Here is a 56,314-nt window from a genome sequence, read left to right on the forward strand (position 1 = left end):
TCGGCCGCCCCCACCAGGCTGTTGTGGTCGAGCGTGCAGGCGAGGATCGGCACACCGCCGCCGCCCCCTCCCGCTCACTCAGAGACCAGACCTGAGGGAGCTCAGAACTGCAGAGCCCAGGAGTCGATCTTGCCGACGTCCTGCGCCGCGTTGTCACTGACCCGCAGCTTCCAGGCGCCGTTCGCGACCTCCGACGACGCGTTCACCGTGTACGTGGTGATCACGTTGTCCGCGCTGCCGCCGGTCCCGTACGCCTTCAGGTTGTAGACCGTCCCGTCCGGAGCGACCAGGTCGATCTTCAGGTCACCGATGTACGTGTGCTTGATGTCGACCGGCACGCTCAGGTTCGCCGGCGCGTTCCCGGTGACCCCGCCGACGGTGACCGGCGACTCGGTGGTGGCGTTGTCGCTGATCGCGTAGTCCGCGGTGTTCTCGAACTTCTTGCCGGGCGGCGGGGTGTCGCCGGTGCCGACGTACAGCAGGCGGTTCGGCGAGCCGGTGCCCGGGCTGCCGACCACGCCGCTCGTGGCGGCGGAGGCCAGGGCCGCGGAGACCTGGGCCGGGGTCGCCGCCTTGTTGGCCGCCAGGTAGAGCGCGGCCGCGCCGGTGACGTGCGGCGTCGCCATCGAGGTGCCCGAGATGGTGTTCGTCGCGGTGTCGCTGGTGTTCCAGGCCGAGGTGATCGACGAGCCCGGCGCGAAGATGTCCAGCGCGCTGCCGTAGTTGGAGAAGCTGGAGCGGGCGTCGGTGCTGGTCGTGGAGCCGACGGTGATGGCCTCGGCCACGCGCGCGGGCGAGTAGTCGGAGGCGTTCGCTCCGTCGTTGCCCGCCGCGACCGCGTAGGTGACGCCGGAGGCGATGGAGTTGCGCACCGCGGTGTCGAGGGCGGTGTCGATGCCGCCGCCCAGGCTCATATTGGCGACGGCCGGCTTGACGGCGTTCTGCGTCACCCAGTCGATGCCGGCGACGACCTGCTCGGTCGTGCCCGAGCCCGAGTTGTCGAGCACACGGACGCCGACGACCTTGGCCTTCTTGGCCACGCCGTACGAGGATCCGGCGACATTGGCGGCGACATGCGTGCCGTGGCCGTTGCCGTCCTGCGCGGTGTTGTCGTTGTCGATGGCGTCATAGCCGTACGACGCCCGGCCGCCGAAGTCGCTGTGCGTGATCCGTACACCGGTGTCGATGATGTACGCCGTCACCCCCTCGCCCGCGGTGTCCGGGTAGGTGTAACTCTGGTTCAGCGGCAGGGCCTTCTGATCGATCCGGTCCAGGCCCCAGGACGGCGGGCTGGGCTGGGTGCCGGTCGCCTTGAAGACGCGGTTCTGCACCACGGACTCAACAGCCGGGTCCGCGGCGAACTTCTTGGCCTGCGCCTCGGACAGCTCGACGGCGTAGCCGTTCAGCGCGGCGTCGTACGTCTTCTTGATCTTCGCGCCGTACTCCTGCGCAAGTGCCTTGCCCGCCTTGGAGCCTGCGTCGGGCGCGGACTCGTCGAGGGTGACGATGTAGCTGCCCGCGATGGCTCCGGGAGCGCCGGCGTTCTGGATTACGCCTTCCGGAGCCGCCTCGACCGCGATGGCGGGGAGAGCGGACGCCGTGCCGAGCGCGAGCGCGGCGACGGCTATGGCGCTTGCCGCAGCGAGTCTTCGCCGCGAGTTACGCATCACAGACATGTGAGGGGTCCTCCTCATTGGTGGTGCGCTGCTGTGGGGGATTGCGGCAGGAGCATGACAACGAATCGCAGCTGAATCCGCAGTGTCCTTGTCTCGCCTGCCGAGCGAAAGATTGGCGGATCCATAGGAATCCCACAAGAGTCAGGAGGGCGTCTTAGCACCTGCGCAACACAACTGCCATGCTGACGAATCATGACCTCGTATCACTGCCCCGACTGCGATACCGTCTCCCCCGTCGAGGCGGCCGGCTGGTGCTGCCCCGACTGCCGCGGCCCGTGGGACCTGAACTTCACCGCCTCGCCCGTCGACCTGAACTCCCTTCCGGGCCGGGTCAATTCACTGTGGCGGTACGAGGAGGCGCTGCCGCTCTCCGCGCCCGCCGCCACCTCACTCGGCGAGGGCCGCACCCCGCTCGTCCCGCTCACCGCCACCGTCTCCGCCAAGCTCGACTTCCTGATGCCGACGCTCTCCTTCAAGGACCGCGGCGCGGTGATGCTGGCGGAGCTCGCCCGGGGTCTCTCTCCCCGGCGCGTGATCGCCGACAGCAGCGGTAACGCGGGCACGGCCGTCGCCGCGTACTGCGCACGGGCGGGTCTCGACTGCACGGTGTACGTCCCCGAGGCCACCTCCGCCAAGAAGGTGGAGCAGATCCGGGCGCACGGCGCGCACCTCGAACTCGTCCCGGGCGACCGCGAAGCCACCGCCGTGGCCGCCCGCGCCGCCGCCGGCGCACCCGGCACCTTCTACGCGAGCCACGTCTACAACCCGTACTTCCTGCACGGCACGAAGACCTACGTCTACGAGCTGTGGGAGGAGCTCGGCGGCCGGCTCCCCGAGGCGATCGTCGTCCCCGTCGGCAACGGCACACTCCTCCTCGGCGCGTCGCTCGCCCTCGCCGAACTCCACATGCACGGCCTGATCTCCGAGCGCCCCGCCCTGATCGCCGTCCAGGCCGAGGCCGTCTCCCCGCTGGCAGCGGCCTTTCACGCCGGCGCCGAGGAACTCCTCGACGAGAAGGTGGAGTTCGGGCCCACGCTCGCCGAGGGCATCGCCATCCCGCGTCCGCCGCACGCCCGCCAGATCCTGCGGGCCGTACGCGAAACCGGCGGGACTTTTCTCACGGTGACGGAGGATCAGATCCGCGCCGCGCAGCTCGATCTGGCCACCCGCGGTCTCTTCGTCGAGTCGACCGGGGTGGCCTGCTGGGCCGCCGCGGGCGGCTGGACCGACCGCACCGCCGTCGTCCCGCTCTGCGGCGCGGGCCTCAAGACCGGCCTCGCGCCCGGTCAGTCCGTCCAGTAGGTGTCGTGCTTGATGAAGAACTCCGCCCGGTCCTGTGGCGACCACTCGGCGGCGACCTCGGCGACCTTCTCGAAGTACTCCTCGCGCGGCGCGCCCGGCGTGAACAGCAGCAGCATCGAGGCGGGCGCGTCCGCTGACGTCCGAGGTGATCTCGGCGCTGGATCCGCGGCTGAGTCCGGGCCGCACACCGGCCGATCTCGCCGAGGACATCGCGTCCATCGGCTATCCGCAGGCACTGCCCGCGAACTGATCCGACGAGCAGAGGATTCAGTCGGCGGTCAGGGCTCCGCGGCCGGTCGGCGAGTGCGCACCCTTGCGTGCCGGCTCGCCGCAGTGCGCGCAGATGACCACCGGATCGAGGGTCTCGCCGCACGAGTGCTGCCAGGTCACCGGCGGATCCTCGGGGTTGAGATGCCGGTCGCCCCACTTCATGAGCGTGAGGAGTACGTCGCCGAGCTCCTGGCCGGCGAGGGTCAGGTGATACTCGTAGCGCGGCGGGTGTGCGTTGTACTGCTCGCGCCGGACGGCGCCCGCCGCCTCCAGCTTGCGCAGCCGGGCCGTGAGGATGTCGCGGGACGCCCCGGTGTTGCGGACGATCTGGTCGAAGCGGCGGACGCCATGGCTGAGTTCGCGTACGGCGAGCAGCGTCCAGCGCTCGCCGACCAGGTCGAGCGCGTCGGCGATGGAGCACTCTCTGGGATGGATGCTCTTCGACATGCGGCTCATCCTAGAACGGTAAGTTGCGTATTCAATCGTTCCGGACAAGAGCGCGACCACCGCCGCCATCGCTGTCAGAGGCGCTCGATGATCGTGGCGTTGGCCAGCCCTCCCGCCTCGCACATCGTCTGCAGCCCGTACCGCCCGCCGCGGTCCTCCAGGTTGTGCAGCAGGGTCGTCATGATGCGCGCCCCGCTGCCGCCCAGTGGATGACCGATGGAGATCGCGCCGCCGCGCACATTGAGCCGGTCCGCCTCGACGCCGGTCTCCCGCTGCCAGGCGAGCACCACCGACGCGAACGCCTCGTTCACCTCGTACAGATCGATGTCGCCAGTGGTCAGCCCCGCCCTGGCCAGTACCTTCTCGGTGGCCGGCATGATCGCCGTGAGCATCAGCAGCGGATCGTCCCCGGCAACCGCGAACGAGTGGAACCGCGCGCGTGGCCGCAGCCCGAGCCGCTCCGCCACATCGGCACCCATGATCAGCAGTGCCGCCGCGCCGTCGTTGACCGGCGAGCTGTTGCCCGCCGTGACGCGCCAGCCGATCTCAGGGAACCGCTCTTCCATGGCCGGGTCGTAGTACGCGGGCTTGAGCCCCGCGAGCGCCTCGGTCGATGTGCCGGGCCGTACGTTCTCGTCCCGCTGTCCGGTCCAGGCGACCTCCCGGTCGAACTCCCCGCGCTCCCAGGCACCCGCGGCACGCCGGTGCGACTCCAGCGCGAAGGCGTCCAGCTCCTCCCGCGAGATCTTCCAGCGCGCCGCGATCAGCTCCGCGCTGATCCCCTGGCCGACCAGCCCCTGCGGATACCGCTCGCCGAGCCGCCGCCCGAACGGGTCGCTGCCCGGCAGCACATTGGAGCCCATCGGCACCCGGGACATCGACTCGACGCCGCAGGCGATCGCGATGTCGTAGGCCCCGCTGATCACACCCTGCGCCGCGATGTGCGCGGCCTGCTGGGACGAGCCGCACTGCCGGTCCACGGTCATGCCCGGCACGCTCTCGGGGAAGCCGGCGGCCAGCACCGCATGGCGGGTGATGTTGAGCGACTGGTCCCCGACCTGGGTCACGCAGCCGCCGATGACGTCGTCGACGAGTACGGGATCGATCCCGGCCCGCTCGACGAGCGCCGCGAGTGTGCGGGCGAGCAGGTCCACGGGGCGCTCTTCGTGCAGCGCTCCTCCCCGCTTGCCCTTGCCCATGGGCGTACGAACCGCCTCGACGATCACCGCGTCCCGCATCACGACAGCCTCCTCAGCTCCCGGCGTCAGTCTGATTTTCAAACTGACCGACTCAACCCTGCCGCGCAGGGAGAGAGTTGTCAATTCCAACTGAGGATTGTTGTCGTCGCCGTACAGCTGTTCAGCGACTGCGCAGAGCGCCCGCCGTGCTGCCCGTCCGCTCACGCAGCAGGATCCGCAGGGTGTTCGCGTGCTCGTAGCCGACCTTGCGGGCGATGGAGGCCAGGGACATGTCGGTCGTCCGCAGCAGGTGCGAGGCCTGTTCGACCCGCAGGTCCTGGACGAAGCGCACGGGAGACGTGCCGAGTACGCGGCGCAGGGTCCGCTGGAGGGTGCGTTCGCTCACCCCCACCGAACGCGCCGCCGCACTGACGCTGATCGGCTCCTCCAGATGCAGCCTGGCCCAGCGTTCGAAGGCGGCGACGACCGGATCGCTCTGGGCGAGCGCGCTCGGGATGGTGTACGCCGACTGGGACGGCCGTTCGTCGACGACCAGATAGCGGGCGACAAGATCGGCCAGCGCCGGGCTGCTCATCCGGACGACCGCCAGCGCGAGGTCGACGTGCCCGAAGGCCGCGCCGGCCGTCGTCACGCCGTCCGATGCGGTCACCATCCGGGTCTCGTCGAGGGTGACCGCCGGATAACGCTTCCGGAAGACCGGCGCCAGCCACCAGCTGGTGGTCGCCTTCCGCCCGTCGAGCACCCCCGCCTCGGCCAGCAGAAAGGTGCCCGTACAGGCCGAGGCGAGGGGTGTGCCGCGCCCGCGCGCATCGGCCACGAGACTCCGTACGGCTGCCGATGCGGGTCCCGAGACATGAGCGAGAAGCGCGTCGGGCCGCCGCTCGGCGAGGGCCGGCACTATCAGCAGGTCCGCCCGCTCGGCCCCTGCCGCCGGCTCGGTGATGACGAGGTGGCCCGCGCCGGTGCGGACCCGGCGGCGGAAGCCGACGGTCCTCACCCGCCAGGCGGGCGGCGGCAGGGGAAGCTCGTCCCGCATCGCGTTGGCCCCGTCGAGCACATCGAGAATCGCCGAGAGCCCTGAGTCGAATACGCCGTCGTACGCCAGCACTGCCACATCCATGGCGGAAACGGTATCGGACACGCCGTTTGCGCCACTGGAAGAGCCCTGATCGCGGCCATAGCTTTGTGGACGTCCCGCTTGATCGGGACGCCAACGACGACGTACGGAGTGACACGCGATGAACATCGGACTGCTGGCCAGGATCGAAGCCAAGCCGGAGTACGCCGACGAGGTCGAGGCCCTGTTGCGCGGGGCGCTGCAGCTCGCCCGCGAAGAGGAGCACACGGTCACCTGGTTCGCGTTCCGGGAGAGCGCCAAGGTCTTCGGGGTCTTCGACACGTTCGAGAACGAGGAGGGACGGGCCGGCCATCTGCAGGGCCGGATCGCCGCGGCGCTGATGGAAGCGGCGGAGACGATGCTGAGCTCGGCCCCTGACATCCGCCCTGTGGACCTGCTGGCAGCCAAGCTCCCCTGACCGCAACGCACGGTGCCCGCGGACCACGTGTTGCGCGGCCCGCGGGCACCCTGCCCGCACCACCACCGAGGAGACCGAGGATGACCCGGCCCACCAGCCCACCGTCAGCAGACGCCACTGCCGCGCGCCACTCACGTACCCACACCTGGGCACCGCCGACGAGCTACGCCGACGCCGGCCCGCACTCAGGCCTCGAACTGCTCCGGCGCAGCCTCGAGGGCCACTACCCGCAAGCGCCGATCTGCGGGACTCTCGGCTTCCACCTCGTGGAGGCCGACGAGGGCCGCGCCGTCTTCGAGGGCGAGCCCGGGGAGCATCTGCTCAACCCGATGGGCAGCGTCCACGGCGGTTTTCTGGCCACACTGCTCGACTCGGCCCTCGGCAGCGCGGTCATGACAACGCTGCCGCCCGGCCGCGCGTACACCACCATCCAGCTCGGGGTGAATCTTGTGCGCCCGGTGTTCGCCGACACGCAGACCCTGCGCTGTGAAGGCACTGTCATCCACGCCGGCCGTACGACGGCGACCGCCGAGGCACGGGTGGTCGGCGCCGCCGACGCCAAGCTGTACGCGCATGCCACCACGACCTGCGCGGTCTTCACCTGGCGGGACACGGCCTGAACCGGAGGATCCAGCACATGAAGCGGACGACGGTCGTCAACCTCAAGGGCCATCGCGACGACCCCGACTACGCGGACGTCGTGTACGTGGGCCGCGCCATGCACCGCGGCGGCTGGCACCTCGACGGCTCCCCCCTGGCGAGCCCGTTCCGCCCCGGCCCCGACGGCACCCGCCAAGAGGTCCTCGAGAAGTACCGCACCCACCTGCTGTCCCGCCCGGACCTCCTCGCGCTCCTCCCCGCCCTGCGCGGCCACAGACTCGGCTGCTGGTGCGCACCGGAACGCTGCCACGCCGAGGTCATCGCGGAACTGGCGGACGAGACCGGCGGCCCCTAGGAACGCGAAGCATCCAAACAGCCTGCCGCCGATGTGGGACAGCCCCCGTCCTGTGGGCCGTCGGTGGCAAAGCAGCCCTCGCCCCCTTGCGCCTGCCGTCGGGCTCCCCCACCGCGCTGAACAATCGCCCTGGTCAAGACGTATGGACGCGTCTCAGTGGACTGAGGGGAACGATCGATGGACAGAGCGGGACATCCGGATCGCAGAACTCTGCTCGCCGGCGGACTTGGGTTCGCCATGGTCACGCTTGCGGGGTGCTCATCGACGAGCGCCGCTCCGTCGGCGACCAGCGCTTCGCCGGAAGCGCGGCCGGCCACGCCCGCCGCGGCATTCGCGAGACTGATGGACGGCAACAAGCGCTGGGTGAGCGGAGATCTTCGACACCCCGACCGGGATCCGGACCGGCGCCAGTTCGTAGCCGAGAAGCAGGAACCCTTCGGGGCGATCCTCTCGTGCATCGACTCCCGGGTGCCGCCTGAACTCCTCTTCGACACCGGGCTGGGCGACCTTTACGTGATGCGCACGGGCGGGGAGGCGGTCGGCCCGGTGGTCACGGGTTCCGTGGAGTACGGACCCATGACGAGTGGCACTCCGCTCATCGTGGTCCTCGGGCATCAGCGTTGCGGCGCCGTCGAGGCGGCGTACAAGTCCATCCGTGACGGCAAACCGCTGCCCGGCAACCTGGAGGCGATCGCCAAGGCTCTGCGGCCGGCGTACGAGCAGGCAGTCCGGGAAGGCGGTGCCGACCCGGTCGAGACCATGGCCCGTGCCCAGGTCAAGCTGACCGCGGACGACCTGCGCTCCAACCAGGATCTGGCCCCACTCGTGGAAAAGGGCGCCCTTGCCGTGGTCGGCGCCTACTACTCGCTCGACACCGGCAAGGTGGAAGTCCTGACCGGCGCGCCTTCCTGACCGGTCGGACGAGACGGATGTGAGCAGAGAGCCCCGCCTTGTCAAGGCAGGATCTCGACGTACCCGTCGGTTCCGTGTACGCGGATCCGCTGCCCGTCCCGGATCAGCCGGGTGGCCTGCTCCACGCCCACGACAGCCGGCAGGCCGTACTCCCGGGCGATCACCGCGCCATGGGTCATCAGGCCGCCCACCTCCGTCACCAGGCCTGCGATTCCGACGAACAGTGGCGACCAGCTGGGATCCGTGAAGGCCGTGACCAGGATGTCGCCCGCTTCGAGATCGGCCTCCGCCATGTCGAGGATGACCCGGGCCCTTCCCTCGATGGTCCCGGCGGAGACCGGTACGCCGATCAGGGCGCCGTCCGGCACGTCGTCGCGCCGGTACGCCCCGGTGACGGCCTCACCATCCGAGGTGAGCACCCGGGGCGGTGTGAGTGCGTGGTACGACCGGAACGCGTCCTTGCGCTCCTTGATGAGCCGGTCATCCACCTGGTTCGAGCGCACGACGTCGTGGAGTTCCTGGAACGTGAGGTAGAAGATGTCCTCCTTCTCAGGAAGCACGTCGGCCTGCACGAGGCGCTCGGCCTCCTCCAACAGGGCCTGCTTGTAGACGAAGTAGCGGCTGACGATGCCGTACTTCGGGTACTCCCGGTACCCGATGAAGGTTCTGACCCGGTCGATCATCCGCTTGGCCTCGTCGGCTTTCTGGTCCCCGTCCGGCAGGGCCCGCAAGCGGGACAGCACGTCCTGTTCCTTCTGCTGCGCCTTCTGCCGCCCTTGCTCGAAGCGCCGCTCGGCGGCGCCCGGCCCGAAGTTCCTGACGTTGTCGAGGATCACGGGCACGAGCGTGGTGGGGCGCTCGCGCCAACGTGGCCTCGTGATGTCGATCTCGCCGACGCAGCGCATGCCGTACCGGTCGAGGTAGGCCTCGATGGCGTCGCGCGCTTCGGTCCCGCCCGCGACTTTCGCCAGCTCGTCGAGGAAGCCGGCGTCGTCGAGGTTCTCGACGCCCTGCAGGAACGCCACCACCTCCGGCCGCGGGCGGATCACGTCCGCGACGTCGAGCAGCGCCAGTCCCATCTCCGACGTGATGTTGTCGGGGGCGGACAGGGTCAGCGTGTCAGCCGCGTTCTTCTCGCCCAGCCACTCCTGCAGCTGGTCGTTGAGCCACCACGTGGCCTCCATCCCCGCCATGATCGCCTGAATGCTCAGCGGATCACTGAGGACCCGCTTGTGCTCCTCGAAGGCCTCCAGCAAAAAGTCGAACAGCGCCGGTCCGGTCTTCGTCCGGACGTCGCGCTCCAGGGCGGCGATGGACACCTGGCTGCGCTCGATCAGCTCGTTGACGATGGCCGGATCGGTCTTGATCGGGGCGGGCGCACCGCCGGCCGGCGGCCCGCCGGGGCCCGCGTCCGGGAGCGACGGGACGAAATCGTCGCGGTCGAGGACGGTCTCCAGAGCGTTCCTGATCAGCGGATCGCCCTTCCCCGTGGCGTCCAGGAGGCCGGCGCGGCTCGCGGGCGAGGCCAGGCGCCGGGTGACGTCGACGAACAGCCTCCCTCCGGCCTCGTGCATCGGCACCATGGCCGTCAACTGCCACATGGAGAACCCCAGGGGCTTCATGGGGTCGGTCATCATCTGCCCATGACCAACGGAGACGTAGACGTGATTCTCCTGGTCGTCGATCTCGGGGACGGGGAACAGCGTCGTGATCGGCCGGCTCTGAACGATCTGGAAGTCATCGTCGACCAGGCACCATTCGATGTCCTGCGGGCGGCCGAAGTGCGCTTCGATCCGCCGCCCGAGCTGCACGAGCCGCACGGCCTGAGCGTCCGTCAGCGCCGGCTGCTCCTGCCGCTGCGAGTCGACCGCCACTTCCTGCGTACCGCCGGCCGGCAGGGCGTGAACTGCGCGCTGTTTGGCGGCGATCGCCTTGACGACGACTTCGCCGTTTCGCACCTTGAAGACGTCCGGGTTCACGAGGCCGGAGACCAGGGCCTCGCCCAGGCCGAAGCCGGCGTCCACGGTGGCGACCTTCCGGTTGCCCGTGACGGGGTCGGCCGTGAACAGGATGCCGGCCGCATGCGGGAAGACCATCTGCTGCACGACCACGGCCATGTGGACCGTACGGTGGTCGATGCCGTTCCGCCGGCGGTACGTCACGGCCCGCTCGGTGAAGAGCGAGGCCCAGCACCGGCTGACGTGCTGGAGGATCGCCGTCGGCCCCATGACGTTCAAATAGGTGTCCTGCTGGCCGGCGAAGGAGGCCGTGGGCAGGTCCTCTGCCGTCGCGCTGGATCGGACGGCGTAGGCGGCCTGCTCGCCGAGCTCGCCTCGCCGGCCGAGCGCGCGGGTGATCGCCGCCGCGAGATCGTCCGGGATGGCGATCCCTTCGATGGTCCGGCGGATCTCCGCGCTGAGCGTGCGGATCGCCTCCCGGTCGTCCGGGTTCAGGCGCGCCAACTGATCGAGCCGCTCGTCGATCGACGCTTCCGCCATGATCCGCCGGAAGGCGTCCGTCGTCACGCAGAAGCCGGCCGGCACGCGGATGCCTTCGATCCGCGACAGCGCGCCCAGGTGCGCGCCCTTGCCACCGACGACCGCGACCTGCGTCTCGCCAACCTCTTGAAGATCCAACACGTACTGCTCACTCATCGCGACACCTCTGAGGCAGCCGTGTTCCGTTCTACTGCGGTGGCCGATCGAATTACCGGCACCTCCCACTCCGTCGAACCTCTTGCCGAGCACGTCCTCATCCCTGGTTGCATTCCCTCTGACGAGTCGGCCGGCCGCTCCGCCCAGTCGTGCGGCGCGCACCCCCACACCTCCGCGCCGAGCACATGCAACTGCACTGCCGGTCCCACCACTGGTTCGACGTCACCGCATCCCCCATACGTCGACAACAACACACGCACGTCGTGCCCCCATTTCCGCAGGTTGTGGCATCGGCCGACGATTCTGCGCCGTGACCCGGGTCTTGCGGCAAGCCCCCCAGCGCGCTATACGTTGAGAGTGGCAAGGAGAGAGCTCTCCTTGCCTTTGCCTTTGCCGTCCAATGGACTAACAAGCTCGCGAAGCGGTGGCGCGCCGCGTACGGGTACGCGTCGTCGGCCCAGGCGGATGTCCCATCGGCCTACGGATGCAGCCGCGGAACCAGACGTTCTTTCCCTTGTCGGCAAGGCTCGAACGTCGAGCGCGCCGCCATCTCCCGGAGGTCGTCGCGCCACGCGAGTGCTGGGCCAAGCTCGCCAAACGGACGCTTGACGGTCGCCGTAGCTCAAATCGGCCGGCACCCAAGCGAACGGCCCCACGCCACCCCGCCCAGATCGTGGCCCGGCTGTCCGGAGAGTGGAACCCGGCGCCCACCCGACGCGACAACACAACCAGCCGATCGTGTGGCGGGTCGTCGGGGACTCGGCGCCGCGATGATCAGGCCAGGGACCCTGTCGACCATCGCGGCCGCCTTCCCCGCGGGGCAACGCGCCGAGGAGGTCATCGAACTACGCCGGTTGTCCGGCAGCCCCGACTACTTCGTGCGCGTGGCAGTCGCCGGCCTGACCAACTACGAGACCTTCCTCAGCCAGCGCGTCATAACCATCCCCCAGGGCAAGCGCCCTGCTGGTCACTGCCAGGCGCGTACGAGGTCCTCCGGACCCCAGTGGGCCGCGAGCGGCAGGCCGTCGGCGAGACCACTGCGTGAGACCGCGACCAGAGGGGTGTCCGTTCCCGCGCCCGGCACAGCGAGCATGTCGCGGACCAGGGCGTCGTAGTCGTGGCGGTCGAAGGGCCGGTCCTCCAGCCACTTGATGGAGCCGAGGAAGTGCACCTGCCCGGCCACCGGCTCCCGGTCGGCGCCGATCAGGTCGATCTCGGGGTTGTTCTGCCGGTTCCACCAGCCGCCGACCGCTTCGGTGTCCGGCCACGCCTCGGCGGGCAGCAGCCTCAGCAGCGACTCGCGGACGATCGGCTCTACCGCCCGCCCTCGCCAGCTGCTCCAGCCGCGTTCGATGCGTTCCAGCGCCAGGTCGCCTCGGCCGCGTTCGATCAGCGGCAGGCTGCGCTGCAGAAAGGCCAGCCAAAATCGCAGATACGGGTCGGCGATGCGATAACGCTTGTTCTTGCGGTCGGGTTTGGCCGACAGCGGGAGGTCGGCGGCCAGCACTCGCTTGTCCAGCAGCATGTTCAGCAGCGGGGTCAGCACCCCGGAGGGCAACGCACCCGCGCCGCCGGCTTGAGCGGCGATCGTAGAGAATGTCCGCTCCCCGCTGCCGACAGCCCCCAGCACCGCCCGGGCGTGGGACGCCTCGGGGAACTCACCCAACAGCGACAGCTCGCCCGCCACCAGCAACGGTGAGAGCGGGCGAGCCACCGCCTCGGCCAGGAAGTCGGTACGGCTCATCCCCGGCCGCCAGGACTGGACGATCTCTGGATACCCCCCAGTGATCAGCAGGGCATCCACCGCCTCTGCCGCGCCCAGCCCGGTGGCGGTCCGCACATCCCCCAGGTGCAGCGGATTGACGGTCATCTTCGTCGCCCGCCCGAAGAACGGGCGGCCGTATGACTGCAGCGCCTCCATCACCGAGATATCGCTGCCGACCAGGATCAGCAACAAGGGTTTGGCGGACAGGTGCCGGTCCCAGACCGTCTGCAGCGCACCCTCGAACTCTCGGTCCTGCTCCACCAGCCACGGCACCTCGTCGATCACCACGACGCTTGGGGTGTCGTCGGGCAGTGCGACGGCCAGGGACCGCAGCGCCTGGTTCCAGTCGCCCGCCTGCAGCCCTGCCACCAGCTCCGCCCCGGGTAGCGGCGACTGCGCGAGCGTGGCGGCGAAATCCGCCCGCTCGGCCACAGGGTTGCGGCCTCGCGTGGCCTGGAAGACCACGTACGGCAGCCCGGATCGATCGCAGAACTCCTGAGCCAGCCGCGACTTCCCCACCCGCCGCCGCCCAGTCATGATCACAGCCTGACCGCGCGTGGTCCCCGCCCCCCGGGCAACCAGACCAAGCTGGCGGCCCAACCGCTCCAGGTCCAGCGCCCTGCCCTTGAAGATGCTCACCGGCCCACCCCTCGCCTCCGCAAACGTAGGTTCGATATTACGTAGAATAAATCTACGTTTAGCCTAGCGCGGTCGGCGCACGTCACGGGCCCATTCAAGGGCGAGAGTGAGAGGTGATGGCATGTCAGGCATCCCGGCACCATCCCAGCACGGGAAAGAGCCAGGGGGCCCGACTCCGAAGAGTGGGGCCCCCTGACCTGCACGTTTGACAGAATGCGCCATCAAGCGACGTGGTGGAAATGCGCCTAAACGTTGAAGCGGAACTCCACCACGTCGCCGTCCTGCATCACGTAGTCCTTGCCCTCCATACGCGCCTTGCCCTTGGCGCGGGCCTCCGCCACCGAGCCCGTCTCGACCAGGTCCTCGAACGAGATGACCTCGGCCTTGATGAAGCCCTTCTGGAAGTCGGTGTGGATCACACCGGCCGCCTCGGGAGCCGTCGCGCCCTTCTTGATCGTCCAGGCGCGGGTCTCCTTCGGGCCCGCCGTCAGGTACGTCTGGAGGCCCAGCGTGTCGAAGCCGACGCGGCCCAGCGTGGCCAGGCCCGGCTCCTCCTGGCCCATCGACTGGAGGAGTTCGAGCGCCTCGTCGTCGTCGAGCTCGATCAGTTCGGACTCGATCTTGGCGTTGAGGAAGATCGCCTCGGCCGGGGCCACCAGCGCGCGCTGGTCGTTCTTGAAGTCCTCGTCGACCAGCTCGTCCTCGTCGACGTTGAAGACGTAGAGGAAGGGCTTGCTGGTGAGGAGGTGCAGCTCGTGGAGGAGCCTGCCCTTCTCGGTGCCGGCGGTGATGCCCGCGTGGAAGAGCGTGGTGCCCTCCTCGAGGATCTTCTGGGCCTCCTCGACCGCTGCCAGGACCGCGACCTTCTCCTTCTGGAGGCGGGACTCCTTCGTCAAGCGCGGGATCGCCTTCTCGACCGACTGGAGGTCCGCGAGGATGAGCTCGGTGTGGATCGTCTCGATGTCGTCCTTCGGCGAGACCTTGCCGTCGACGTGCACGACGTTCTCGTCCTTGAAGGCGCGGATGACCTGGCAGATCGCGTCGGACTCACGGATGTTCGCCAGGAACTTGTTGCCCAGGCCCTCTCCCTCGCTCGCGCCGCGCACGATGCCGGCGATGTCGACGAAGTCGACCGTGGCCGGGAGGATCCGCTGCGAGCCGAAGATCTCGGCGAGCGTGGCGAGGCGGGTGTCCGGGACGCCGACGACGCCGACGTTCGGCTCGATGGTGGCGAACGGGTAGTTGGCCGCCAGCACGTCGTTCTTGGTCAGGGCGTTGAACAGGGTCGACTTGCCGACATTCGGCAGACCGACGATTCCGATCGTGAGCGACACGTTGGCGACTTCCTGGAGTAAGGACTGGCAGATGGCCGTACGGCCCGGAGGCGGGCCGATTCCCCAGTTTACGGGCGGGTCGAGCCGGGCATCGACGGCAGTCGGGAGTCGAACTCAACGCCAAGGTCGGCCAAAGGGCGTGTCCCGTGCCTGATTCCTCCCACATCGCGACCTACGTTGTCCAGGTGGAGCAGCACAGGACAGGTCACCCTCAGCGCCGACAGCGCCCGCAGGCCCCTCTTTCCCAGCAAGCCCCTCTCTCCCCGCAGGGCGCGCTCGCCGAGGGCACCCCCGCCGTGTACCGGGTGGCGGCACGGCCCGCGCGCCCCGTGCCGCCGGTTGTGCTCGCGCTGCGCAGACTGCCCAAGCCCCGGCTCACCGGGCTCGGCGGCGGGCTGTTCGCCGCCGCGACGATGTTCGCGCTCGGCCTTCTGGACTGGCTGCTCTTCGACGGCTCCGCCGTGGTGTTCGGGCTGCTGTTCCTGCCCGTCAGCGCGCTGACCGCGCTCTGGGTGCGGGAGGCCGACCTGGTCACCGCGCCGATCAGCGTGCCGATCGCCTTCGCGGTCGGCATCGTGCCGATCTCCGGCGGGACCGGGGGCTTCGGCGGGCAGACGATGGCCCTGGTCACCGCGCTCGCGGTGCACGCCGGCTGGCTGTACGGCGGCACGCTGGTCGCCGGGCTCATCACCTGCGTACGGAAGGTGCGGATGATGGGGCGCCGACAGCGGCGCGGGCGGCCGGGCGGCGGCCCCGGCCGGCGCGGCTGAGCCGCAAGCACGGGTGTGCACGGGGGCCCATCGCCCGCACCGGCTGAGCCGCAAGGACGGGGTGCGCCCTCGCCCGGGCCCGGCTGAGGCGCGCGTACGAGGTACGCGCGGCTCCCGCTCGTACCGGCTGAGCCGGGAGGACGGGGTTCGCCCTCGCCCGGGCCGGCAGAGGCGCGCGTACGAGGTACGCGCGGCTCCCGCCCGGACCCGCTGAGGCGCGAGGACGGGGTGCGTGCCTGCGCGCCCGTACCGGCTGAGGTGCCCCCGGCCCGGCGGGCCCCCGCCCGTACCGGCTGAGGCCCGCCGCCCCGCTACCTGCCCGCCGCCGCCATCGCCGCGCCCACGATCCCCGCATTGTTCTGCAGTTCCGCCGGGACGATCTCTGCCCTGATGCCCTCGATCAGCGGCACGAACTTGTCCGCCTTACGGCTCACACCGCCGCCGATGATGTACAGCTCCGGCGAGAACAGCATCTCCACATGGGCCAGATACTTCTGCACCCGGTGCGCCCAGCGTTGCCAGCTCAGGCCCTCGTCATCCTTGACCTTCGTGGAGGCGTGCTTCTCGGCGTCGTGGCCGTGCAGCTCGAGGTGGCCCAGTTCGGTGTTCGGGACCAGCCGGCCGTCGATGAAGACCGCGCTGCCGATGCCCGTACCGAAGGTCAGCAGGATCACCGTCCCCTTGCGGCCGCGGCCCGCCCCGAACGTCATCTCCGCGACGCCCGCCGCGTCCGCGTCGTTCAGGATCGTCACCGGCAGGCCACCGAGGCGCTCGCCGAGCAGCTTCGAGGCGTCCACGTCGACCCAGCCCTTGTCCACATTGGCCGCAGTGCGGGTGACGCCGCTCGTGACGACGCCGGGGAAGGTGATGCCTACCGGGCCCGACCAGCTGAAATTCGCGATCACCTCGGCGACGCCGTCCGCCACGGCTGCGGGCGTCGATGGGTGTGGGGTCAGGACTTTGTGGCGCTCCTGCGCCAGGTCGCCGCGCTCAAGATCCACAGGTGCGCCCTTGATGCCGGAACCGCCGATGTCCACTCCGAACACGTTCATGGACACAACGTTACGGGCAGCGGCTGACAGTCACTTGTCGGACTGCTGATCGGGACGCTGCTCGGACTACTGTCCCGACAGCTCTGCCGCCTCCGCGCGCAGATCGCGGCGGAGTTCCTTCGGCAGCGAGAAGGTGATGGACTCCTCGGCCGCCTTGACGATCTCGACATCCTCGAAACCGCGCTGCGACAGCCACTCCAGTACGCCCTCGACCAGGACCTCGGGCACCGAGGCACCGGAAGTGACGCCGACCGTCGAGACGCCGTCCAGCCAGGCCTCTTCGATCTCCGAGGCGTAGTCCACCAGATGCGCGTCGCGCGCGCCCGCGCCCAGCGCCACCTCGACCAGCCGGACGGAGTTCGAGGAGTTCTTCGAGCCGACGACGATGACCAGGTCCGCCTCGGCGCCCATCTGCTTGACCGCGATCTGGCGGTTCTGCGTGGCGTAGCAGATGTCGTCGCTCGGCGGGGAGATCAGCTGCGGGAACTTCGTCTTGAGTGCGTCGACCGTCTCCATCGTCTCGTCGACCGAAAGCGTGGTCTGGGAGAGCCAGACGACTTTCGACTCGTCCCGTACGGAGACGTTCGCGACATCCTCGGGGCCGTCCACGAGCGTGATGTGTTCGGGGGCCTCGCCGGACGTACCGATGACTTCCTCGTGGCCGTCGTGCCCGATCAGCAGGATGTCGTAGTCCTCGTCGGCGAACCGGACGGCTTCCTTGTGGACCTTGGTCACCAGCGGGCAGGTCGCGTCGATGGTCGCGAGCTTGCGCTCGGCGGCCTCCTCGTGGACGACCGGGGCCACGCCGTGCGCCGAGAACATGACGATCGACCCCTCGGGGACCTCCGCCGTCTCCTCGACGAAGATCGCACCCTTCTTCTCAAGGGTCTGTACGACGTACTTGTTGTGGACGATCTCGTGGCGGACGTAGATCGGCGACCCGTACTGCTCCAGGGCCTTCTCCACGGCGATCACGGCACGGTCCACGCCCGCGCAGTAGCCACGGGGAGCGGCGAGCAGGACGCGTCGGGCAGGAGTCGTAGCAGTCATGCCCCCCATCGTAAGGCCGCGTCGAGAAGGCCAGAGATCACCCTCAGGGGGAAGACTGAGGCCGGACGCGAGCGACGGAGGGACGCGATGGCGGCAGCTGAAGGGTCCGACACGGGGGACGGCACCGACGGCGGGCTGCGGCGCACGCTCGGATTCCGGCATCTCCTCGTCTACGGTCTGCTCTTCATCGCACCCATGGCGCCGGTCGGAGTGTTCGGCACGCTCGACGCGAAGTCGCACGGGGCCGTGGCGCTCGTCTATGTGGTCGCGACGATCGCGATGGCGTTCACCGCCTTCAGTTACGCGCTGATGGTGCGGGTCGCGCCGCAGGCCGGCTCGGTCTACACGTATGCGCGCAAGGGGCTCGGCGATGCGCCGGGGTTCATCGCCGGGTGGATGGCGATGCTCGACTATCTGCTGATCCCGGCCGTCGCGTATCTCTTCTCCGGGATCGCGATGGAGACGCTGGTCCCGGAGGTGGACCGGTGGGTGTGGACCGGGATCGCCGTGGTGGTCACCACGCTGCTGAATCTGTCGGGCGTACGGGCGGCGGCCCGGGTCGGCTTCGCGGTGCTGGCGATGGAGATCGTGGTGCTGCTGGTGTTCATGGTGTCGGCCGTCGTGACGCTCGCGCAGGACGGGGCGCGGCGCGACTGGCTGTCGCCGCTGACCGGTGACACGGGCTTCTCGATGACGGCGGTGTTCAGCGCGGTGTCGGTGGCGGTGCTGTCGTATCTCGGCTTCGACGCGATCGCCTCGTTCGCGGAGGAGGTGACGGGCGGCTCGCGGAAGGTGGCCAGGGCGGTGCTGTTCTGTCTGGCGCTGGCGGGTGGGCTGTTCGTGGCGCAGACGTATCTGGTGGCGCTGCTTGAGCCGCTGTCGTCGGCGGAGCTGGCGGCCGAGCCGGTCAAACAGGGTTCGGCCTTCTACGACGCGGTGGACGCCTCGGTCGGGGGCTGGCTGCACGACCTGGTCGCGGCGAGCAAGGCGATCGGGGCGGCGTTCGCGGCGCTGGCCGGGCAGGCGGCGGCGGGCCGGCTGCTCTTCGCGATGGCGCGGGACCGTCGGCTGCCGCGCGTGCTTTCGCGTACGGATTCGGGTGTGCCACGGCTTGCGCTGCTGCTGGCCGCGGCCGTCACGATGGTGGCCGCGGTGTGGGCGGCGCGGCGCGGCGACGGTCTGGATCATCTGGTGTCGGTGGTCGACATCGGCGCCTTGACCGCCTTCACGCTGCTGCACGCGTCGGTGATCGGCTGGTTCGTGGTGAAGCGGAGTGATGGCACCCCCGACTGGTTGCGGCATCTGGTGATGCCGGCGCTGGGCGCGGCGGTGACGGTCGCGGTGATCGTGGCGGCGGCCGGGGCGGCGCAGGTGGTGGGTGTGCTGTGGCTGGGGGTGGGGCTGATCGTGCTCGCGGTGCAGTGGGAGCGGCACGGTTCCTCGGCGTAGCTCGCGCCGAGGGACGTTGTCGTACACGGCCGATACGCTCGCCCGTATGGCTCTCAACACGTCCGCGGAAGCGCCGCTGCCGGTCGGCGAGGTGTCACGGCTCATCGGAGGGTGGATCGACCGGCTCGGGGCGGTCTGGGTGGAGGGGCAGATCACTCAGCTGTCGCGGCGGCCCGGCGCCGGGGTCGTCTTCATGACGCTGCGCGACCCCTCGTACGACATCTCGGTGGGTGTCACCTGCTTCCGGCAGGTCTTCGACGCGGTCGCGGATGTGGTGGCGGAGGGCGCGCGGGTCGTGGTGCACGCCAAGCCGGAGTGGTACGCGCCGCGGGGGCAGCTGTCACTGCGGGCCGTGGAGATAAGGCCGGTGGGCATCGGTGAACTGCTCGCCCGGCTCGAGCAGCTGAAGCGGACGCTGGGCGCGGAGGGGCTGTTCGCCGTCGAGCGGAAGAAGGCGCTGCCGTTCCTGCCGCACCGGGTGGGGCTGGTGTGCGGGCGTGCGTCCGCTGCCGAACGCGACGTCCTGGAGAACGCCCGGCGGCGGTGGCCGGCCGTCCGCTTCGAGGTGCGCAATGTGGCGGTGCAGGGCGTGCACGCGGTGGCCCAGGTCGTCCAGGCGGTGAAGGAGTTGGACACGCTCCCGGAGGTGGACGTGATCATCGTGGCGCGCGGCGGCGGCAGCGTGGAGGATCTGCTGCCGTTCTCGGACGAGCAGCTGGTGCGTGCGGTGTCCGAGTGCCGTACGCCGGTGGTGTCGGCGATCGGGCACGAGCCGGACGCGCCACTGCTCGACCTGGTGGCCGATCTGCGGGCGTCGACGCCGACGGACGCGGCGAAGAAGGTCGTCCCTGACGTCGGCGAGGAGCTGGACCGGGTGCGGCAGCTGCGGGACCGTGCGCTGCGCACCGTCCGGGGGCTGCTGGACCGGGAGGAGCGGGGTCTGGCCCATGCGCTGGCCCGGCCGTCGATGGAGCACCCGCACCGGATGGTGGACGAGCGCGAGGCGGAGGCCGACGCGCTGGTCGCCCGCAGCCGGCGGGTGCTGGGGCATCTGCTGGACCGGGCGGACTCGGAGCTGGCGCACACCCGGGCGCGGGTGGTCTCGCTGTCCCCGGCGGCGACGCTGGAGCGGGGGTACGCGGTGCTGCAGCGGGCGGACGGATCGGTGGTCCGCTCGCCGGAGGAGGTCGGGGTGGGTGACGAGCTGCGGGCGCGGGTCTCGGAGGGCGAGTTCGCCGTACGGGTCGCGGAGTGAGCGCGGCCGGCGCGTCGTGAACAGGTGAGCCGTGAGCAGGTGAGCCGTGAGCAGGTGACGGTCGTTGTCCTACCTCACACATAGGGTGGATCGCATGGCTGCCAAGACGGACGAGGCCGCGCTCGGTTACGAGCAGGCGCGGGACGAGCTGATCGAGGTCGTACGCCGCCTGGAGGCGGGCGGCACGACGCTCGAGGAGTCGCTGGCTCTGTGGGAGCGCGGCGAGGAGCTGGCGAAGGTCTGCCGCCACTGGCTGGAGGGCGCCCGCGCGCGGCTCGACGCGGCGCTTTCCGAGGGGAAGGGCGAGGGCACGAGAGAGGGCGAGGCCGCCGAGGCCGCCGAAGACTGAGCAGGTCCGGGGGTGCTCCCGGGTGTGAGCCGGGTCACCATGGGCATGTAGTTGAAATTTAATCCACCGGGGTGCGGTTGGAGCCGTCGTAAAGATCCTCTGTACGCCCCCCGGAAGGTACGCCAGCATGACCCTCGCCCTTGACTCCGCCGCCCAGGACCTCCTCTTCCGTGAGGCCCGCACCGCCAACACGTTCACCGACGAGCCGGTGACCGAGGAGCAGGTTCAGGCGATCTACGACCTGGTCAAATTCGGCCCGACCGCCTTCAACCAGAGCCCGCTGCGCGTCGTCCTGGTCCGCTCCGACGAGGCCCGTGAGCGACTGGTCACGCACATGGCCGAGGGCAACCAGCCGAAGACCGCCACCGCCCCGCTGGTCGCGATCCTCGCCGCCGACAACGAGTTCCACGAGGAGCTCCCGACCCTGTTCCCGCACTTCCCGCAGGCCAAGGACATGTTCTTCGCCGAGCGCCCGGTGCGTGAGCAGGCCGCCGCCCTCAACGCCGCGCTGCAGGCCGCGTACTTCATCGTCGGCGTCCGCGCCGCCGGCCTGGCAGCGGGCCCGATGACCGGCTTCGACTTCGCCGGCGTCCAGAAGGAGTTCCTGGACGGCGACCACACCCCGCTGATGATCGTCAACATCGGCAGGCCCGGCGAGGACGCCTCGTTCCCGCGCTCGCCGCGGCTGTCCTACGACGAGGTCGTCACCACCGTCTGATCCCGCACAAGCAGAAGGCCGCCGCACCCGCTCCGGGGTGCGGCGGCCTTTTCCTGCAACGAGATCAGGACTTCTTCGACTCCAGCGCGGTGGCCATCTCCGCCAGCCGCTCCGGCGACGCCGTACCCGTGATCACGGTCGTCGAGCCCTTGTCCTCGCGCACCAGCGCGTCGTACTTCGGGCCCTCCCAGCGCTGCCAGTCCACGCCGCCCACCTGCTGCGTCTTCCCGGTCTCCCGGGCTTGCTGGCTGACCTCCGGGATGAACTTGCCGGCCGGCGCCGTGGACTGCTCGACCGCGATGTATTCGCCGTCCGGGTCCAGGAAGCCGAGGTGCCAGGCATCCGCATCGGCGCGCTTGTACGACACCGATGTCGGCTTCCACTCCTTCGCCAGCCCCTCGGGTGCCGCCACCGGGTACGGCGCCGCGCGCCGTGCCGTCAGCAGCTCCACCCGGTAGTCGACCGCCTTGACCGGGTCCGCCTTTTCGTCGTGCGGAATGAACACGTAGATCACTGCGACGACGGCGCCGATCACCGCCATCGACAGCACCATGTCCCGCACCGTCTGTCTGCCTCGCATACCTGCCACGCCCCCATGGTCGCATCATGGAAGTGTGCTCAAACGTGGCCCCCTCTGCTCAATTTATCGACGTACCGATAGAGTCGGATCACCGTCTTTTCCGGCCGTCGTCGTACAGAAAGGTGCGCTCCGATGACCGAGCATCATCTGCCGTCCCAGCTCGAGGTCTCTCCCGAGGCCCCCGACCGCAACCTCGCCCTGGAACTGGTCCGGGTCACCGAGGCCGCCGCAATGGCCGCCGGCCGGTGGGTCGGCCGCGGCGACAAGATCGGCGCGGACGGAGCGGCCGTCAAGGCCATGCGGACCCTTGTCTCCACCGTCTCGATGAACGGCATCGTCGTCATCGGTGAGGGCGAGAAGGACGAAGCCCCGATGCTGTTCAACGGCGAGCGGGTCGGCGACGGTACCGGCGCCGAGGTCGACATCGCCGTGGACCCGATCGACGGCACCACGCTGAACGCCAAGGGCATGCCGAACGCCATCGCCGTGCTCGCGGCCGCCGACCGCGGCACCATGTTCGACCCGTCCGCGGTCTTCTACATGGACAAGCTGGTCACCGGCCCCGAGGCCGCGGACTTCGTGGACATCAACGCGCCCGTCTCGGTCAATATCCGCCGGGTCGCCAAGGCCAAGCACTCCGCGCCCGAGGACGTCACGGTCGTCATCCTGGACCGCCCGCGCCACGAGGGCATCGTCAAGGAGATCCGCGAGACCGGCGCACGCATCAAGTTCATCTCGGACGGCGATGTCGCGGGCTCGGTCATGGCCGTACGCGAAGGCACCGGCGTCGACATGCTCATGGGTATCGGTGGCACGCCCGAGGGCATCATCTCCGCCTGCGCGATCAAGTGCCTCGGCGGCACGATCCAGGGCAAGCTCTGGCCGAAGGACGACGCCGAGCGGCAGCGCGCGCTCGACGCCGGGCACGACCTGGACCGGGTGCTGCACACGAACGACCTGGTCAGTGGCGACAACGTGTTCTTCGTCGCCACCGGCATCACGGACGGCGAGCTGCTGCGCGGAGTGCGTTACCGCGCGGAGACCGCGACCACCCAGTCGCTGGTGATGCGCTCCAAGTCCGGCACGATCCGCCAGATCGACTCGACCCACCGGCTGTCGAAGCTGCGCGCGTACAGCGCCATCGACTTCGACCGCGCCAAGTAGGACGAGCCGAGCGGGACAAGCGGGAGCAACGGGTACGGGAAGGGGCGCCCCCCCAAGTGCGGTGGGGGCGCCCCTTCCCGTCCCTGCCCGGCGCTCAGGCCGCCGCCGACTTCTTGAGCTCCACCTCGCGCCGCCTGCGCCGGGCCAGCACCACGCGGCGCTCGGCCGCGGTCAGCCCGCCCCACACGCCGTACGGCTCGGGTTGGAGCAGAGCGTGCTCCCGGCATTCGACCATCACGGGGCAGCGGGCGCAGACCCGCTTCGCGGCCTCCTCGCGCGACAGCCGCGCGGCCGTCGGCTCCTTGGACGGAGCGAAGAACAGTCCGGCCTCGTCCCGGCGGCACACCGCCTCCGCGTGCCAGGGCCCGGCCTGATCTTCCCGAGCGGAAATTCGCTGGGGCGGAACGGCGGCGACCTGCAAGGACTGATGCGGCAGTTGCAGCACGGTCTACTCCTGACGACGGCTTCGCGAGCGAGAGACGATGCAGCACTCCCTACCCGCTGTACGCACTCCTATTCACTGAGTGGCACTGAGTTCCGGGGCACGGAATTGCGGGCAGGCGCTCGCGGCCGGAAAGTGCTCCGGAGCGGAGCCGTCAGCCGAGGTGTTTGCGCAGGCGGTCATGGAGGTCGGCGATGAGCCGGCCCCGTTTGGGCCTGGCCTCGACATTGCCGAAAACCGAATACCCGTTCACGACGACCACCGGGGCCTCCGGATCGGCCGCCTCCAGGGTGAGCACATCGAAGTTGCCGAAGAATCCGGTGCCGCTGCCGCGCAGCGAGATGTTCTCCGGGACCCGCACTTCGACATTGCCGAAGATGGAGGTGGCGTTGATGACGGTCAGCCGCTGCCCGAAGAGCGCCTCGGTGAGGTCGATCTCGATGTTGCCGAAGAGCGAGAAGGCGTTGGTGCGGCGGCCGACGCGCCAACGGCCCTTGCGGGTGGAGCTGGAGAAGACGGCGATGAGATTCTCGGCGGGGCCGACGGGCTCCTCGGGCCCGTACGCGTACGACATGGCGTCGCCACGAGTGCCGGTGCGGGCCGCGGGCAAGTCCCGGACCAGCGGCTCCAGTTCCCCGACGGTCTTGGCCCGGTAGACGGCGTCGATCCGCTCGGAGTGCTCCTCGGCGTCCAGCCGGCCCTCGGCCAGGGCGTCCCGGAGGATGTCGGCGATCCGGTCGCGGTCGGCATCCGAGGCGCGGATGGCATCGCTGGGCTCCGCGGGGGCGACCGGCTTCTGGGGGTGCTTTTCGAGGTCCACGGATCCAGCGTAGCGAAACGCGATAGATCGCGACTAGGGGTACGGGGCCTGGCGCGGCGCCGAGCACGGGGGCTTCGCCCCGGACCCCGCCCCTCAACCACCGGAGGGCCTGCCGGCGCCCCTCGATGCGTGAGTGAGCCCTACCTCACAAGCGTGCGCGGCCGACCGCGTTCTACGCTGAAGGGCGCGCTGCCAATGGACGTCAGCGCCGCTGTCTGCCGAGTGAGGAATGGCCGTAATGCCAGAGTTTCAGTACTCCGATCTGCTCCCGCTGGGAGAGGACACCACGCCGTACCGGCTGGTGACCTCCGAGGGTGTCTCCACCTTCGAGGCCGACGGGCGTACGTTCCTCAAGGTCGAGCCGGAGGCGCTGCGCACGCTCGCCGCCGAGGCCATGCACGACATCTCGCACTACCTGCGGCCCGCCCACCTCGCGCAGCTGCGCCGTATCGTCGACGACCCGGAGGCCTCCTCCAACGACAAGTTCGTCGCGCTGGACCTGCTGAAGAACGCCAACATCGCGGCCGCCGGCGTACTCCCGATGTGCCAGGACACCGGCACGGCGATCGTCATGGGCAAGCGCGGCCAGAACGTCCTGACGCAGGGCGGCGACGAGGAAGCTCTCTCGCACGGCATCTACGACGCCTACACCAAGCTCAACCTGCGCTACTCGCAGATGGCTCCGCTCACCATGTGGGAGGAGAAGAACACCGGCTCCAACCTCCCCGCCCAGATCGAGCTGTACGCGACCGACGGCGGCGCGTACAAGTTCCTCTTCATGGCAAAGGGCGGCGGCTCCGCCAACAAGTCCTTCCTCTTCCAGGAGACCAAGGCGGTCCTGAACGAGGCCTCCATGATGAAGTTCCTGGAGGAGAAGATCCGCTCGCTCGGTACGGCCGCCTGCCCGCCGTACCACCTCGCCATCGTCGTCGGCGGCACGTCCGCCGAGTTCGCGCTGAAGACCGCGAAGTACGCCTCCGCGCACTACCTCGACGAGCTGCCGGCCGAGGGCTCGCCCACCGGCCACGGCTTCCGGGACAAGGAGCTGGAGGAGAAGGTCTTCGAGCTCACCCAGAAGATCGGCATCGGCGCGCAGTTCGGCGGCAAGTACTTCTGCCACGACGTCCGCGTCGTCCGCCTTCCGCGTCACGGTGCCTCGCTGCCCGTCGCGATCGCCGTCTCCTGCTCGGCCGACCGCCAGGCCACCGCGAAGATCACTGCCGAGGGCGTGTTCCTGGAGGAGCTGGAGACCGACCCGGCACGGTTCCTGCCGGACACGACGGACGAGCATCTGGACGAGGCGGGTGACGTCGTGAAGATCGACCTCAACCGGCCGATGGACGAGGTGCTGGCCGAGCTCACCAAGTACCCGGTCAAGACCCGGCTCTCGCTGACCGGCCCGCTGGTCGTGGCCCGCGACATCGCGCACGCCAAGATCAAGGAGCGGCTCGACGCGGGCGAGGAGATGCCGCAGTACCTGAAGGACCACCCGGTCTACTACGCCGGTCCGGCGAAGACCCCCGAGGGCTACGCGTCCGGCTCCTTCGGGCCGACGACGGCCGGCCGAATGGACTCGTACGTCGAGCAGTTCCAGGCGGCGGGCGGCTCCAGGATCATGCTGGCCAAGGGCAACCGCTCGCAGCAGGTGACGAACGCGTGCGGGACGCACGGCGGGTTCTACCTGGGCTCGATCGGCGGGCCCGCGGCGCGGCTCGCGCAGGACTGCATCAAGAAGGTCGAGGTCGTCGAGTACGAGGAGCTCGGCATGGAGGCGGTGTGGCGGATCGAGGTCGAGGACTTCCCGGCGTTCGTCGTGGTGGACGACAAGGGCAACGACTTCTTCACGGAGCCGGCGCCCGCGCCGACGTTCACGTCGATTCCGGTGCGGGGTCCAGGGCTGGCGTAACGCCTGCGGCGGCCCCACGCGGCGGAGCCGCACAATCGGACACAGCCCCCACCCCGCCCCTTCCCTGAACTGGGGCTCCGCCCCAGACCCCGCGCCTCGAACGCCGGCGGGGCTGGATTTCCGATTCGGGAAGGGGCGGGGTGGGGAAACAGCCCTACGCGAAGCGCTGGTTCGCCGCCCCGGTGCACGGCTGGAGCCGGACCGGCTCCTTCGCCGACGCCAGCGTCAGGCACAACCCCGTCGCCGACGACGGCCGAATCGTCCCGCCCGTGCGGACGAACTGCTGGTTCGCGCCGCCGTGGCAGTTCCACACGATCACCGCCGCGCCCGCCGCATAGCTCCCGCCCGGCACATCCAGGCACCGGTCCTGCGTCAGCTCCGTGTGCAGCGACTTGCGCGCCGAGTCGTACCACCAGCCCTGGTTACGGCCGCCGTGGCAGTCCCAGCCCACCACGCCCGTCCCGTTGCGGCTCACCGCACCCGCGACGTCCAGGCACGAGCCCGTGGCCTCCTCCTTCAGCGGCTTGTACGCGTCGTCCCACGCGCCCGCGTACAGCGACGGCTTCCCGGTCGACGCCACATCCGCGCAACTTGCCTCCCTCAGCCCCGAGTTGTACAGCTGGGTGAGGCAGGAGGCGAACGCCGCGTGGCCGCGCACATTGGGGTGGAAGGACTGGCGGGCCGAATTGGAGTCCGGCGGGAAGGGGTTGGAGAGATCGATGTACAGCCCGCGCGCCCAGGTGTCCTCCATACAGACCTCATGGCCGTGGAACAGCCGGGAATTGTCGAGATAGACCGCTCCGGTGGACTGCGCGATCCTGCGCATACCGCGCTCGAACGCGGGGACGGCGGTGTTGCGGCCCCAGACGGTGTCGGAGTCGTAGCCCATACCGCCGCAGATCAGCTTGCCGGGGAAGTTCGGATTGTCGCGGAAGTCCGGGCCGATGGGGCTCGGGTAGCCCATCACGACCAGCTTGTAGTCGCCGTCGGCGTATCCGGCGTCGCTCATCACGGTGCGCAGGTCCCGTACGGTCTGCTCGACCTTGGGGACCAGGCCGTCGACGCGGGCCTGCCAGCCCGCCGCGTACTTCGGCTCGCACGGCCCCTGGAACAGCACGTAGCGCGTGACGCAGTCGGTTATCACCGGGCCGAACTGCAGATCGTCATTGGCGCCGGCCACCAACAGCACCATCTTGATGCGGGTGTTGCGCGCCTTGATGGCGAGACTGTCGCTCTGGACCAGCTCGTCGGCGTACTGCTTCGAGCCGCCGATCCGGATGTTCCCGGTGTACGCGCCGGAGCAGGAGACGTTGTACGTGACGTCCGCGGCGATGCCCGTGCGGTGGATGGCGGCATCGGGCGAGCGGTGGCACCAGTTGTCGGGGCCGTTCGTTCCTGGCTCGTAGCTGCCGACGCCCTCGCCGGAGATCTCGCTGTCGCCGAGCGAGATCAGGCCGGTCTTGCGGTCGGCGAGCGGGCGTTCGGCGGGGCTGCCGTAGAGCTTGACGGCCTCGGTCGCGCGGATGGACTCCAGTTCGGGCGGGAGCGGTACGGATGCTGCGGTACGGATCGCGTCGGGCTGCGCGGCCCGGGCGGTGGTGGCCGTGGCAGCCATTCCGCCAAGTCCTGCCGCCAGTGCCGCGGCGGCCGCGACCGTACAGCGAAGTCTGTGCCTGGTGCGCCTCATTGCGCCTCCCCGGTTTGCTGTTGGTCCGGGTATTTACTGGCGAGTAGCACAGTTGGGAATAGTCAGAACAAGACAACTGCTCATCTTTTTGAGAGTTCCGAGGAGGCATGGCAGCGATGGACGACGCGAGCGAGTACCGGATCGAGCACGACTCCATGGGTGAGGTACGGGTACCGGCGCACGCCAAGTGGCGGGCCCAGACCCAGCGGGCGGTGGAGAATTTCCCCGTGTCCGGCCAGCGGCTGGAGCGGGCCCATATCGAGGCCCTGGCCCGGATCAAGGCGGCCGCTGCCCGGGTCAACGCCGAACTGGGCGTGCTCGACAAGGACATCGCGGAGGCCGTCGCCGACGCGGCCGCGGAGGTCGCGGAGGGCCGCTGGGACGAGCACTTCCCGGTGGACGTCTTCCAGACCGGTTCCGGCACCTCCTCGAACATGAACACCAACGAGGTCATCGCCACGCTCGCCACCGAGCGCCTCGACCGCGATGTGCACCCCAACGACCATGTGAACGCGTCCCAGTCGTCCAACGACGTCTTCCCCTCCTCCATCCACATCGCGGCGACGGCGGCCGTGACGGGCGATCTGATCCCGGCGCTGGAGCAGCTGGCGGCCTCGCTGGAGCGCAAGGCGTCCGAGTTCTCATTGGTCGTCAAGGCCGGCCGTACGCATCTGATGGACGCCACCCCCGTCACGCTGGGCCAGGAGTTCGGCGGCTATGCCGCACAGATCCGGTACGGCGTGGAACGGCTCCATGCCTCACTCCCCCGCCTCGCCGAACTCCCGCTCGGCGGTACGGCGGTGGGCACCGGCATCAACACCCCGCCCGGCTTCTCGGCCGCGGTCATCGCCGAGGTCGCCCGCGCGACCGGGCTGCCGCTGACCGAGGCCCGCAATCACTTCGAGGCGCAGGGTGCGCGCGACGGGCTGGTCGAGACGAGCGGCCAGCTGCGTACGATCGCTGTCTCGCTCACCAAGATCTCCAACGATCTGCGCTGGATGGCGTCGGGCCCGCGCACCGGCCTCGCCGAGATCAGCCTCCCCGACCTTCAGCCCGGCTCCTCGATCATGCCCGGCAAGGTCAACCCGGTGATCCCGGAGGCCGTGCTGATGGTGGCGGCCCAGGTGACCGGCAACGACGCCACGGTCGCGGCGGCCGGCGCCGCCGGGAACTTCGAGCTGAACGTCATGATGCCGGTGATCGCCAAGAATCTGCTGGAGTCGGTGAGGCTCCTCGCCCATGCCTCGCGGCTGCTGGCGGACCGTACCGTCGACGGCATCACCGCGAACGTCGAGCGAGCCCGTGAGTACGCGGAGTCCTCGCCGGCCGTCGTCACGCCGCTGAACAAGTACATCGGGTACGAGGAGGCGGCGAAGGTCGCCAAGAAGTCGCTGGCCGAGCGGAAGACGATCCGCGAGGTCGTCCTCGAGTCCGGCTATGTGGAGCGTGGAGCGCTGACCCTCGAGCAGCTGGACGAGGCCCTTGACGTGCTGCGTATGACACATGCGTGAGCCGGTGGCCGTGACCTGCGTCGCAGCGGGTCCCCGGCCGTACTCCTAAGATCTGCGCATGACAGGTACGGAACGCATCGCACGCTGGGCGCCCGGGGACCACATCCTCTGGCGCTACCGCGGCCATGCCCCGGATCTGTCGGGCGGCGGCGTCCACATCTGCCGGCCCGTGACCGTCGTGGAGGACACCGACGAGTTGCTCGCGGTGTGGATGGCGCCGGGCACCGAGTGCGTGAAGCCGGTACTCGCGGACGGCACGCCGGTGCACCAGGAGCCGCTCGCCACCCGCTACACCGCACCGCGCACCACCGCCCGCGCCCGCTGGTTCGGCACGGGCGTACTGAAGCTGGCGCGGCCCGGTGAACCCTGGTCGGTCTGGCTGTTCTGGGAGCGCGGCTGGCGGTTCAAGAACTGGTATGTGAACCTCGAGGAGCCGCACATCCGTTGGGCGGGCGGCGTCGACTCCGAGGATCACTTCCTGGACATTGCCGTCCACCCGGACCGCACCTGGCACTGGCTGGACGAGGACGAGTTCGCGGAGGCCCAGCGGGTCGGGCTGATGGACGTGGAGAAGGCACAGGCGGTACGGGAGGCGGGGGACGCAGCCGTCGAGGCGATCCAGGCCTGGCAGGCGCCGTTCTCCGCGGGCTGGGAGGGCTGGCGGCCGGACCCGGCGTGGCGGGTGCCTCGGCTTCCGGCGGACTGGGACCGTACGGCTGTGCAGGTGACGTCCTGAGTCCGCGTCAGGAGTCTGCGCGCGGGCGCCGGGTGAAGTGACTGATTCCGGTCCGGGAACACGCTCCAGCTCATACGACCTCGTGAGACTCTTGATGCGCCCCCAGGGGGCAAACGTAGGATCGTCGTCCGCAAGGCTGCGCCGTTTGAGCAACTATTGAGCGCAGGGCGCAGCCTGACCGTAAGTCATCACGAGTCATTTCAAGGGGGTGGAGCTGTGCCGGATGCCTGCCATCCTGTCGGCGCCGCCCGCAGAGCGGGTATACCGCCTCACGAGGCGATTGCATCGCACAACCGGCCCGGACGGACGGAATCCCACGCGTGACGGAGCAGCCCACCTCCCACGAAGGCCGACAGCCCTTGGCTGCCCGGCCGCATGAACGCACCCGGCCGCGGTCCGAGGCGACCGGCGGCTCGAGCGTGCCCCCGCCTGCCGGTCCGCCGCAGGACCTTGCGGGGACCGCACGCCGCGAGGGCGACCGACTGCGTTTCGTGGGGGCCGCCACCCGCAGGATCGCGCGCGGCATAGACCTCGACGAGATCGTGCTCGGGCTGTGCCGGGCGACCGTGCCGACCTTCTCCGACGCGATTCTCGTCTATCTCCGCAGCCCGCTGCCGGTGGGCGACGAGCGGCCGGTCTCGCCGTTCGTGTTGCGGCTGCGCCGCACCGACCGGCTGCGTTTAGCCGGTGAGGACGCCGATCTCGGCAACGCCGCCCCCATCCCGGTCGTAGACCCGCAGACCGACCTCATGCCGGCCGCCGAGCTGTGCGAGGTGCGGTCCGGTGGTGCGCTCTCCGAGGTGCTGCGCGGCGTACGGCCCGTCTTCGGCGACTCCGCGGCCGCCCGGGCCGCCCTGCCCGAGCTGCTCGGCGCCGACCGCGCCGTACCGAGCGGACATCGCGCGATACTCGCCCCGCTCCGCGGCAGGCGGCGGGTGATCGGCGCGGCCGTCTTCCTCCGCCGGCCGGACCGGCCCGCCTTCGAGCCCAACGACCTTCTGGTCGCGGCCCAGTTGGCGACGCACACCGCGCTCGGCATCGACAAGGCCGTGCTGTACGGACGTGAGGCGTACATCGCCGACGAGCTGCAGCGCACCATGCTGCCCGACTCGCTCCCGCAGCCGACCGGCGTCCGTCTCGCGTCCCGCTACCTCCCGGCCGCCGAGACCGCCCGTGTCGGCGGCGACTGGTACGACGCGATCCCGTTGCCGGGCAGCCGGGTGGCGCTGGTGGTCGGCGACGTCATGGGGCACTCCATGACCTCCGCCGCGATCATGGGTCAGCTGCGCACCACCGCGCAGACCCTGGCCGGTCTCGACCTGCCGCCCCAGGAGGTTCTGCACCATCTGGACGAGCAGGCCCAGCGGCTCGGCACGGACCGCATGGCCACCTGCCTCTACGCCGTGTACGACCCCGTCTCGCACCGGATCACCATCGCCAACGCCGGCCACCCGCCGCCCATCCTGCTGCACCTGGGCGGGCGGGCCGAGGTGCTGCGCGTACCGCCCGGCGCACCCATCGGCGTGGGCGGTGTGGACTTCGAGGCCGTGGAGCTGGACGCCCCGGCCGGCGCGACCCTGCTGCTGTACACCGACGGCCTGGTCGAGTCCCGGCTGCGGGATGTGTGGACAGGGATCGAGCAGCTGCGGGAGCGGCTCGCCGCCACCGCCCAGCTGACCGGTCCGGACCATTCGCCGCCGCTTGAGGCGCTCTGCGACGACGTGCTGGACGTTCTCGGCCCGGGCGACCGGGACGACGACATCGCACTGCTCGCGGCCCGCTTCGACGGGATCGCGCCGAGCGATGTCGCCTACTGGTTCCTGGAGCCCGAGGACGCGGCTCCGGGCCGGGCCAGGAGACTGGCCCGGCGGGCGCTGAACCGCTGGGGTCTGGAAGAGCTGAGCGACTCGGTGGAGCTGCTGGTCAGCGAGGTGGTGACCAATGCCGTGCGGTACGCCGAGCGGCCGGTGACGCTGCGGCTGCTGCGTACGGACGTACTGCGCTGCGAGGTCGGCGACGACTCTCCGCAGCTGCCGAGGCAGCGCCGGGCCCGGGACACGGACGAGGGCGGACGAGGGCTGTTCCTGGTGAACCGGCTGGCCAGACGGTGGGGAGCGACGCGCCTGTCGACCGGCAAGGTGGTGTGGTTCGAACTGCCTACTCCCGCGTAGCCGGCACAGCTCGTACTGGGGCCAGATCTGGACCCTGTCCAAATGTTGCCGACAGGGTGTCGTGGGAGTTGACTGGGGCACGCGGCCGATGCGACCTCAATCCCTCTATCGACGGGAGGACGCTCGTGACCGAGTCATCCCCGAAGGCCCCGTACACGACCAACAATGCCGGCATCCCGGTGGAGAGCGACGAGCATTCGCTCACCGTGGGACCCGACGGCCCGATCCTGCTCCAGGACCACTACCTCATCGAGAAGATGGCCCAGTTCAACCGGGAGCGGGTCCCTGAGCGGGTGGTGCACGCGAAAGGCGCGGGCGCGTACGGCACCTTCGAAGTCACCAATGACGTCAGCCAGTTCACCAGGGCGGACCTCTTCCAGCCGGGCAAGCGCACCGAGATGCTGGCCCGCTTCTCCACTGTCGCGGGCGAGCAGGGCTCCCCCGACACCTGGCGTGACCCCCGCGGCTTCGCGCTGAAGTTCTACACGGAACACGGCAACTACGACATGGTCGGCAACAACACGCCGGTCTTCTTCGTACGCGACACGATCAAATTCCAGGACTTCATCAGGTCCCAGAAGCGCCACCCGGCCACCGGGCTGCGCAACAACGACATGCAGTGGGACTTCTGGACGCTGTCCCCCGAGTCCGCGCACCAGGTGACATGGCTGATGGGCGACCGCGGCGTTCCGAAGACCTACCGCCATATGAACGGCTACAGCTCCCACACCTACATGTGGATCAACGGCGGCGGCGAGCGGTTCTGGGTGAAGTACCACTTCAAGACCGACCAGGGCATCGACTTCCTCACTCAGGCCGAGGCCGACGAACTGGCCGGCACGGACGCGGACAAGCACCGCCGCGATCTGTACGAGTCGATCGAGTCCGGAAACGCGCCGAGCTGGAGCCTCAAGGTCCAGATCATGCCGTTCGAGGACGCGGCGGACTACCGCTTCAATCCCTTCGACCTGACCAAGGTGTGGCCGCACGGGGACTACCCCCTGATCGACGTCGGCCGGATGACGCTCAACAGGAATCCGGAGGACTACTTCATCCACATCGAGCAGGCCGCCTTCGAACCGTCGAACATGGTGCCGGGCATCGGCCCGTCGCCGGACAAGATGCTGCTCGGGCGGCTCTTCTCGTACCCGGACACCCACCGGTACCGGATCGGCCCGAACTACGCCCAACTGCCGCCCAACCGGCCGCACACGTCGGTGAACTCGTACGCCAAGGACGGCCCGATGCGGTACGTGGCGTCGAACGCCGCGAGGCCGTACGCGCCGAACTCCTACGGCGGTCCCGCCGCCGACTTCCAGCGCTTCGGCGAACCGGCGAGCTGGGAGGCCGCGGGAGAGCTGGTGCGCGAGGCGTACAAGCCGCACCGCGAGGACGACGACTGGGGCCAGCCGGGGACCATGGTCCGCCATGTGCTGGACGACGCGGCCCGTGAGCGACTGGTGTCGAACGTCAGCGGACATCTGAAGGACGGCGTGACCCGGCCGGTCCTGGACCGGGCGCTGCAGTACTGGCGCAACATCGACAAGGAGACCGGCGACCGCATCGCCCACAAGGTGAACGGCGGCTGACAGGGAGTACGACAGTGCCCGCGGTCCCGGATACGGGTGCCGCGGGCACTGTCGTACGTGTCGCCCGAGGTCGCCGTCAGAGCCTGACGTTGCCGGGCTTGATGTTGCCGTCAGGGCTTGACCCTGCCGCCGGCGCCCTCTGTCCCGCCGGGGTCACCGCCCGGGTCGGTCGGCGGGGTGAAGCTCGGCGGACCCGATGGCGTAATGCTCGGCGTCTGCGTCGGATCCTCCGTCGGCGTCTTGGTGGGCGTCCTCGTCGGCGTCTGCGTCGGATCGTCCGTCGGCGTCTTGGACGGGGTCTGCGAGGGCGTCTCGGACGGAGTATCCGTCGGCGTCGGGTCCGGTTCCGCGGTCGCGCCCTCTTCGATGTCGAGGTCGAACTCGGCGGCGGCGGCCTCGTCGTCGAGGGCTCCCGTCGTGTACTGCTGCCAGATCTTCGCCGGGACGCCACCACCGTTGGCGCGGCCCTCGTTGACGGTGTTGGTCAGCGTGACCTGATTGCCCTTGGGGTCCTCGCCGAACAGGGCGACTGCGGTGACCAGGTCCGGGGTGTAACCCACGAACCAGGCCGAGCGGTTGTTCTCCGAGGTGCCGGTCTTGCCCGCTGCCTCGTAGTCGCCGGCCGCGTTCGTGCCCGAGCCGGACTTCACGACGCCCGTCATGGCCGCCGTCGTGGTGTCCGCCGCCTCGCGGCTGATCGCCTGGTCGCCGATTGGCGGGGGATCCGTCAGATCGGCCTTGCGGGACTTGCTCTCGGCGGACTTCACGATCGACGGCGTGACCTTCTTGCCGTGGTTGTCGAGGGTCGCGTACACCCCGGCCATGTCCCAGGTGGAGGCGCCCATCGTGCCGAGTGACATCGCGGGCCGCTCCGGAAAGTCCTTGCTGTCCTTCATGCCCATGGCGAGCGCGGTCTTCTTGGCCTTCTTCGGGGTGACATCCACGATCATCTGCGCGAAGACGGAGTTGATCGAGCTGTTCGTCGCCCGCTGGACGCTGACCGGGCCGTAGTCCTTGTCGTCCTCGTTCTCGGGCGCGAAGGGGGTGTCGCTGCCCTTCACCGGCCGCTTGCTGGTGCCGTCGTACTTGGTGTTGAGGCCGATCTTCGCGCCGTCCTGGGTCTCGGCCCCGTTCTCGATGGCCGAGGCGAGGACGACGGGCTTGAAGGTCGAGGCGGGCTGGTAGTCGCGGCGGGTGGCGTTGGACAGCCAGTGCTCGGTGGCGCCTTCGCCGCCGTACAGGGCGACGATATGGCCGGTCTTCGGGTCGACGGAGGTCGCACCTGCCTGAACGGTCGCGTCGGCCTTGTCCTTCTTGCGCTCGAGCTTCTTCTCGAGCTGCTTGTCGACCGCCTTGACCAGTGCCTTCTGGCGCTTCTCGTCGATGTTGAGGGTGATCGTCCAGCCGCCGGCCTTGATCTCCTCCTCGCTGATGTGGTGGCGCTCCAGCTCGGCGTTGGCCGCGTCGACGAGGTAGCCGGTCTGGCCCTCCATGCCGGGGGCGGCTTTCGGCTTCTTGGGCACGGGGAACTTCAGGCCGGTGCGCTCGCCGGAGTCCAGCCAGTCCTCCTCGACCATGTTGTCGAGTACGTAGTTCCAGCGCTCCTGGACCAGCTTCTGGCCGGTCTCCGAGGCGACCGCCCAGTCGTACTGGCTCGGGGCCTGGAGCAGAGCGGCGAGATACGCGCCCTGGGCGACGTTCAGCTTGGACGCGTCGACGCCGTAGTACGCCTGGGCAGCGGCCTGGATTCCGTAGGCGTTGCGGCCGTAGTAGCTGGTGTTGATGTACCCGGCGAGGATCTCGGACTTTTCCTTCTTCTGGTCCACCTTGAGCGAGATCACGAGCTCTTTGAGCTTGCGGGTGACCGTCTGGTCCTGGTTCAGGTAGTAGTTCTTGACGTACTGCTGGGTGATGGTCGAGCCACCCTGCTTGCCCTTGCCCGTGAGGGTGTTCATCACGCCGCGGGCAGTGCCCTTGAAGTCGACTCCGGAGTCCTTGAAGAAGGTCTTGTTCTCCGCGGCGACGAAGGTGAACTGGACTTCTTTGGGGATCTTCTCGAGCCCGACGATCTCGCGGTTGATCTTGCCGGTGCGGGCGAGGACCTTGCCGTTGCTGTACTTGTAGACGTTGCTCTGCATCTCGGCCTGGGCGTTGGCCTCGGGCACGGGAACGAGCAGATAGATCACGAAGAAGGCGCCCATCGCCAGCAGGCAGAGGCCGAAGAAGGTGCCGAGCAGCTTCCTCCAGGTGAAGAAGCGCCGTATGCCAGTGGGCTTTGCCTTCTTCGCCCGGCGCGCCCCGCGCTGCCGGGCTTGTCGCGCTTCCGCTCGGCCCATCGCTTCGCTGCTCCGCTCGTAGTCACTGTTTTCGCTGGTCGTGCTTGCCGCAATCGACCCTGCATCGGGCCGGAATCAGCTCAGAAAGCTAACACCGCTCACACAGACAAAGAGCCACCGATCCGGTCTTTTCCGGACGTGAGAATCAGCACCCCGTCTCATGGAACCGACTCATGAGAGGTGCGCAGGGTTGCGATGCGCGTTAAAGTGATATCACTTTGCTAGAGGGTCGGCGGCTGTCGCCGACCTCGGAAACGGGGAGCCATCATGCCTGCCACCAGCACACCAACCGTGGAAGACCGGCCGGAGATGCCGGCGCCACAGGTTCGTGAATTTCCGGCGCACAGCATCGGCGGGGGCGCCGCCCTGCTGCTGGGGCTGCTCGGAATAGCGGCCGGGGTCGTGCTCGTCGTCGCCGGGGCCGCGATCGGCGCGACCGGCGCGAAGGTGGCGCTGATCCTGCTCGGCGTCATGGTCGGGATCGCCGCGTTCGTCGCGATGTGCGGGCTGAACACGGTCGCACCGGGCGAGGCGCGGGTGGTCCAGCTCTTCGGGCGCTACCGGGGCACGATCCGTACGGACGGCCTGCGCTGGGTCAACCCGTTCACCTCACGGGTCAAGATCTCGACGCGGGTACGGAACCACGAGACCGCGGTTCTGAAGGTGAACGACGCCTACGGCAACCCGATCGAGCTCGCCGCGGTGGTCGTGTGGAAGGTCGAGGACACGGCGCAGGCGATGTTCGAGGTGGACGACTTCCTGGAGTTCGTCTCGACCCAGACGGAGGCGGCGGTGCGGCACATCGCGATCGAGTACCCCTACGACGCGCACGACGAGGACGGCCTGTCGCTGCGCGGCAACGCGGAGGAGATCACCGAGAAGCTGGCGGTCGAGCTGCACGCGCGCGTGGAGGCGGCCGGCGTGCACATCATCGAGTCCCGCTTCACGCATCTCGCGTACGCCCCGGAGATCGCGTCCGCGATGCTGCAGCGCCAGCAGGCGGGCGCGGTGGTGGCGGCGCGGCGGCAGATCGTGGACGGCGCGGTCGGCATGGTCGAGGCGGCGCTGGCCAGGATCACGGAACAGGACATCGTCGAGCTCGACACGGAGCGCAAGGCGGCCATGGTGTCGAACCTGATGGTGGTGCTGTGCGGCGACCGCGCGCCGCAACCTGTCCTCAACACAGGGTCGCTCTACCAGTGACGCCGCCCGCGCGGAAGCAGGTGCTGCTGCGACTGGATCCGGCGGTGTACGAGGCGGTGGCGCGATGGGCGTCGGACGAGCTGCGCAGCGCGAACGCACAGATCGAGTTCATCCTCCGTCGCGCCTTGTCGGACGCGGGCCGCCTGCCGGGCAGCGCCGGCCCGATCCCCCGGCGGGGGCGACCGCCGAGGGCTGCGCCGGGGGACGACGGGGAGTAGTCCCTGGGGCAAGCCCCCAGCCCCCGTACGACCTTCGCTCGGGTCCTCAATCGCCGGACGGGCTGAAATGCGCCCCGCCGGCGATTGAGGCGTGGGGTCCGGGGCGGAGACCGCAGGCCTCCACCTCAGGTATACACAGCAGGTATACACACCGTGTAGAGTGCCGCGCATGTCCATCGGTCACACACTCCTCGGGCTCCTCGAGTCCGGCCCGCGCCACGGCTACGACCTCAAGCGCGCCTTCGACGAGAAGTTCGGCCACGACCGGCCCCTCCACTACGGGCAGGTCTACTCGACCATGTCCCGCCTCCTCAAGAGCGGCCTCGTCGAGGTCGACGGCATTGAGGCCGGCGGCGGTCCCGAACGCAAGCGCTACGCCATCACCGACGCCGGGATCACCGATGTCACCCAGTGGCTCGCGCAGCCCGAGAAGCCGGAGCCGTACCTCCAGTCGACCCTCTACACCAAGGTCGTCCTCGCGCTGCTCACCGGCCGCAGCGCCGCCGATCTCCTCGATGGGCAGCGGGCCGAGCATCTGCGGCTGATGCGTATCCTCACCGACCGCAAGCGCCGCGGTGACCTCGCCGACCAGCTCATCTGCGACCACGCCCTCTTCCACCTCGAAGCCGATCTGCGCTGGCTGGAACTGACCGGTGCCCGGCTCGACCAGCTCGCCAAGGAGGTGCGCGGATGAACCCCGCAGGCTCTCTCCTCGTCGCCGCCGACCTGCACAAGGCGTACGGCCCCACCCCCGCCCTCGACGGCGCGTCCTTCTCCATCCACGCCGGCGAGGTCGTCGCCGTCATGGGGCCCTCCGGCTCCGGCAAATCGACCCTGCTCCACTGCCTCGCCGGGATCGTCCGGCCCGACTCCGGGTCGATCTGCTACAGCGGGCGCGACCTCACCGCGATGCCGGACGCCGGACGGAGCGCGCTGCGCCGCAGCGACTACGGCTTCGTCTTTCAGTTCGGCCAGCTCGTTCCCGAGTTGACCTGCACCGAGAATGTCGCGCTGCCACTTCGGCTGAACGGCATCCGGCGCAAGGAGGCCGAGCGCACCGCACTGGAGTGGATGGAGCGCCTCGAAGTCGCCGAGATCGGCAACAAGCGGCCCGGCGAGGTCTCCGGCGGCCAGGGCCAGCGGGTCGCGGTCGCCCGCGCGCTGGTCACCTCGCCGCGGGTGCTCTTCGCCGACGAGCCGACCGGCGCCCTCGACTCACTCAACGGGGAGCGGGTGATGGAGCTGCTCACCGACGCTGCCCGGGACACCAACGCCGCGGTCGTCCTGGTGACGCACGAGGCCCGGGTGGCCGCGTACTCCGACCGCGAGGTCATCGTCCGCGACGGCAAGGTGCGCGACATGGCGGGTGTGGCATGAGCGGCGGCGCCACCTGGATACGGGATCTCACCCTGGGCGCCCGGTTCGCCGTCACCGGCGGCCGGCGCGGCTGGACCCGTACGATCCTCACCGCCATCGGCGTCGGCCTGGGCGTCTCCCTGCTGCTGGTCGCCGCGTCCGTGCCACATCTCATCGAGAGCCGCGACACCCGCGAGGCGGACCGCGCGGTCACCTTCAACGACGAGGTGAAGCGTTCCGAGCGCTCGTTCCTCTTCGCCCGGACCAGCACGCTCTACCGCGGCGACACCGTCAACGGCGCCGTGTTGCGGCCCGACGGCGGCGACGCCCCGGCGCCGCCCGGCCTGGCGAAGCTGCCGGGCCCCGGCGAGATGGCCGTCTCCCCCGCCCTCGCCGACCTGCTCAGCTCCCCCGAAGGGGCGCTGCTGAAGGACCGGCTGCCGTACCGGGTCACCGCCACCATCGGGGACCGCGGCCTGATCGGCCCCGGTGAGTTCTTCTACTACGCGGGCAGTTCCACCCTCCCCCCGGCGGCGGCCGACCGGCGCGCGGACAGCTACGGCGGCAACGAGGGCAAGGGCGACCCGATGAGCGCGGTGCTCCTGCTCATCATCGTGATGGCCTGTGTGGCCCTGCTCCTGCCGGTGGCCGTGTTCATCGCCACCGCCGTGCGGTTCGGCGGCGAGCAGTGCGACCGGCGGCTCGCCGCGCTCCGGCTGGTCGGCTCCGATCAGGCGATGACACGGCGGATCGCGGCCGGTGAGTCACTGTGCGGCGCGCTGCTCGGGCTGGTCGCGGGCGCCGGATTTCTCGCGCTGATACGGCAGTTCATCGGCTCGGTGACCATCTGGAACGTCAACGCCTTCCCCTCCGACATCGTGCCGAGCCCGGTGCTGACCGCGCTGATCGCCGTCGCCGTACCGGCCTCCGCGATCGGAGTCATCCTCTTCACGCTGCGTGGTGTGACGATCGAGCCGCTCGGCGTTGTACGGAACACCGCTCCGCGGCGGCGCCGACTGTGGTGGCGGCTGCTGATGCCGGCCGCCGGTCTCGCCCTGCTGCTGCCCCAGTCGGGCCGGGTCGGCCTCGGGGACACCGAGATCGCCACCTATCAGATCGCCGGCGGCGCGCTGCTGGTGCTGACCGGGGTCACCGCGCTGCTGCCGTGGCTGGTCGAGGCAGTGGTCGGCCGGCTGCGCGGCGGACCCGTGCCCTGGCAACTGGCCGTACGGCGGCTCCAGTTGAGCAGCGGAACGGCGGCCCGTGCGGTGAGCGGCATCGTCGTCGCGGCGGCCGGCGCCATCGCGCTGCAGATGCTCTTCAGCTCCGTGCAGAGCGACTTCATGAAACCGACCGGCATGGACGCGGCCCGCGCCCAGCTCGAGACGAGCGCGAAGGCCACGGACGGCTCCGTGGCGCGCAAGATGATCGAGACGTACTCGGCGACCAAGGGCGTCTCAAGCGTGATCGGGATGATCCAGGCGTCCGTCGACCGGCCGGGACCGATACGCGCGGGCGAGGGCTACATCCCCACCACCCAGATCACTGTCGCCGACTGCCCGTCGCTGCGGGAGCTGGCGAAGCTGCCCTCCTGCAAGGACGGCGATGTCTTCATCGCCCGTACGCACGGCAATCAGGGTCCGCCGGACGAATATCTCGCCAAGTCTGCCCGGCCCGGCGCCCAGGTGAACCTCAACTCGGAGCAGTTCGACCCGGGAGGCGAGGCGAAGACGACCAAGCCGGTGCTGTGGCGTATCCCCGCATCCGCCAGGACGGTGGACTCGCGTACCGACCCGGTGGGTCAGGTCTCGTTCGGCGTCATGGCGACGCCGTCCACCATCGATGTGTCGAAGCTGGTGAGCCCGATGGCCAGGGCGATGATCCGGCTCGACCCCGACGTGCCCGAGGCGGCCGAGTACGCCCGTAACAGCGCGGCCGCCATCGACCCGCTGACCAGCGTCTCCACGCTGCAGAACTTCGAGCGTGACAGCCAGTTCTCCAGCGTGCGCACCGGTCTCTTCGTCGGCGCGACCGCGACGATGCTGCTGATCGCCGCGTCCATGCTCGTCTCCACGCTGGAACAGCTCCGCGACCGCAAGCGGCTGCTGTCGGTGCTGGTCGCCTTCGGTACCCGGCGCGCCACTCTGAGCTGGTCGGTGCTGTGGCAGACCGCCGTGCCGATCGTGCTGGGTCTCGCCCTCGCGATCACGGGTGGCATCGGGCTCGGTCTTGTCCTGCTGAAGCTGGTCGACAAGCAGGTCGCCGACTGGTGGGCCTTCCTGCCGATCACCGGGGTCGGGGCCGCGCTGATTCTGCTGGTGACGGTGATCAGCCTGCCGCCACTGTGGCGCATGATGCGCCCGGACGGGCTGCGTACGGAGTAGCACAAGGGCGTACGACGCAGTCCGGGGCAGTACGGAGCGGTCAGCCGAGCACCCGCACCGGCAGCGCGCGCATCGCGTCCCGCAGGGCCTGTGCGAACTCCTCGAATTCGCCCTGGCGTGCCGTGCCCGCGCGCATCGCCAGGGCGACAGTGCGTGCGGGGGCGGGTTCGGCGAAGTACGCCGTCTGCAGCCTGCCCGCCCGGCCCGTCTCCACCTCGACCGCCGTACGCGGCAGCAGCGTCACTCCGAGCCCGCCGGCGACCAGCTGCACCAGCGTGGACAGGCCGGCGGCCGTCGTCGACACCGGAGCGCCGTCGGTACGGCCGGCCTCCCGGCAGATGTCGAGCGCCTGGTCGCGCAGGCAGTGGCCCTCGTCGAGCAGCAGCAGATGCAGTTCGCGCAGGGCCTCGCGCGGAATGTCCTGGCGGCCCCCCAGCCAGTGGTCCTCGGGCGTGACCAGCACAAAGTCCTCGTCGAACAACGGCAGCTCGCTCACGCCCGGGACCCCGAGCGGCACGGCGAGCAGCAGCAGATCGAGCCGCCCTGCCGCGAGCCCCTCCAGCAGCGAGGACGTCTGCTCCTCGTGGACCTGGAGGTCGAGGTCCGGATAGTTCTCATGCACCAGGCGCAGCACGGTCGGCAGCAGATACGGGGCGACGGTCGGGATCACGCCGAGCCGGAGCACCCCGGTGAACGGGGCGCGTACCGCCTCGGCCTCCTCCAACAGCTCACCGACCGCGTCCAGCACAGCCTTGGCCCGCACCGCGAGCCGCTCTCCGGCCGACGAGAGCAGCACCTTGCGCGTCGTACGCTCCAGGAGCTGGACACCGAGTGCCTCCTCCAGTGCCGATACAGCACCGGACAGCGCGGGCTGACTCATCCCGATTGCGGCTGCGGCGTCCCGAAAGTGCAGATGCTCGGCCACGGCGGCGAACGCGCGCAGCTGCGCCAGGCTGGGCTGCTTACCCCTGGAACTTCCTCTATTTACGGCATTGCCGACATTACTGGTGGACACTGATAGGCACCTCCGATCGCGATGACCGAGTCTAGCTATTTCCGCGATCAATGCACTCTGTGCCAGTATCAAGATCCGTCCAACCCCCCGGAAGACCTCAAAAGGGAATTCCTTTCTGCAAGGAGAGCGCGTGCTCACTGTTGGTGACCAGTTCCCCACGTTCGAACTGACTGCCTGCGTCTCACTGGAGGCCGGCAAGGAGTTCGAGGAGATCAACCACAAGTCCTACGAGGGCAAGTGGAAGGTCGTTTTCGCGTGGCCCAAGGACTTCACCTTCGTCTGCCCCACCGAGATCGCGGCCTTCGGCAAGCTGAACGACGAGTTCGCCGACCGTGACGCCCAGATACTCGGCTTCTCCGGCGACTCCGAGTTCGTCCACCACGCCTGGCGCAAGGACCACGCGGACCTGCGTGACCTGCCCTTCCCGATGCTGGCCGACTCCAAGCACGAGCTGATGCGCGACCTCGGCATCGAGGGCGAGGACGGCTTCGCGCAGCGCGCCGTCTTCATCGTCGACCCGAACAACGAGATCCAGTTCACCATGGTGACCGCCGGCTCCGTCGGCCGTAACCCCAAGGAGGTCCTGCGGGTGCTCGACGCCCTGCAGACCGACGAGCTGTGCCCGTGCAACTGGACCAAGGGCGAGAACACCCTCGACCCGGTCGCGCTGCTGTCGGGCGAGTGATCCGATATGTCTCTCGATGAACTCAAGGCTTCGGTACCGGACTACGCCAAGGACCTGAAGCTGAACCTCGGTTCGGTGATCGGCAACAGCGAGCTGCCGCAGCAGCAGCTCTGGGGCACCGTCCTGGCCTGCGCGATCGCCTCGCGCTCGCCGAAGGTGCTGCGCGAGCTGGAGCCCGAGGCCAAGGCCAACCTCTCCCCGGAGGCGTACACCGCCGCCAAGTCCGCCGCCGCGGTCATGGCGATGAACAACGTCTTCTACCGGACCCGGCATCTGCTGTCGGACCCGGAGTACGGGACGCTGCGCGCCGGTCTGCGGATGAACGTGATCGGCAACCCGGGTGTGGAGAAGGTCGACTTCGAGCTGTGGTCGCTCGCCGTCTCCGCCATCAACGGCTGCGGCCAGTGCCTCGACTCGCACGAGCAGGTGCTCCGCAAGGCCGGCGTGGACCGCGAGACGATCCAGGAGGCCTTCAAGATCGCCGCGGTGATCCAGGCCGTGGGTACGACGCTGGACGCGGAAGCGGTGCTCGCGGACTGAGTCCCGCGCTGCGACAAGGGCGCCCCGCCCGGCTGCGAGCCGGACGGGGCGCCTTGTCGTGGACGGGCTTCAGTGATCGCACGGTGGCGCTTCCTCTCAGTCCCGGCGCGCGGCGAGTGCGTGGACGGTGCCGTCGTCCGTGAGGGCGACGACCCAGTCACCGCTGACGGAGAGCGCCGAAGCCACTCCCGCGCCCAGGTTGTACGCGGCGAGCTGCGTGCCGCTCGCCCGGTCCAGGACCAGCAGCCGCCCGTCCCATGTCCCCACATACACAAGGGACCTGGTGACCAGCGGATGCATCGTCGGCGAACCGGCGCCCGCCGAGCAGCCCATGGCGACGCGCCACTTGTCGTCCATCGGGCTCTCGCCCGCCAGATAACCGGCCTTGGTCTCCCACACCGGCTTCGACGGATCGGCCGCGCTCGTGTCATAGGCGCGTACGACACCGTCGCGGCCCGCGACATAGGCAATGTCGCCCCACACGGCCGGGCTGGTGAGCAGGGCCCGCCCCGGCTCGCAGGTGCTGCCACCGCCCACCTTGGACTCCCAGGTCACCGCGCCCGTCTTCGGGTCGTGCCCGCGGACGCCGTACGCCGTGAACGTCACCAGCGTCGCCGGGCCCGATGCGGGCTGCGTCAGCACGGGCGACGAGTGGCTGTCGATGTCGCCCCCGGTGTCCTTCACCCACAGCTGCTTGCAGCTCGCGAGGCCCATCGCGATGACCGTGTTGCTCGACGAAGAGTGCAGATAGGCGGTGTTGGAGCCGGGCTCGCGCACCACCGTGCTGTGGGACTGGCCCCAGGAGGCCGCGGCCCCGAAGCCGCCGGGCAGCTGCTCGCCCGTCTTGGCGTCACGGCAGCGCACCGTGTTCCCGTCCTGGTGACGGCGACCGTACGGTCCCCGCCGGCGAGCGGGAAGACGCTGACCGGTCCGCCCGCGCGACCGTAACGGCGCACGGTGTCGCCGTGCTGCTCCTCACGGTCGATCGACTCCCAGGCGACGTGCCCGTCCACGGCGTCCAGCGCGTAGATCCGTCCGACGCCGGTCGTCAGATAGACCCGTCCGTCGTGGAGCGTCGGCGCCGACTCGGCGTCGCCGTCCAGGTAGGTGCGCCAGATCTCGCGGCCGGATGTGATGTCGTAGGCGAGCATCATGCTGTACGGAGAGTCGAAAGCGCGGGACGAGACGATCAGCTTGCCGTCCGCGATCACGGAGCCGTTCAGGTTGAACTGCTCACCTGTGTGCTGAGTCCACTTGAGGTCGAGCGTGTCGCCCGGGTTGTCGCCGCTCGCGGACCGCCCGGCCTCGTCGCCACCCTGCCGCAGCCAGTCCTGCCCGCTGCTCGGCTTCGACAGCTCGGCGTCGCGTACGACCTCGAAGGTGGACTTCGCCGCGGGAAGCACGGGGAACGCCGTGCCCCCGGGTGTCGTACCAGGCCGGGCGTGGCCGACGGGCGGAGACACCGTCGCCGGCCGCGACCGTCTCGGCCCCGGCCGCGTCCGCCTCACCCGTCCGCGGCCCGGCAAGCTCGGCCTCGCCGAACGGCTCGTCCTCCCCCACCAGTTCCGGCTCGGATATCACTCCTGTGCCCCTCCGGCCCCGGCGGACGCCGGCGCCGGGGTCAGCCCGGGGGCCGGCGTCGGCGCGGCCTCGACCGCCGCAGCGCCGTGCGGCGGGGGCGGTGAGTCCCGCAGAGCCTGCTCCCTGCCGTACGCGCGCAGATAGCCGACCACCGTGTTGGTCACCGCCACCAGCGGCACCGCCACCACGGCGCCGCCGATCCCGGCGGTCAGTCCACCGGCCGCGACCGCGAGGACGACGGCGAGCGGGTGCACACGGACCGCGCGGCCCAGGATGAAGGGCTGCAGCACATGGCCCTCGATCTGCTGTACGGCGAGGACGACGATCAGCACCATCAGCGCGGTGAACACGCCCTGGGTGACCAGTGCGACGACCACCGCGAGCGCGCCGGAGACGACCGCGCCGACGAGCGGGATGAAGGCGAACAGGAAGATGAAGACGGCCAGCGGTACGGCCATCGGGACATCGAGGAAGTAGATGCCGAGGCCGATGAAGATCGCGTCGATCAGCGCCACGATCACCGTGCCGCGCACATACGCGGTCAACGTGCGCCAGGCGCGCGGCCCTGCTCCGGCGACTCCCTCGCGGGCCTGCGCCGGGACCAGTTTGAGCACCCAGTGCCAGATGCGCTTGCCGTCGTACAGCAGGAAAAGCGTCGAGAACATCGCCAGCAGGATGCCGGTCAGTATCTCGACCATCACCGTCACACCCTGCAGGCCCGCGGAGGTGATCTCCTGGGTGTTGGTGCCGATGGTGTCGCTGAGGTTCTTGGCGACGTCGTTGATCTGCTGCTCGGTGACATGGAACGGGCTGTCGAGCAGCCAGCGCTTGAGTTCCTCGATTCCGTCCCTGACCCGGTCGGAGAGGTTGTCCAGGTTGTCCATCACCTGCCAGACCACGAACCAGCCGACCAGGCCCATGATGATGAAGCCCGCGATCGCGGTGACTGCGGTGGCGAGCCCGCGCGGCAGGCCCAGCTTCTTCAGCCGGGCCACGGTGGGCTGGAGCATCGCGGTGACGAGCAGCGCGGCCACGAAGGCGAGGACCACCAGCTGTACCGCGCTGATGATGCGCATCAACACCCAGAGCGTGCCTGCCACTACGAGCAGCCGCCAGCCGGCCTCGGCCGCGACGCGCATACCCCAGGGAATCGCGGCGACCGGGTCGGGCCTGGCCGCGACGGCGGGGGCGTAGGCGGGCGGCGGCGGGACGCTGTCCGGAGCGGGCCCAAGGACGACCGGCACATCGTCGTCCGCGTCCTCGCTGCGTTGCTCGTCCAGGCGCTCGCTTATCCGGGTCAGCCCGGCGCCCAGGCCGGCGAGCCATCCTGGCAGTCTCGACATGATCTTCCCTCTTCCCCCCACCACTCCCCCCGGGAGCCCTTTCCGACCGACCGTACACGCACGGAGCCCCCCACCGTAGGACGGTGGGGGGCTCCGAAAAGTTGAGCGCCGGCAGATCCTAGTACCAGCTGTTGGCCTGCCAGAACGACCACGCGCCACAAGGGCTGTCGTAGCGGCTGTTCATGTAGTTCAGGCCCCACTTGATCTGGGTCGCCGGGTTGGTCTGCCAGTCGGCGCCGGCCGACGACATCTTCGAGCCCGGCAGCGCCTGGACGAGACCGTAGGCACCGGAGGAGGCGTTCTGCGCCTGGTAGTTCCAGGTGGACTCGTGGTCCACGATGTTGCTGAAGCACTGGAACTGGTCGGCAGGGATCATCTGCCGTGCGATCGCCTGGACCTCGGCGACGGAGTAGGAGCTCTTCGCGGAGAAGGTGGAAGCGTCCCGCACCGAGTCACGGTTGGCGCGTGCTTCCTTGGCCTCGCGATCGCGCTCGGCCTTCTTCTCGGCGGCTTCCTTCTTCGCCTCGGCGGTCTTGGCAGCCGAGGTACGGGCCGCTTCCTCGGCGGACCTCTTCGCGGCCGCGTCTGCGGCAGCGGCCTGCGCGTCGGCCTGCTGCGTCAGGGACGAGACCTGTACCTGAGCCTGCTGGCCCATGGGGATGTCTGCGAGGAGCGTCGTGTCGGCGGCGGACGCCTCAAGGTTGTCGTTCGAGGGCAGGGTGTTGCCCGAGGCAACGCCCACGACGGCGCCAACGGTGGTGACCGCAGTAGCTGATGCCACTGCGAACCCCCGGACCGAGATCCGGCTCACACGGTTTCCTTCCAGCAACGCCCGCATGGGTGACCTCGCGAGCGCAATCGTGCCCCTGACGCTGGCCTCCCTACTGCTTGGGTCACGGGAGGCGCGGGCCCGGTGGGCAACCCCCTTGACGGGAGTGCCGCATGATGCTCGCGGGCGGCATACGACGGCAAGTCTTGAGTTGTGTGGTGCTGTGCACCTCTGGAGGTGCGGATGTGCCGTATGCGGGGCCTGACGGAAGCAAGACTCTGCCGGAAGCCGACGCCGCAAGGCAATTCTTCGTTACGTGTGAAAGCTCACACCCCGTTTGCGCCAGGTGTTTTACGGAAAACGGCGGACAGCACGGCGCCGCCCGGCTACGCTCTTGCGCTCTGCCGGGCGGCGCCAACTGCCTTATTCCGTATTAGATCTGGCCTTCCTCCAGCATTTCGGTCACGAGCGCGGCGATCTGCGAACGCTCGGAGCGAGTGAGGGTGACATGCGCGAAGAGCGGATGGCCCTTCAACTTCTCGACCACGGCAACGACTCCGTCGTACCGGCCGACGCGCAGATTGTCCCGCTGTGCCACGTCATGGGTCAGAACGACCCGGGAATTAGCCCCGATACGGGACAGAACGGTCAACAGGACGTTCCGCTCCAGGGACTGGGCCTCGTCGACGATGACGAACGCGTCGTGCAGCGAGCGGCCTCGGATATGGGTGAGCGGCAGGACCTCGAGCATGCCGCGTCCGAGCACCTCCTCGATCACTTCACGGCCCGCCACGGCCGAGAGTGTGTCGAAGACTGCCTGAGCCCAGGGGCTCATCTTTTCGGCCTCGGTGCCCGGCAGATAGCCGAGCTCCTGCCCGCCGACCGCGTACAGCGGCCTGAAGACCATCACCTTCTGGTGCTGCCGGCGCTCCAGGACCGCCTCGAGGCCCGCGCAGAGCGCGAGCGCCGACTTGCCGGTGCCGGCCCGGCCGCCCAGCGAGACGATGCCGACGTCCGGGTCGAGGAGCAGATCGAGAGCGATGCGCTGCTCGGCGCTGCGGCCGTGGATACCGAAGGCCTCCCGGTCGCCGCGCACCAGCTTCACATTGCCCTCGGCCGAGATCCGGCCCAGCGCCTTGCCGCGCTCGGACTGCAGAACGAGGCCGGTGTGGACGGGCAGTTCCGCCGCTTCGGGGACGTACAGCGTCTCCTCGCCGTACAGCAGATCCACCTGTTCGGCGGAAAGGGGCAGTTCGGCCATTCCGGTCCAGCCGGAGTCGGTGATGGCCAGCTCCGCCCGGTACTCCTCCGCCAGCAAACCGACGGACGAGGCCTTGATACGGAGAGGCAGATCCTTGGATACGACCGTGACGTCGTACCCCTCGGCCTGCAGATTTCGCGCTACCGCCAGAATCCGTGAGTCGTTGTCCCCCAATCGGAAGCCGGCCGGAAGGACGCCGGGATCGGAGTGGTTGAGCTCGACACGGAGCGTGCCGCCGAGGTCGCCCATCGGGATGGGGGCGTCGAGGCGGCCGTACCGGATACGGAAATCGTCCAGAAGGCGCAGCGCCTGGCGGGCGAAGTAACCGAGCTCCGGATGGTGCCTCTTTGCCTCCAGCTCCGTGATCACCACAATCGGGAGCACGACTTCGTGCTCGTCGAAACGGGTCAGGGCGTTCGGATCGGCCAGCAGGACGCTGGTGTCGAGAACATAGGTGCGCCTGTCGGGCATGCGGCGCTTTGTGCTGTTCACCACGGAAGGACGTACCCCCTCGAATGAGGTCGGCAGTGCGACGGCGTCGCGGGCCATGGGGTCTCCCCCGCCGAAGGCAGGGGACGGGCCGGACTCGGCCACGATGCGCGGGCCGAACTCCGGCCCTCCGCGGTGTCCGCACTAGGAGTGCGGTCCTTCGTGTGCAAAGGGCCTCCCGGGCGAGCGGTCTCGGCCGCTCACTGAGATACGACGTTCGTGGATCGGACGTCGACCTGGAAGGGGTATTCCCTCGAACATGCGCAGCCATGCCAAGGCATATGACGACGCGTGGATGAACAGAGGGTGATCCGCGCTACAGGGGACCCGCGGGCGCCTCAGCTGCCGTAGCGGCGGTGGCGCGCGGCGTAGTCGCGCAGCGCACGCAGGAAGTCGACCTTGCGGAAGGCCGGCCAGAAGACTTCACAGAAGTAGTACTCCGAATGGGCGCTCTGCCAGAGCATGAATCCGGACAGCCGCTGCTCGCCGCTGGTCCGGATGACGAGGTCGGGGTCGGGCTGGCCGCGTGTGTAGAGGTGCTCCGAGATGTGCTCGACATCGACGATCTCGGCGAGTTCCTCGAAGCTCGTGCCCTTGTCGGCGTGCTCCAGAAGGAGGGAGCGGACGGCGTCGGCGATCTCCTGGCGGCCGCCGTAACCCACGGCGACGTTCACGAGTATCCCGTCGATGCCGACCGTGGACTGCTCGGCTTCCTTCAGTACGGACTGGGTGCGGGCGGGCAGCAGATCCAGCGTGCCGACGTGGTGCACGCGCCAGCGGCCGTCCGCCGCGAGGTCGCGGACCGCGTTCTCGATGATGCCGAGGAGCGGGATCAGCTCGTTCTCGGGGCGGTCCAGGTTGTCCGTGGACAGCAGCCAGAGGGTGACGACCTCGACATCGGTCTCGGCACACCAGCCCAGCAGCTCCTGGATCTTGCTGGCGCCTGCCTTGTGCCCCTGCTCGGCCGTGCCACCGGATGCCTTGGCCCAGCGACGGTTGCCGTCGAGGATGACTCCGATGTGCTTGGGCACCTGGGCGTGGTCGAGGCGGCCTTCCACCCGGCGCGCGTAGAGCCCGTACACCAGGTCGCGCAGGTTCACTTTTCCAACCCCTCCATGCGGCAGTCCCCGAGGGCGCCACACTACTGCGCGCTGGCCACAGCGGCCCAACCCGGCCTGTCACAAGTCCGTGATAAGGAGGGATGCGTGACTGATTCCTCCTCCTACCGAGCAGCCGCGGACCGCTACGAGTCGATGGAGTACCGGCGTACCGGCCGCTCCGGGCTGAAGCTTCCCGCGCTCTCCCTCGGCCTCTGGCACAACTTCGGCGACGACCGCACCCTCGACTCACAGCGCGCGATCCTGCGGCGCGCCTTCGACCTGGGTGTGACGCACTTCGACCTGGCGAACAACTACGGGCCGCCGCCCGGGTCGGCCGAGCTCAACTTCGGCAAGATCTTTGCGGAGGATTTCGCCCCATATCGCGATGAAATGGTCATTTCGACCAAGGCGGGCTATCTGATGCACCCGGGGCCCTACGGCGAGTGGGGTTCGCGGAAGTACCTGCTGTCCTCGCTCGACGCGTCCCTGAACCGGATGGGTCTGGACTACGTCGACATTTTCTACTCCCACCGCTTCGACCCGGGCACCCCGCTCGAGGAGACGATGGGTGCGCTGGCCTCCGCCGTGCAGCAGGGCAAGGCCCTGTACGTGGGCGTGTCGTCGTACAACGCGGAGCAGACCGCGGAGGCGGCCCAGCTGCTGAAGGAGATGGGTGTACCGGCTCTCATCCACCAGCCCTCGTACTCGATGATCAACCGCTGGATCGAGGCCGACGGACTGCTCGACACGCTGGAGAGCGCCGGCATGGGCTGCATCTCCTTCGTGCCGCTCGCGCAGGGGCTACTCACCGGCAAATACCTCAAGGGCATCCCGGAGGGCTCGCGGGCCACGCAGGGCAAGTCCCTGGACCCGAATCTGCTCTCCGACGAGGTCGTACGGCGGCTGAACGGGCTGAACGACATCGCTGTCAGACGCGGTCAGTCCCTCGCCCAACTGGCGATCGCCTGGGTGCTGCGGGACGAGCGGATGACCTCCGCACTGATCGGCGCCTCCAGTGTGAAGCAGCTCGAGGAGAACGTCGCGACGCTGGCCGGACCGGCCCTGAGCGACGAGGAGTTGAAGAAGATCGACACCTTCGCGGTGGACACCGAGGGCACCAACATCTGGGCCGGGCGGAGCTGAGCCGACCCCCGGAGAAACAGCCGGAGAAATAAAACGGGCCGGTCCGTGGGGGGGATACGGACCGGCCCGAGGGGGGGTTTCCACCATAACCCTTCGTGAGTCTGCCGAGCGCCACGCCATGCCGTAACTACGCTCCGAATCCGGCGTACGGCGGGGAGGCCGTCGCGCGGGCCGGGAAAGTGGCTGGTTCCGGACCGACGCGCGCACTCGGGGGCCGTCCCTCCCACGAGGGACCCCCGGTCACAGGCGTGACATTGACGGCGCGCCGGCCCAAGGGCCCGTCAGGCTGCGGACTCCCTCGACATATTGGCGAGAATCCGCCCCATGGGAGTTCGTCACTGTGGGGGAGCTGACGACTGGCCAGGGACCGACCCAGCGACTGCCTCAGGGACCGTCTCAGAGATTGGCCGAATGCGGACAGAAACTGTCCTATATAAACCCTAGAGTCATCCGTATGACGACGCGACACGTGACATGGACCCAGGCCAACGCCCGCCGGCTCGCACGACAGGGGCTGACCGCCCCGGCCAAGACCTCCCCCGCCGAGATCGCCGCCGCGATGCTCGGCGCGCACGCGCAGGTGCTGTCCGCCGCCGAACTGTCCGTCGCGCTGCGCCTGGAGGGCGGTGCGACGCGCACCGACGTGCGCGAGTCGCTGTGGACGGACGGCAGCCTGGTGAAGACATACGGGCCACGCGGCACCGTCCATCTGCTGACGGCGGCCGATCTGCCGCTGTGGACCGGCGCACTGTCCGCGATCCCGGCCGGCGCGAGCCCGATGCCCGCCGCCGTACGGATGACGGCGGAGCAGACCGAGCAGGTCGTCGCGGCCGTCGGCGACGCTCTCACCGGCGCGGAGCTGACGATCGACGAGCTGACCGAGGCGATCGTCGAGCGCACCGGGTCCTGGGCCGCGGACCCGGTGATGGAAGCCTTCCAGGGCAAGTGGCCACGCTGGCGGCAGGCGATGCACACGGCCGCGCACCGCGGTGCGCTCCGTTTCGCGCCCAACCGCGGACGCAAGGCCACCTACACCAGCCCCGGCGTCACGCCGATGGACGGTCCCGCCGCGTCGGCGGAGCTCATACACCGCTATCTGTACGCGTACGGGCCCGCCACCCCTGCGCACTTCGCCAAGTGGCTGGCCGCGCCCAAGGGCTGGGCCGCAGAGGTGTTCGCCGTGACGGCGGGCGAGGGGAGGATCGAAGAGGTGGCGTTCGCGGGCGGCCGGGCGTGGGTGACGGCCGGCGACACCGAGTTCCCGGAAGAGCCGCCGCGGGGCGTGCGGCTGCTGCCGTACTTCGACGCGTACGCCATCGCCTCGCAACCGCGCGAGCTGCTCTTCCCCGGCCCGGCGTACGAGCGGGCGCTGGCGCGCGGGCAGGCCGGGAACTTCCCGGTGGTACTCGTCGACGGGATTGTCGCCGGGGTGTGGCACCAGCGGCGGTCCGGGCGGCGGATCGCGGTCACGGTGGAGCCGATCGGCGACGCACTGGGCACCGCCCGGCACCGCGACCTGGAGCAGCAGGCGGAGCGGGTCGGTGAAGTGCTGGAAGGACAGGTGGAGTTGACGGTCGGGAAGGTCACGGTCGGGCCGCACGCCTGAGTCGTAGCAGAGTGACGCCGTCACGCTGGGCGATGCGCTCATAGCCGTACTTGTGCTGCGCGGCGTCGAGTTCGGCCGCCTGCTGCTCGAGCGGGTAGGGCCAGTGCCCCGAAGGGTACGGCCAGGCCTCCGGCGCCCTGCTGTCATGGATGATCCACTCGGCGGTGGGGCGGGGCAGCCGCGTCCTGTCGTACTCGTACAGCCGCGCGTCGACCGGGAACGTCGGGAAGAGAACGACCTCGCACCGTGAAGTGAGCTGCGGAACAAGGCGGTTGGAGGCGGCGACGGTCGCCCCGTCCGGGATCCTTGCGAGCAGCGAGCGGGCCGCCTCGATATGGGGTGTCGAGCGCCACGTGGCCCGCTGGCCCAGCTGGGCGAGCGGGAACGACGGCAGCATGACGAGGGTCACGGCGAGCACGGTGATCAGCGAGGCGCGGACATGGCGGGCGGCGAGCGGATGGTCCGCGCCGCGCCACTGCCGCAGCGTGTCGATGAGGCCGACGAAGACAATGGGCATCAGGACGGCGCTGTAGTGGAAGGACGTTCCCCAGTGGAAGCCGATCCGCGACAGCATCCGCCAGGTCAGGGTGGGCACGGCGAGGATCGCGAGTGGTGAGCGCAGCGCAAGCAGCGCGGACGGGGCGAAGACCAGGATCACTGTCATCGCCTTGATGTCCGGGCGCAGCGCGTCGAGCGGGGCGAAGGCGATGGTGGACAGCAGCGAGCTGTGCGCGCCCTCGGTGAGATTGCCGCCGTGCGCATACTGGCCCGCCGGATTGAAGGCGGGCAGCAGGAGCTTGATCTCGACGGCCGAGGCGAGCAGACCGGCCGCGGCGGTGACGACGCCGAGACGGCGCGGGCCCTTCCAGGCGACGTAACAGCCGAGAGTGGCGAGCGTGAAGCCCAGGTCCTCCTTGATCAGGACGAGCGGAGCCGCCCAGGCGACGGCGGGACCCCAGCGGCGGCGGCCGAGAGCCTCCAGGGCGAAGGAGAGCAGCGGTACGGCGAGGACGACCTCATGGAAGTCGAAGGCGGCGGCTGAGGCGATGCCCCAGCTCAGCCCGTAGCCGACGGCGACGACATGCGCCGAGCGGCGCCCGAGCTCCCGCAGCGCCCAGCGGGCCGGCGGTACGACAGCGAGGGCGAGCAGCGCCGACTGGGCGAGGAGCAGACAGAGGGCCGACGGCCAGAGGCGGTAGAGCGGGGCGAGTACGGCGAGCGCGGGATGGAAATGGTCGCCGAGCAGATTGAAGTGGTCGCCGCGCAGGGGGACGATCGGCGGCCGCAGTTGGGAGTAGGCGCGTACGGCCTGCTCGAAGATACCGAGGTCGTAGCCGGTGGTGCGGAGCAGCATATGGCGGCGTACGGCGACGGTGGCGTAGAGCAGAAAGAGCGCCGCCGCCCAGCTCCAGGGGAGCAGGGCGGCGGGGAAACGGGCAGTGGGGCGCGATCGGGGTTTTGGCGCCGGAGCGGGGATGAGGGACCGCAGCACGCTTCGCCGAATCACCGCATTGTCAGAGGATGTCCGCATACGCCCCGATGCTAGATGGGCATCCTGACGCCGGACGTCTTGACCGCCTCGATGAGGAAGCGCGTCGTCGTGGCGATGAAAGGCCCCTCCGACCGCATCCGCTCAGGAGAAGTCCCAGCCGTCGACGGAGACGGCTTCCGCCTCGGCGACGAGCTCGTCGAACGTACGCGTCATGACAAGGCGTGCCCCGTGGTGCTGTCGACGTGGTCGGGGATCTCGCCGTCGTGCCGGTCACCCGTCGACTTCGTACCGGAAGGCTCGAACATGAGGATCGAGCCCCCGGGCGACGAGGGCTTGTGCTCGATGCCCTTCGGTACGACGAAGGTGTCGCCCTTGTGGAGCTCGACGGTGGACTCGGCCCCGTCGGCGGCGCGCAGCGCGATGTCGAAACGGCCGTCCAGGACGAGGAAGAACTCGTCGGTGTCCTCATGGACGTGCCAGATGTGCTCTCCGGCGGTGTGGGCGATCCGTACGTCGTAGTCGTTCATCCGGGCCACGATGCGGGGGCTGTAGACATCGTCGAAAGTGGCGAGGGCTTCGGTGAGGTTGACCGGCTTCGCGTCAAGGGAATCCATGCGAACGATTGTTGTGGGTGGGACGGGTCCGTGTCTTGTACGTATCTGCGCTCCGAGGCCTTGGGTCCTCTCAGCCCGCCGCGAGGCCGCCGAGCAGCAGCCCGGCAAGCGCGCCCACGATCATGAACGGCCCGAACGGGATCGCGGTCCTACGGTTCGCGCGCCGGAGGACCATCAGTCCGACCCCGTACAGCGAACCCAGCAGAAAGCCGGCGAATGCTCCGGTGAAGAGGACCGTCCAGCCGTACCAGCCGAGGGCGACGCCGAGCGAGAGGGCGAGTTTGACGTCGCCGAAACCCATGCCGTTCGGGTGGATCAGGAAGAGCACGAAGTAGGCGGCGCCGAGGACGAGTCCGCCGAGCAGCGCGGTTGGCCAGGAGCCGGCGTCGGCGGGGAGCAGCGCGGCGAGCCCGAGAAGCACGGCGGCCGCGGCGGCGAGCGGGAGGGTCAGCCGGTCGGGCAGGCGGTGGACGTTGCGGTCGACTTGGGCGAGAAGTACGGCGAAGGGCGCGAGCAGCAGCCAGACGGCCAGCTCGGGGCGGGGGCCGGTGGCGGCGGCGAGGGCGGCGCAGGAGAGAGCGGTGACGAGAGGGACAAGAGGGACTTGCAGGTGGCGTTGCTTCGTGGCCACCGCGGCGGCGCAGGGCGCGCATCGCGCACCACCGAGCCAGCCCTGCGCAGGCCCGGCGAAGGAGTGTCCGGCGGGGCAGGTGTCGCGCCACGTCTCCTCCGGCTGGACGGAGAGCCGGTATGCGGCGCGCGGGACGAGCAGCCCGGCGGTGGCACCCCAGAAGGCGGCGACGGCGATCAGCGTGGCGTACACGGCAGCGAGCGTAAGGGGCTCGGCGCCTCGGGTCATGGGCCCTGGGGCCCACTCCTGGTGATCCGGGGTTCATGGCCGGGCGCCGGGCGCTACGGTCTAGGGCCATGGGCCGAAGGCGTCAATGGCGGAATGGCACTGGGTCGTTGAGGATCGCCGAGCGGGACGGGGCGGCGGCGGAGCCGGTGATACCGCCGGTTTCGGAGAGTCCCGTGATTCCGGTGATTCCGGTGATTCAAGTGGAGATCGCGGCCTCGTACGGGACGCGGCGGCGCGGGCTGCTGGGGCGGGACGGTATCGAGGGCGCGATCCTGCTGACCCCGTGCAACAGCGTGCACACCTTCAGGATGCGTTTCACGATCGATGTGGCTTATCTGGACAAGGAGTTGAGGGTCGTGGACGTCCACACGATGAAGCCTGGC

At 69.4% G+C, this 56,314-nt stretch carries 51 protein-coding genes and 1 pseudogene (1 of these 52 cut by a window edge); 27 read left to right on the plus strand and 25 right to left on the minus strand.

What is annotated here, in order from left to right; all coding sequences use genetic code 11:
* Positions 1–101 precede the first annotated feature (101 nt).
* Positions 102–1,676: a S8 family peptidase gene (locus AB0D12_RS26720; protein ID WP_362687771.1), complete on the minus strand. Its 1,575-nt coding sequence runs from the start codon at positions 1,674–1,676 to the stop codon at positions 102–104.
* A gap of 192 nt (positions 1,677–1,868) precedes the next feature.
* On the opposite strand from AB0D12_RS26720, the gene AB0D12_RS26725 reads away from it, so the two are divergent.
* Positions 1,869–2,978, plus strand: coding sequence for a threonine synthase (locus AB0D12_RS26725; RefSeq protein WP_362687774.1), 1,110 nt, complete (start codon positions 1,869–1,871; stop codon positions 2,976–2,978).
* Here the strand turns inward: AB0D12_RS26725 and AB0D12_RS26730 are convergent.
* The 4 genes from AB0D12_RS26730 to AB0D12_RS26745 all read right to left on the minus strand — a co-directional run bounded on the left by AB0D12_RS26730 (position 2,963) and on the right by AB0D12_RS26745 (position 6,014).
* A complete protein-coding gene (locus tag AB0D12_RS26730) occupies positions 2,963–3,094 on the minus strand; it encodes a hypothetical protein (RefSeq protein WP_362687777.1) in 132 nt (43 codons plus the stop codon). The genes AB0D12_RS26725 and AB0D12_RS26730 overlap by 16 nt on opposite strands.
* Positions 3,095–3,245: 151 nt before the next feature.
* Positions 3,246–3,695 carry a helix-turn-helix domain-containing protein gene (locus tag AB0D12_RS26735; RefSeq protein WP_362687780.1) on the minus strand — a complete coding sequence of 150 codons (450 nt, stop codon included), beginning with the start codon at positions 3,693–3,695 and terminating at the stop codon, positions 3,246–3,248.
* A gap of 74 nt (positions 3,696–3,769) precedes the next feature.
* Positions 3,770–4,933 (minus strand): thiolase family protein, encoded by a 1,164-nt coding sequence (locus AB0D12_RS26740; protein WP_362687783.1) that lies wholly within the window; start codon positions 4,931–4,933, stop codon positions 3,770–3,772.
* A gap of 121 nt (positions 4,934–5,054) precedes the next feature.
* Positions 5,055–6,014 (minus strand): helix-turn-helix domain-containing protein, encoded by a 960-nt coding sequence (locus AB0D12_RS26745; protein ID WP_362687785.1) that lies wholly within the window; start codon positions 6,012–6,014, stop codon positions 5,055–5,057.
* Positions 6,015–6,132: 118 nt separating this feature from the next.
* Here AB0D12_RS26745 and AB0D12_RS26750 point away from each other — a divergent pair, with 118 nt between their 5' ends.
* The 4 genes from AB0D12_RS26750 (at position 6,133) to AB0D12_RS26765 (ending at position 8,296) form a co-directional block, all read left to right on the plus strand.
* Complete coding sequence (locus tag AB0D12_RS26750) at positions 6,133–6,429, plus strand: antibiotic biosynthesis monooxygenase (RefSeq protein WP_362687788.1); 297 nt, start codon at positions 6,133–6,135, stop codon at positions 6,427–6,429.
* Between the two features lie 80 nt (positions 6,430–6,509).
* The gene (locus AB0D12_RS26755; protein WP_362687791.1) at positions 6,510–7,049 is read left to right on the plus strand and encodes a PaaI family thioesterase; all 540 of its coding nucleotides are present in this window, start codon (positions 6,510–6,512) and stop codon (positions 7,047–7,049) included.
* Positions 7,050–7,066: 17 nt separating this feature from the next.
* Positions 7,067–7,384, plus strand: a complete 318-nt coding sequence (locus tag AB0D12_RS26760) for a DUF4326 domain-containing protein (protein ID WP_362687794.1) — start codon at positions 7,067–7,069, stop codon at positions 7,382–7,384.
* A 342-nt stretch (positions 7,385–7,726) separates the two neighbouring features.
* A complete protein-coding gene (locus AB0D12_RS26765; RefSeq protein ID WP_362687796.1) occupies positions 7,727–8,296 on the plus strand; it encodes a carbonic anhydrase in 570 nt (189 codons plus the stop codon).
* Between the two features lie 41 nt (positions 8,297–8,337).
* On the opposite strand, the gene rph is transcribed toward AB0D12_RS26765, so the two are convergent.
* Positions 8,338–10,950: a rifamycin-inactivating phosphotransferase gene (gene rph / locus AB0D12_RS26770; RefSeq protein ID WP_362687799.1), complete on the minus strand. Its 2,613-nt coding sequence runs from the start codon at positions 10,948–10,950 to the stop codon at positions 8,338–8,340.
* 770 nt (positions 10,951–11,720) lie between these two features.
* On the opposite strand from rph, the pseudogene AB0D12_RS26775 reads away from it, so the two are divergent.
* Positions 11,721–11,840: pseudogene (locus AB0D12_RS26775) on the plus strand (hypothetical protein); the annotation flags it as partial.
* A 77-nt stretch (positions 11,841–11,917) separates the two neighbouring features.
* On the opposite strand, the gene AB0D12_RS26780 reads toward AB0D12_RS26775, so the two are convergent.
* Positions 11,918–13,354: a DUF234 domain-containing protein gene (locus AB0D12_RS26780; protein ID WP_362687802.1), complete on the minus strand. Its 1,437-nt coding sequence runs from the start codon at positions 13,352–13,354 to the stop codon at positions 11,918–11,920.
* 245 nt (positions 13,355–13,599) lie between these two features.
* The gene (gene ychF, locus AB0D12_RS26785) at positions 13,600–14,688 is read right to left on the minus strand and encodes a redox-regulated ATPase YchF (RefSeq protein WP_362687805.1); all 1,089 of its coding nucleotides are present in this window, start codon (positions 14,686–14,688) and stop codon (positions 13,600–13,602) included.
* A 185-nt stretch (positions 14,689–14,873) separates the two neighbouring features.
* Here ychF and AB0D12_RS26790 point away from each other — a divergent pair, with 185 nt between their 5' ends.
* Positions 14,874–15,458, plus strand: coding sequence for a DUF6542 domain-containing protein (locus AB0D12_RS26790; RefSeq protein WP_362688218.1), 585 nt, complete (start codon positions 14,874–14,876; stop codon positions 15,456–15,458).
* Between the two features lie 311 nt (positions 15,459–15,769).
* Here the strand turns inward: AB0D12_RS26790 and ppgK are convergent, their stop codons facing one another.
* Positions 15,770–16,510 (minus strand): polyphosphate--glucose phosphotransferase, encoded by a 741-nt coding sequence (gene ppgK / locus AB0D12_RS26795; protein ID WP_362687808.1) that lies wholly within the window; start codon positions 16,508–16,510, stop codon positions 15,770–15,772.
* Positions 16,511–16,576: 66 nt separating this feature from the next.
* The gene (locus AB0D12_RS26800) at positions 16,577–17,569 is read right to left on the minus strand and encodes a 4-hydroxy-3-methylbut-2-enyl diphosphate reductase (protein WP_362687810.1); all 993 of its coding nucleotides are present in this window, start codon (positions 17,567–17,569) and stop codon (positions 16,577–16,579) included.
* Positions 17,570–17,647: 78 nt separating this feature from the next.
* Here AB0D12_RS26800 and AB0D12_RS26805 point away from each other — a divergent pair, with 78 nt between their 5' ends.
* The 4 genes from AB0D12_RS26805 (at position 17,648) to AB0D12_RS26820 (ending at position 21,331) form a co-directional block, all read left to right on the plus strand.
* Positions 17,648–19,009, plus strand: coding sequence for an APC family permease (locus tag AB0D12_RS26805; protein ID WP_362687813.1), 1,362 nt, complete (start codon positions 17,648–17,650; stop codon positions 19,007–19,009).
* A gap of 46 nt (positions 19,010–19,055) precedes the next feature.
* Positions 19,056–20,264 (plus strand): exodeoxyribonuclease VII large subunit, encoded by a 1,209-nt coding sequence (xseA, locus tag AB0D12_RS26810; RefSeq protein ID WP_362687816.1) that lies wholly within the window; start codon positions 19,056–19,058, stop codon positions 20,262–20,264.
* Between the two features lie 94 nt (positions 20,265–20,358).
* Entirely contained in the window at positions 20,359–20,613 is a 255-nt protein-coding gene (locus AB0D12_RS26815; RefSeq protein WP_362687819.1) for an exodeoxyribonuclease VII small subunit, read from the plus strand.
* 127 nt (positions 20,614–20,740) lie between these two features.
* A complete protein-coding gene (locus tag AB0D12_RS26820; RefSeq protein ID WP_362687822.1) occupies positions 20,741–21,331 on the plus strand; it encodes a malonic semialdehyde reductase in 591 nt (196 codons plus the stop codon).
* Between the two features lie 64 nt (positions 21,332–21,395).
* Here AB0D12_RS26820 and AB0D12_RS26825 read toward each other — a convergent pair whose 3' ends face one another.
* Positions 21,396–21,920, minus strand: coding sequence for a DUF4245 domain-containing protein (locus tag AB0D12_RS26825; protein ID WP_362687825.1), 525 nt, complete (start codon positions 21,918–21,920; stop codon positions 21,396–21,398).
* A gap of 123 nt (positions 21,921–22,043) precedes the next feature.
* On the opposite strand from AB0D12_RS26825, the gene glpX reads away from it, so the two are divergent.
* Positions 22,044–23,075: a class II fructose-bisphosphatase gene (gene glpX / locus AB0D12_RS26830; RefSeq protein WP_362687828.1), complete on the plus strand. Its 1,032-nt coding sequence runs from the start codon at positions 22,044–22,046 to the stop codon at positions 23,073–23,075.
* A 94-nt stretch (positions 23,076–23,169) separates the two neighbouring features.
* Here glpX and AB0D12_RS26835 read toward each other — a convergent pair whose 3' ends face one another.
* Entirely contained in the window at positions 23,170–23,520 is a 351-nt protein-coding gene (locus AB0D12_RS26835; protein WP_327325814.1) for a WhiB family transcriptional regulator, read from the minus strand.
* A 151-nt stretch (positions 23,521–23,671) separates the two neighbouring features.
* Positions 23,672–24,337, minus strand: a complete 666-nt coding sequence (locus AB0D12_RS26840) for a DUF1707 domain-containing protein (RefSeq protein ID WP_362687831.1) — start codon at positions 24,335–24,337, stop codon at positions 23,672–23,674.
* Positions 24,338–24,575: 238 nt separating this feature from the next.
* On the opposite strand from AB0D12_RS26840, the gene AB0D12_RS26845 reads away from it, so the two are divergent.
* Entirely contained in the window at positions 24,576–26,243 is a 1,668-nt protein-coding gene (locus tag AB0D12_RS26845) for a fumarate hydratase (protein WP_362687833.1), read from the plus strand.
* 154 nt (positions 26,244–26,397) lie between these two features.
* On the opposite strand, the gene AB0D12_RS26850 is transcribed toward AB0D12_RS26845, so the two are convergent.
* Positions 26,398–27,930 carry a ricin-type beta-trefoil lectin domain protein gene (locus AB0D12_RS26850; RefSeq protein ID WP_362687835.1) on the minus strand — a complete coding sequence of 511 codons (1,533 nt, stop codon included), beginning with the start codon at positions 27,928–27,930 and terminating at the stop codon, positions 26,398–26,400.
* A 116-nt stretch (positions 27,931–28,046) separates the two neighbouring features.
* Here AB0D12_RS26850 and AB0D12_RS26855 point away from each other — a divergent pair, with 116 nt between their 5' ends.
* The 4 genes from AB0D12_RS26855 to AB0D12_RS26870 all read left to right on the plus strand — a co-directional run bounded on the left by AB0D12_RS26855 (position 28,047) and on the right by AB0D12_RS26870 (position 33,937).
* Positions 28,047–29,441 (plus strand): class II fumarate hydratase, encoded by a 1,395-nt coding sequence (locus AB0D12_RS26855; protein WP_362688221.1) that lies wholly within the window; start codon positions 28,047–28,049, stop codon positions 29,439–29,441.
* Positions 29,442–29,499: 58 nt separating this feature from the next.
* Complete coding sequence (locus AB0D12_RS26860) at positions 29,500–30,177, plus strand: DUF402 domain-containing protein (RefSeq protein WP_362687837.1); 678 nt, start codon at positions 29,500–29,502, stop codon at positions 30,175–30,177.
* A gap of 320 nt (positions 30,178–30,497) precedes the next feature.
* Positions 30,498–32,348, plus strand: a complete 1,851-nt coding sequence (locus AB0D12_RS26865; protein ID WP_362687839.1) for a SpoIIE family protein phosphatase — start codon at positions 30,498–30,500, stop codon at positions 32,346–32,348.
* A 125-nt stretch (positions 32,349–32,473) separates the two neighbouring features.
* A complete protein-coding gene (locus AB0D12_RS26870; RefSeq protein WP_362687840.1) occupies positions 32,474–33,937 on the plus strand; it encodes a catalase in 1,464 nt (487 codons plus the stop codon).
* A gap of 110 nt (positions 33,938–34,047) precedes the next feature.
* Here the strand turns inward: AB0D12_RS26870 and AB0D12_RS26875 are convergent, their stop codons facing one another.
* Positions 34,048–36,273: a transglycosylase domain-containing protein gene (locus AB0D12_RS26875; RefSeq protein WP_362687841.1), complete on the minus strand. Its 2,226-nt coding sequence runs from the start codon at positions 36,271–36,273 to the stop codon at positions 34,048–34,050.
* A 267-nt stretch (positions 36,274–36,540) separates the two neighbouring features.
* Between AB0D12_RS26875 and AB0D12_RS26880 the strand changes: the two genes are divergently transcribed.
* The 5 genes from AB0D12_RS26880 to AB0D12_RS26900 all read left to right on the plus strand — a co-directional run bounded on the left by AB0D12_RS26880 (position 36,541) and on the right by AB0D12_RS26900 (position 41,434).
* On the plus strand, positions 36,541–37,476 hold the full coding sequence (locus tag AB0D12_RS26880; RefSeq protein WP_362687843.1) for an SPFH domain-containing protein: 936 nt from the start codon (positions 36,541–36,543) through the stop codon (positions 37,474–37,476).
* The gene (locus tag AB0D12_RS26885; protein WP_362687845.1) at positions 37,473–37,694 is read left to right on the plus strand and encodes a hypothetical protein; all 222 of its coding nucleotides are present in this window, start codon (positions 37,473–37,475) and stop codon (positions 37,692–37,694) included. The genes AB0D12_RS26880 and AB0D12_RS26885 overlap by 4 nt, the downstream gene beginning before the upstream one ends.
* A 169-nt stretch (positions 37,695–37,863) precedes the next feature.
* Positions 37,864–38,388: a PadR family transcriptional regulator gene (locus AB0D12_RS26890; RefSeq protein WP_362687848.1), complete on the plus strand. Its 525-nt coding sequence runs from the start codon at positions 37,864–37,866 to the stop codon at positions 38,386–38,388.
* Positions 38,385–39,071 (plus strand): ABC transporter ATP-binding protein, encoded by a 687-nt coding sequence (locus AB0D12_RS26895; RefSeq protein ID WP_362687851.1) that lies wholly within the window; start codon positions 38,385–38,387, stop codon positions 39,069–39,071. Before AB0D12_RS26890 ends, AB0D12_RS26895 begins: the two co-directional genes overlap by 4 nt.
* Complete coding sequence (locus AB0D12_RS26900) at positions 39,068–41,434, plus strand: FtsX-like permease family protein (protein ID WP_362687854.1); 2,367 nt, start codon at positions 39,068–39,070, stop codon at positions 41,432–41,434. The genes AB0D12_RS26895 and AB0D12_RS26900 overlap by 4 nt, the downstream gene beginning before the upstream one ends.
* A 40-nt stretch (positions 41,435–41,474) precedes the next feature.
* Here AB0D12_RS26900 and AB0D12_RS26905 read toward each other — a convergent pair whose 3' ends face one another.
* Complete coding sequence (locus AB0D12_RS26905; protein ID WP_362687857.1) at positions 41,475–42,449, minus strand: hydrogen peroxide-inducible genes activator; 975 nt, start codon at positions 42,447–42,449, stop codon at positions 41,475–41,477.
* Between the two features lie 130 nt (positions 42,450–42,579).
* Between AB0D12_RS26905 and AB0D12_RS26910 the strand changes: the two genes are divergently transcribed.
* The gene (locus AB0D12_RS26910) at positions 42,580–43,134 is read left to right on the plus strand and encodes a peroxiredoxin (protein WP_362687860.1); all 555 of its coding nucleotides are present in this window, start codon (positions 42,580–42,582) and stop codon (positions 43,132–43,134) included.
* 6 nt (positions 43,135–43,140) lie between these two features.
* Entirely contained in the window at positions 43,141–43,674 is a 534-nt protein-coding gene (locus AB0D12_RS26915; protein ID WP_362687863.1) for an alkyl hydroperoxide reductase, read from the plus strand.
* Positions 43,675–43,770: 96 nt separating this feature from the next.
* Here AB0D12_RS26915 and AB0D12_RS26920 read toward each other — a convergent pair whose 3' ends face one another.
* The 6 genes from AB0D12_RS26920 to AB0D12_RS26945 form a co-directional block, all read right to left on the minus strand.
* A complete protein-coding gene (locus tag AB0D12_RS26920; protein WP_362687866.1) occupies positions 43,771–44,388 on the minus strand; it encodes a PQQ-binding-like beta-propeller repeat protein in 618 nt (205 codons plus the stop codon).
* Positions 44,355–45,077 (minus strand): PQQ-binding-like beta-propeller repeat protein, encoded by a 723-nt coding sequence (locus AB0D12_RS26925; protein WP_362687869.1) that lies wholly within the window; start codon positions 45,075–45,077, stop codon positions 44,355–44,357. Before AB0D12_RS26925 ends, AB0D12_RS26920 begins: the two co-directional genes overlap by 34 nt.
* A 174-nt stretch (positions 45,078–45,251) precedes the next feature.
* The gene (locus AB0D12_RS26930; protein ID WP_362687872.1) at positions 45,252–46,598 is read right to left on the minus strand and encodes an AI-2E family transporter; all 1,347 of its coding nucleotides are present in this window, start codon (positions 46,596–46,598) and stop codon (positions 45,252–45,254) included.
* Between the two features lie 118 nt (positions 46,599–46,716).
* On the minus strand, positions 46,717–47,409 hold the full coding sequence (locus tag AB0D12_RS26935) for a transglycosylase SLT domain-containing protein (RefSeq protein WP_362687875.1): 693 nt from the start codon (positions 47,407–47,409) through the stop codon (positions 46,717–46,719).
* Between the two features lie 391 nt (positions 47,410–47,800).
* A complete protein-coding gene (locus AB0D12_RS26940) occupies positions 47,801–49,123 on the minus strand; it encodes a PhoH family protein (RefSeq protein WP_327328479.1) in 1,323 nt (440 codons plus the stop codon).
* Between the two features lie 332 nt (positions 49,124–49,455).
* Positions 49,456–50,217, minus strand: coding sequence for an isoprenyl transferase (locus AB0D12_RS26945; protein WP_327325793.1), 762 nt, complete (start codon positions 50,215–50,217; stop codon positions 49,456–49,458).
* 105 nt (positions 50,218–50,322) lie between these two features.
* On the opposite strand from AB0D12_RS26945, the gene mgrA reads away from it, so the two are divergent.
* Positions 50,323–51,360 (plus strand): L-glyceraldehyde 3-phosphate reductase, encoded by a 1,038-nt coding sequence (gene mgrA / locus AB0D12_RS26950; protein ID WP_362687879.1) that lies wholly within the window; start codon positions 50,323–50,325, stop codon positions 51,358–51,360.
* 454 nt (positions 51,361–51,814) lie between these two features.
* The gene (locus tag AB0D12_RS26955) at positions 51,815–52,966 is read left to right on the plus strand and encodes a winged helix DNA-binding domain-containing protein (protein WP_362687882.1); all 1,152 of its coding nucleotides are present in this window, start codon (positions 51,815–51,817) and stop codon (positions 52,964–52,966) included.
* Here AB0D12_RS26955 and AB0D12_RS26960 read toward each other — a convergent pair.
* The 3 genes from AB0D12_RS26960 to AB0D12_RS26970 all read right to left on the minus strand — a co-directional run bounded on the left by AB0D12_RS26960 (position 52,944) and on the right by AB0D12_RS26970 (position 55,895).
* Entirely contained in the window at positions 52,944–54,497 is a 1,554-nt protein-coding gene (locus tag AB0D12_RS26960; RefSeq protein WP_362687885.1) for a DUF2079 domain-containing protein, read from the minus strand. The two genes, AB0D12_RS26955 and AB0D12_RS26960, sit on opposite strands and share 23 nt — an antisense overlap.
* A 170-nt stretch (positions 54,498–54,667) precedes the next feature.
* A complete protein-coding gene (locus AB0D12_RS26965; RefSeq protein WP_362687888.1) occupies positions 54,668–55,072 on the minus strand; it encodes a cupin domain-containing protein in 405 nt (134 codons plus the stop codon).
* Between the two features lie 70 nt (positions 55,073–55,142).
* Positions 55,143–55,895, minus strand: coding sequence for an A24 family peptidase (locus AB0D12_RS26970; protein ID WP_362687891.1), 753 nt, complete (start codon positions 55,893–55,895; stop codon positions 55,143–55,145).
* 104 nt (positions 55,896–55,999) lie between these two features.
* Here AB0D12_RS26970 and AB0D12_RS26975 point away from each other — a divergent pair, with 104 nt between their 5' ends.
* A protein-coding gene (locus AB0D12_RS26975; protein WP_362687894.1) for a DUF192 domain-containing protein crosses the window boundary here: on the plus strand, positions 56,000–56,314 show its 5' portion. The gene runs 108 nt beyond the window's last position; the window shows 315 of its 423 coding nt (coding positions 1–315); its start codon is at positions 56,000–56,002; its stop codon lies beyond the right edge, outside the window.

Origin of the sequence: Streptomyces sp. NPDC048479 (assembly GCF_040651435.1) — a bacterium.
Taxonomy (GTDB): domain Bacteria; phylum Actinomycetota; class Actinomycetes; order Streptomycetales; family Streptomycetaceae; genus Streptomyces.

What these genes read in the sequence shown, in the direction of transcription:
- AB0D12_RS26815 (WP_362687819.1), top strand. Translation starts at nt 20,359, where the DNA reads ATGGCTGCCAAGACGGACGAGGCCGCGCTCGGTTACGAGCAGGCGCGG.
- xseA (WP_362687816.1), top strand. Translation starts at nt 19,056, where the DNA reads ATGGCTCTCAACACGTCCGCGGAAGCGCCGCTGCCGGTCGGCGAGGTG.
- AB0D12_RS26875 (WP_362687841.1), bottom strand. Translation starts at nt 36,273, where the DNA reads ATGGGCCGAGCGGAAGCGCGACAAGCCCGGCAGCGCGGGGCGCGCCGG.
- AB0D12_RS26755 (WP_362687791.1), top strand. Translation starts at nt 6,510, where the DNA reads ATGACCCGGCCCACCAGCCCACCGTCAGCAGACGCCACTGCCGCGCGC.
- AB0D12_RS26730 (WP_362687777.1), bottom strand. Translation starts at nt 3,094, where the DNA reads ATGCTGCTGCTGTTCACGCCGGGCGCGCCGCGCGAGGAGTACTTCGAG.
- AB0D12_RS26765 (WP_362687796.1), top strand. Translation starts at nt 7,727, where the DNA reads ATGGACGGCAACAAGCGCTGGGTGAGCGGAGATCTTCGACACCCCGAC.
- AB0D12_RS26720 (WP_362687771.1), bottom strand. Translation starts at nt 1,676, where the DNA reads ATGTCTGTGATGCGTAACTCGCGGCGAAGACTCGCTGCGGCAAGCGCC.
- AB0D12_RS26760 (WP_362687794.1), top strand. Translation starts at nt 7,067, where the DNA reads ATGAAGCGGACGACGGTCGTCAACCTCAAGGGCCATCGCGACGACCCC.
- AB0D12_RS26725 (WP_362687774.1), top strand. Translation starts at nt 1,869, where the DNA reads ATGACCTCGTATCACTGCCCCGACTGCGATACCGTCTCCCCCGTCGAG.
- AB0D12_RS26900 (WP_362687854.1), top strand. Translation starts at nt 39,068, where the DNA reads ATGAGCGGCGGCGCCACCTGGATACGGGATCTCACCCTGGGCGCCCGG.
- AB0D12_RS26930 (WP_362687872.1), bottom strand. Translation starts at nt 46,598, where the DNA reads ATGTCGAGACTGCCAGGATGGCTCGCCGGCCTGGGCGCCGGGCTGACC.
- rph (WP_362687799.1), bottom strand. Translation starts at nt 10,950, where the DNA reads ATGAGTGAGCAGTACGTGTTGGATCTTCAAGAGGTTGGCGAGACGCAG.
- AB0D12_RS26845 (WP_362687833.1), top strand. Translation starts at nt 24,576, where the DNA reads ATGCCAGAGTTTCAGTACTCCGATCTGCTCCCGCTGGGAGAGGACACC.
- AB0D12_RS26735 (WP_362687780.1), bottom strand. Translation starts at nt 3,695, where the DNA reads ATGTCGAAGAGCATCCATCCCAGAGAGTGCTCCATCGCCGACGCGCTC.
- glpX (WP_362687828.1), top strand. Translation starts at nt 22,044, where the DNA reads ATGACCGAGCATCATCTGCCGTCCCAGCTCGAGGTCTCTCCCGAGGCC.
- AB0D12_RS26880 (WP_362687843.1), top strand. Translation starts at nt 36,541, where the DNA reads ATGCCTGCCACCAGCACACCAACCGTGGAAGACCGGCCGGAGATGCCG.
- AB0D12_RS26915 (WP_362687863.1), top strand. Translation starts at nt 43,141, where the DNA reads ATGTCTCTCGATGAACTCAAGGCTTCGGTACCGGACTACGCCAAGGAC.
- AB0D12_RS26800 (WP_362687810.1), bottom strand. Translation starts at nt 17,569, where the DNA reads ATGGGGGGCATGACTGCTACGACTCCTGCCCGACGCGTCCTGCTCGCC.
- AB0D12_RS26820 (WP_362687822.1), top strand. Translation starts at nt 20,741, where the DNA reads ATGACCCTCGCCCTTGACTCCGCCGCCCAGGACCTCCTCTTCCGTGAG.
- ppgK (WP_362687808.1), bottom strand. Translation starts at nt 16,510, where the DNA reads ATGAACGTGTTCGGAGTGGACATCGGCGGTTCCGGCATCAAGGGCGCA.
- AB0D12_RS26855 (WP_362688221.1), top strand. Translation starts at nt 28,047, where the DNA reads ATGGACGACGCGAGCGAGTACCGGATCGAGCACGACTCCATGGGTGAG.
- AB0D12_RS26740 (WP_362687783.1), bottom strand. Translation starts at nt 4,933, where the DNA reads ATGCGGGACGCGGTGATCGTCGAGGCGGTTCGTACGCCCATGGGCAAG.
- AB0D12_RS26895 (WP_362687851.1), top strand. Translation starts at nt 38,385, where the DNA reads ATGAACCCCGCAGGCTCTCTCCTCGTCGCCGCCGACCTGCACAAGGCG.
- AB0D12_RS26805 (WP_362687813.1), top strand. Translation starts at nt 17,648, where the DNA reads ATGGCGGCAGCTGAAGGGTCCGACACGGGGGACGGCACCGACGGCGGG.
- AB0D12_RS26965 (WP_362687888.1), bottom strand. Translation starts at nt 55,072, where the DNA reads ATGGATTCCCTTGACGCGAAGCCGGTCAACCTCACCGAAGCCCTCGCC.
- AB0D12_RS26920 (WP_362687866.1), bottom strand. Translation starts at nt 44,388, where the DNA reads ATGGGCCTCGCGAGCTGCAAGCAGCTGTGGGTGAAGGACACCGGGGGC.
- AB0D12_RS26890 (WP_362687848.1), top strand. Translation starts at nt 37,864, where the DNA reads ATGTCCATCGGTCACACACTCCTCGGGCTCCTCGAGTCCGGCCCGCGC.
- AB0D12_RS26860 (WP_362687837.1), top strand. Translation starts at nt 29,500, where the DNA reads ATGACAGGTACGGAACGCATCGCACGCTGGGCGCCCGGGGACCACATC.
- AB0D12_RS26745 (WP_362687785.1), bottom strand. Translation starts at nt 6,014, where the DNA reads ATGGATGTGGCAGTGCTGGCGTACGACGGCGTATTCGACTCAGGGCTC.
- AB0D12_RS26750 (WP_362687788.1), top strand. Translation starts at nt 6,133, where the DNA reads ATGAACATCGGACTGCTGGCCAGGATCGAAGCCAAGCCGGAGTACGCC.
- AB0D12_RS26955 (WP_362687882.1), top strand. Translation starts at nt 51,815, where the DNA reads ATGACGACGCGACACGTGACATGGACCCAGGCCAACGCCCGCCGGCTC.
- AB0D12_RS26960 (WP_362687885.1), bottom strand. Translation starts at nt 54,497, where the DNA reads ATGCGGACATCCTCTGACAATGCGGTGATTCGGCGAAGCGTGCTGCGG.
- AB0D12_RS26850 (WP_362687835.1), bottom strand. Translation starts at nt 27,930, where the DNA reads ATGAGGCGCACCAGGCACAGACTTCGCTGTACGGTCGCGGCCGCCGCG.